The sequence below is a fragment of the Campylobacter sp. BCW_6889 genome, assembly GCF_001762535.1.
Lineage (GTDB): Bacteria > Campylobacterota > Campylobacteria > Campylobacterales > Campylobacteraceae > Campylobacter_D > Campylobacter_D jejuni.
The window spans coordinates 1-45,322 of the sequence record NZ_MJWZ01000079.1; the positions used below are offsets into that span (position 1 = coordinate 1).

37 protein-coding genes, 2 tRNA genes, 3 rRNA genes and 3 pseudogenes are annotated in these 45,322 nt (G+C 32.1%); 17 read left to right on the forward strand and 28 right to left on the reverse strand.

All coding sequences use genetic code 11. From position 1 onward, the window contains the following. The 3 genes from AJ939_RS09920 to AJ939_RS09930 all read right to left on the reverse strand — a co-directional run. Positions 1-450 (reverse strand): Cj0814 family flagellar-dependent secreted protein (locus tag AJ939_RS09920; protein ID WP_410002383.1); only part of this gene is annotated, 450 nt, incomplete at its 3' end. Between the two features lie 98 nt (positions 451-548). Beyond that, entirely contained in the window at positions 549-1,568 is a 1,020-nt protein-coding gene (flgS, locus tag AJ939_RS09925; protein ID WP_044794323.1) for a fla regulon two-component system sensor histidine kinase FlgS, read from the reverse strand. 9 nt (positions 1,569-1,577) lie between these two features. Next, positions 1,578-2,450: a DUF234 domain-containing protein gene (locus AJ939_RS09930; RefSeq protein ID WP_070276069.1), complete on the reverse strand. Its 873-nt coding sequence runs from the start codon at positions 2,448-2,450 to the stop codon at positions 1,578-1,580. Between the two features lie 35 nt (positions 2,451-2,485). Here AJ939_RS09930 and AJ939_RS09935 point away from each other — a divergent pair, with 35 nt between their 5' ends. Beyond that, positions 2,486-3,760 carry an aminotransferase class V-fold PLP-dependent enzyme gene (locus AJ939_RS09935; RefSeq protein WP_079860499.1) on the forward strand — a complete coding sequence of 425 codons (1,275 nt, stop codon included), beginning with the start codon at positions 2,486-2,488 and terminating at the stop codon, positions 3,758-3,760. On the opposite strand, the gene purU is transcribed toward AJ939_RS09935, so the two are convergent. From purU to AJ939_RS10005, 14 genes and pseudogenes are all read right to left on the reverse strand, one after another. Beyond that, on the reverse strand, positions 3,757-4,581 hold the full coding sequence (gene purU, locus AJ939_RS09940; protein WP_002852510.1) for a formyltetrahydrofolate deformylase: 825 nt from the start codon (positions 4,579-4,581) through the stop codon (positions 3,757-3,759). The genes AJ939_RS09935 and purU overlap by 4 nt on opposite strands. Further along, positions 4,578-5,696, reverse strand: a complete 1,119-nt coding sequence (locus AJ939_RS09945) for a CCA tRNA nucleotidyltransferase (protein ID WP_032599965.1) — start codon at positions 5,694-5,696, stop codon at positions 4,578-4,580. Before AJ939_RS09945 ends, purU begins: the two co-directional genes overlap by 4 nt. Beyond that, positions 5,665-6,156 carry a CiaD-like domain-containing protein gene (locus AJ939_RS09950; RefSeq protein ID WP_002861429.1) on the reverse strand — a complete coding sequence of 164 codons (492 nt, stop codon included), beginning with the start codon at positions 6,154-6,156 and terminating at the stop codon, positions 5,665-5,667. Before AJ939_RS09950 ends, AJ939_RS09945 begins: the two co-directional genes overlap by 32 nt. Further along, positions 6,153-6,401: a tetratricopeptide repeat protein gene (locus AJ939_RS09955; protein ID WP_002859818.1), complete on the reverse strand. Its 249-nt coding sequence runs from the start codon at positions 6,399-6,401 to the stop codon at positions 6,153-6,155. The genes AJ939_RS09950 and AJ939_RS09955 overlap by 4 nt, the downstream gene beginning before the upstream one ends. A gap of 78 nt (positions 6,402-6,479) precedes the next feature. Beyond that, entirely contained in the window at positions 6,480-6,653 is a 174-nt protein-coding gene (gene tatA2 / locus AJ939_RS09960; protein ID WP_002852615.1) for a Sec-independent protein translocase subunit TatA2, read from the reverse strand. A 9-nt stretch (positions 6,654-6,662) separates the two neighbouring features. Next, complete coding sequence (locus tag AJ939_RS09965; RefSeq protein WP_002852435.1) at positions 6,663-7,001, reverse strand: chaperone NapD; 339 nt, start codon at positions 6,999-7,001, stop codon at positions 6,663-6,665. Beyond that, on the reverse strand, positions 6,994-7,908 hold the full coding sequence (locus tag AJ939_RS09970) for a WD40 repeat domain-containing protein (protein WP_052859197.1): 915 nt from the start codon (positions 7,906-7,908) through the stop codon (positions 6,994-6,996). Before AJ939_RS09970 ends, AJ939_RS09965 begins: the two co-directional genes overlap by 8 nt. A gap of 4 nt (positions 7,909-7,912) precedes the next feature. Then, positions 7,913-8,437, reverse strand: coding sequence for a nitrate reductase cytochrome c-type subunit (locus AJ939_RS09975; protein WP_010891887.1), 525 nt, complete (start codon positions 8,435-8,437; stop codon positions 7,913-7,915). Then, positions 8,434-9,216 carry a quinol dehydrogenase ferredoxin subunit NapH gene (napH, locus tag AJ939_RS09980; protein WP_074497852.1) on the reverse strand — a complete coding sequence of 261 codons (783 nt, stop codon included), beginning with the start codon at positions 9,214-9,216 and terminating at the stop codon, positions 8,434-8,436. Before napH ends, AJ939_RS09975 begins: the two co-directional genes overlap by 4 nt. After that, positions 9,213-9,953, reverse strand: a complete 741-nt coding sequence (gene napG, locus AJ939_RS09985) for a ferredoxin-type protein NapG (protein ID WP_070276071.1) — start codon at positions 9,951-9,953, stop codon at positions 9,213-9,215. The genes napH and napG overlap by 4 nt, the downstream gene beginning before the upstream one ends. A gap of 17 nt (positions 9,954-9,970) precedes the next feature. Further along, positions 9,971-12,745: a periplasmic nitrate reductase subunit alpha gene (gene napA, locus AJ939_RS09990; RefSeq protein ID WP_044780312.1), complete on the reverse strand. Its 2,775-nt coding sequence runs from the start codon at positions 12,743-12,745 to the stop codon at positions 9,971-9,973. Positions 12,746-12,968: 223 nt separating this feature from the next. Then, positions 12,969-13,496: a thiol peroxidase gene (tpx, locus tag AJ939_RS09995; protein ID WP_070276072.1), complete on the reverse strand. Its 528-nt coding sequence runs from the start codon at positions 13,494-13,496 to the stop codon at positions 12,969-12,971. 97 nt (positions 13,497-13,593) lie between these two features. Next, positions 13,594-14,360 (reverse strand): annotated as a pseudogene (gene peb2 / locus AJ939_RS10000) (AcfC family adhesin PEB2). A gap of 23 nt (positions 14,361-14,383) precedes the next feature. Then, positions 14,384-16,414: an ATP-dependent helicase gene (locus AJ939_RS10005; protein WP_052950163.1), complete on the reverse strand. Its 2,031-nt coding sequence runs from the start codon at positions 16,412-16,414 to the stop codon at positions 14,384-14,386. A 128-nt stretch (positions 16,415-16,542) separates the two neighbouring features. Between AJ939_RS10005 and AJ939_RS10010 the strand changes: the two genes are divergently transcribed. The 15 genes from AJ939_RS10010 to AJ939_RS10080 all read left to right on the forward strand — a co-directional run bounded on the left by AJ939_RS10010 (position 16,543) and on the right by AJ939_RS10080 (position 32,113). Continuing rightward, positions 16,543-17,562, forward strand: a complete 1,020-nt coding sequence (locus tag AJ939_RS10010) for a hypothetical protein (RefSeq protein ID WP_070276073.1) — start codon at positions 16,543-16,545, stop codon at positions 17,560-17,562. Positions 17,563-17,584: 22 nt separating this feature from the next. Then, positions 17,585-20,197, forward strand: a complete 2,613-nt coding sequence (locus AJ939_RS10015; protein WP_070276074.1) for a valine--tRNA ligase — start codon at positions 17,585-17,587, stop codon at positions 20,195-20,197. Positions 20,198-20,201: 4 nt separating this feature from the next. Beyond that, complete coding sequence (locus AJ939_RS10020; RefSeq protein WP_052777768.1) at positions 20,202-21,212, forward strand: methionine ABC transporter ATP-binding protein; 1,011 nt, start codon at positions 20,202-20,204, stop codon at positions 21,210-21,212. Continuing rightward, positions 21,209-22,120, forward strand: a complete 912-nt coding sequence (locus AJ939_RS10025; RefSeq protein ID WP_002861419.1) for a methionine ABC transporter permease — start codon at positions 21,209-21,211, stop codon at positions 22,118-22,120. Before AJ939_RS10020 ends, AJ939_RS10025 begins: the two co-directional genes overlap by 4 nt. A 191-nt stretch (positions 22,121-22,311) precedes the next feature. Continuing rightward, entirely contained in the window at positions 22,312-23,085 is a 774-nt protein-coding gene (locus AJ939_RS10030) for a MetQ/NlpA family ABC transporter substrate-binding protein (protein WP_070276075.1), read from the forward strand. A 48-nt stretch (positions 23,086-23,133) separates the two neighbouring features. Beyond that, positions 23,134-23,904, forward strand: coding sequence for a MetQ/NlpA family ABC transporter substrate-binding protein (locus AJ939_RS10035; RefSeq protein WP_070276076.1), 771 nt, complete (start codon positions 23,134-23,136; stop codon positions 23,902-23,904). A gap of 9 nt (positions 23,905-23,913) precedes the next feature. Further along, positions 23,914-24,690, forward strand: coding sequence for a MetQ/NlpA family ABC transporter substrate-binding protein (locus AJ939_RS10040; RefSeq protein WP_044779440.1), 777 nt, complete (start codon positions 23,914-23,916; stop codon positions 24,688-24,690). An 83-nt stretch (positions 24,691-24,773) separates the two neighbouring features. After that, the gene (gene flgA, locus AJ939_RS10045) at positions 24,774-25,436 is read left to right on the forward strand and encodes a flagellar basal body P-ring formation chaperone FlgA (RefSeq protein ID WP_002861415.1); all 663 of its coding nucleotides are present in this window, start codon (positions 24,774-24,776) and stop codon (positions 25,434-25,436) included. Then, positions 25,433-25,996, forward strand: coding sequence for a UbiX family flavin prenyltransferase (locus AJ939_RS10050; RefSeq protein ID WP_070243371.1), 564 nt, complete (start codon positions 25,433-25,435; stop codon positions 25,994-25,996). Before flgA ends, AJ939_RS10050 begins: the two co-directional genes overlap by 4 nt. A gap of 39 nt (positions 25,997-26,035) precedes the next feature. After that, a complete protein-coding gene (gene coaD, locus AJ939_RS10055) occupies positions 26,036-26,512 on the forward strand; it encodes a pantetheine-phosphate adenylyltransferase (RefSeq protein WP_002880643.1) in 477 nt (158 codons plus the stop codon). Further along, positions 26,503-27,081, forward strand: a complete 579-nt coding sequence (tmk, locus tag AJ939_RS10060; RefSeq protein ID WP_044779439.1) for a dTMP kinase — start codon at positions 26,503-26,505, stop codon at positions 27,079-27,081. Before coaD ends, tmk begins: the two co-directional genes overlap by 10 nt. Continuing rightward, complete coding sequence (gene hisS / locus AJ939_RS10065) at positions 27,078-28,304, forward strand: histidine--tRNA ligase (RefSeq protein WP_070276077.1); 1,227 nt, start codon at positions 27,078-27,080, stop codon at positions 28,302-28,304. Before tmk ends, hisS begins: the two co-directional genes overlap by 4 nt. Continuing rightward, complete coding sequence (gene speA, locus AJ939_RS10070) at positions 28,301-30,136, forward strand: biosynthetic arginine decarboxylase (protein ID WP_032595244.1); 1,836 nt, start codon at positions 28,301-28,303, stop codon at positions 30,134-30,136. The genes hisS and speA overlap by 4 nt, the downstream gene beginning before the upstream one ends. Continuing rightward, positions 30,137-30,775, forward strand: coding sequence for a serine O-acetyltransferase (gene cysE, locus AJ939_RS10075; RefSeq protein WP_070276078.1), 639 nt, complete (start codon positions 30,137-30,139; stop codon positions 30,773-30,775). Positions 30,776-30,946: 171 nt separating this feature from the next. After that, the gene (locus tag AJ939_RS10080) at positions 30,947-32,113 is read left to right on the forward strand and encodes a pyridoxal phosphate-dependent aminotransferase (RefSeq protein ID WP_070276079.1); all 1,167 of its coding nucleotides are present in this window, start codon (positions 30,947-30,949) and stop codon (positions 32,111-32,113) included. A gap of 22 nt (positions 32,114-32,135) precedes the next feature. Here the strand turns inward: AJ939_RS10080 and AJ939_RS10085 are convergent, their stop codons facing one another. Both AJ939_RS10085 and AJ939_RS10090 read right to left on the reverse strand, forming a co-directional pair. Next, entirely contained in the window at positions 32,136-32,477 is a 342-nt protein-coding gene (locus AJ939_RS10085) for a cupin domain-containing protein (protein ID WP_070276080.1), read from the reverse strand. A gap of 68 nt (positions 32,478-32,545) precedes the next feature. Next, positions 32,546-33,568, reverse strand: a pseudogene (locus AJ939_RS10090) (MBL fold metallo-hydrolase). A gap of 93 nt (positions 33,569-33,661) precedes the next feature. On the opposite strand from AJ939_RS10090, the pseudogene AJ939_RS11325 reads away from it, so the two are divergent. Continuing rightward, positions 33,662-33,866, forward strand: a pseudogene (locus AJ939_RS11325) (flagellar basal body protein FliL); the annotation flags it as partial. A gap of 55 nt (positions 33,867-33,921) precedes the next feature. Here AJ939_RS11325 and dnaK read toward each other — a convergent pair. The 9 genes from dnaK to AJ939_RS10135 form a co-directional block, all read right to left on the reverse strand. Next, positions 33,922-35,793, reverse strand: coding sequence for a molecular chaperone DnaK (dnaK, locus tag AJ939_RS10095; protein ID WP_002871433.1), 1,872 nt, complete (start codon positions 35,791-35,793; stop codon positions 33,922-33,924). A gap of 22 nt (positions 35,794-35,815) precedes the next feature. Next, positions 35,816-36,346: a nucleotide exchange factor GrpE gene (gene grpE / locus AJ939_RS10100; protein WP_002790452.1), complete on the reverse strand. Its 531-nt coding sequence runs from the start codon at positions 36,344-36,346 to the stop codon at positions 35,816-35,818. Further along, positions 36,343-37,134 carry an HrcA family transcriptional regulator gene (locus tag AJ939_RS10105; protein ID WP_002861407.1) on the reverse strand — a complete coding sequence of 264 codons (792 nt, stop codon included), beginning with the start codon at positions 37,132-37,134 and terminating at the stop codon, positions 36,343-36,345. The genes grpE and AJ939_RS10105 overlap by 4 nt, the downstream gene beginning before the upstream one ends. A gap of 208 nt (positions 37,135-37,342) precedes the next feature. Beyond that, entirely contained in the window at positions 37,343-38,524 is a 1,182-nt protein-coding gene (locus tag AJ939_RS10110) for a hypothetical protein (RefSeq protein ID WP_044780767.1), read from the reverse strand. A 246-nt stretch (positions 38,525-38,770) separates the two neighbouring features. Continuing rightward, a 5S ribosomal RNA gene (gene rrf, locus AJ939_RS10115) occupies positions 38,771-38,887 on the reverse strand. Positions 38,888-39,144: 257 nt separating this feature from the next. Beyond that, positions 39,145-42,203 (reverse strand): 23S ribosomal RNA (locus AJ939_RS10120). 726 nt (positions 42,204-42,929) lie between these two features. Further along, positions 42,930-43,006: transfer RNA gene (locus AJ939_RS10125), tRNA-Ile, on the reverse strand. Positions 43,007-43,014: 8 nt separating this feature from the next. Further along, a tRNA-Ala gene (locus AJ939_RS10130) sits at positions 43,015-43,090 on the reverse strand. Positions 43,091-43,193: 103 nt separating this feature from the next. Continuing rightward, positions 43,194-44,706: ribosomal RNA gene (locus AJ939_RS10135) — 16S ribosomal RNA — on the reverse strand. The 16S, 23S and 5S rRNA genes sit together here with 2 tRNA genes alongside, the layout of an rRNA operon. Positions 44,707-45,322 lie beyond the last annotated feature (616 nt).

Below are 45,322 nucleotides of genomic sequence, written 5' to 3' on the forward strand. Positions count from 1 at the left end.
TATCTCATCCAAAGTAGATTTATGTATCTTAAAATCTTCAGGAAGTCCTGCAGCTTTGTTAAAATCACTTCCCATATAGCCATCTTTATCTACACTATAACCATAGGCTGTATTAGTAGAAGTATTACTTATATCTGCTTGTTTGTATTTTAGAGTATAAATAGAGTTTTTAAATTCACTTGATATATCATAATTAGGAGAACTTGTCTTACTACTTATACTAAAATTAGTATTATTGCTAGTATTTGTTGTATTAGTAGAATTTAATACTTCACTTCTTGCTAGAGTTTGTGAATTTGCATTTTGAATTTCATTTAACTTACTAGCATTTTGTTTTAAAAAAGCATTAGCAAAACTTATTTTAGAATTTTCTTTACTTTCTTTATTAGCTTTTGCTTGTGAAAGTATAGAATTATAGTTTGAGTTATCATTGATGCTAAAGATACTCATATTAATTCCTTGATTTAGATTTTTCTGCCTTCAATCTAAATATATTAAAATAATATAAGCAAAATCTGTTCCGTTTTGGGGTGAAAAGAAAATATTTATCACACCAAAGGTAAGGTAAAATAAAAATTCTTAGGATCGCTTTGAAAACTTAACTCTCCCTTATGAGCGTTTATGATTTCTTTAGAAAGAGACAAACCAAGCCCATTGCCTTTAAGTTTTGTTGTTTTAAAAGCTTCAAAAACCAATTTCTCATCTTTTATTTCACAACCATTATCATACACTCTGATGCATATTTTTTCATTATCACAACTTGCTAAAATTTTAATCATAGGTTTTTCACATTCGCTTTCTTCTATCGCATCAATAGCATTATAAATCAAATTTTGTAAAACCAAACCAAGAAGAGCTTTATCGGCACAAATCTGCTTATCCAAAAAAGATATTTCAAAGTCTATTTGAGAAGTAAAATTATAAGAGTTAATGGCACTTTCACACTCTTCTTTTAACTCTAAAAGATTAAAATTTAAAGCATTGATGTGCACACCCTTAGTAAAAAGTAAAGTTGAATTTACGATACGCTCTACTCTGGCAATAGCCTTTTGGATTTCAAGAACTATATGCTTATTTTTAAGCTCACTACGAGCAAAAAGGGTTGAAGCAAGTAAAGATATAGATCCAATAGGATTTCTTATCTCATGTGCCAAATGAGCCGCTACACTACCCATGCTTGCAAGCCTTTCATTGCGTTTTTCATCGCTAATATCTGTAGCTGAAACTATAGTTTTTTCATTATGTGCTATGATTTTTACCGCATAAAACCTACCTTCAAATTCAAGCTCATCGCGAATTTTATCAAGACTAATGATATTAAGTAATTTTGGATTTTTCAAGGCTTCTTGATTTTGTAAAATAATATTTTTTTCTTTATCTAAAATCCAAAGCGCACTAGGCAACACCTCTATAATCTCATCAACCATTGCGCGTAAGGAATTATAGTTTTCATTTAAAGTTTTGTATTCATTTTCTATTACATAAGTTTGTTCTATGAGACTTTCTAAGCCTTTTTGTAGAGTTTCTTTTTCATTTGAGTCTAAACTTTTTAAAATACTTTCATTCATTTATCATTCCTATAATAAAATCTTAAAATCATTCAAATCAAATAAAAGCAAATTCTGTTCGCATATTTTATCAAATTCCTTGCTAAAACCATTTTTTGAGATTATAATATAATAATTTGGAGCCAAATTTAAAGACTTTGCTTTTGATTTTAAAAGATTTAAAATATTTTTACAAATTTTTTTATTTTTAAATTTAACTTCTCCGACAAAACACAAATTTTCATCTTGATAATAAAGATCAAGTTCTAAATTCTTATCCCAGTAACTTTGCACTCCATTGATATTGAATTTTTTCTCAAGCAATTCTCTAGAAAGCTGTTCAAAACAAAAACTTTGATAAAGTTCAAATTTTTCTTTAATGCATTCTAAAACTTCTTTATAGCGATTTTGCAAAATAAGCTTTTCATTGGGCTCTAAAAAATAAAAAAAGAAACGAGTAAAATGGTTGTTAAATATAATCTTATCTTGGACAACATAAGATCTTAGTTCTTTTTTGATTTTTTGTCTTTTATCTTTTATTTTTTTAGCTTCCTTACTATACTCAAGTTTTATTATACCTGTTTCTAAAAGATATTTAAGTGTAGATAAAGCTTTAAAATGCTGAATTTTTCTATTGATAGAAAAACGCTTGCGATTGTTTTTAGCTAGTAAAGTAAGAGCGTAAGAACTTGTTTCATCCAAGGCGAAATAACTTTTGATTTTTAGATAATCATCAAGCAAAATTCGCTCTATATTTGTAAATACATCGTCTTCAAAATTTAAAATGTTTAATTTTTCAAAACCTTCAAACACACTATAAAAATCAAAAAGCTTACTTAAAGATAAATTCTTATGCAAATCTACAAAGTTCTTAAATTTTATATTTTTCCTTTTATAAAGCATTTTTATAGTATAATTTTAGCAAATTTTTATAAGGATTGTATTTGCAAATTTCAGATTTAAAAAAAGAATTGATCTTAAAAAAAGGTATTTTGCATTTTGACTTCACAGCAAGTGCTTTAGCTCTAAAATGTGTAGAAAAAGAAATTTCAAAAATTCTCCCAACCTATGCAAACACACATTCTGATAGCTCTTTGAATTCTTTTAAAACTCAACAAATTTACGAACAAGCAAGAAAAGATATAAAAAAAAGTTTATCATTAGATGAAAATTTTGCCCTTATAGCCTGCGGAACAGGATCAAGCAGTGCTATTAAAAAATTTCAAGAATTGATCGGCATTTACATTCCCCCTCTTGTAAAAGAAAGATATTTTACGCAAATTGATAAAAATACCTTACCTTTAGTTATCGTAGGGCCTTATGAGCATCATTCTAATGAACTTTCATTTCGAGAAGGCTTGTGTGAATGTGTTAGAATTCTCTTAGATAAAAATGGAGAAATTGATTTTGATTTTCTAGAAAAAACTTTACAAAAAAACAAAAAAAGAAAAATAATCGCTAGCTTTTCTTTAGCTTCAAATGTTACTGGGATATTAAGTGATTATAAACGCATTTCTGAAATGGTTCGTAAATTTAAAGGGATAGTTGCTTTTGATGCATCTAGTTTCATTCCTTATAAAAACATATCTTGTCAATACTATGATGCGTTGTTTATAAGTTCTCATAAATTAATTGGTGGTATTGGCGGTTCTGGACTTTTGGCCATCAAAAAAGATCTTTGTGGAAACAAGCCTAGCTTTGCAGCAGGTGGAACTGTGGGCTATGTTTCTCGCACTTCACAATGCTACCTTTGTAATGAAGAAGCTTTAGAAGAAGGGGGAACACCTGGAATTTTACAACTCATTCGCGCTAGCTTAGCTTTTAAAATCAAAGATTCTATAGGGGTTAAAAATATAGAAAAAAAAGAAGAAATTTTAAAAGATTATTTTTTTGAAAAACTAAAAACTATACCTAATTTAATTTTATATGCAAAGAATTTAAAAACCCGATTGCCTATTTTTGCTTTCAATATCAAAGAAATTTCTCCTTTTGATATCGCTTACGAACTTAGTAAAAAATACCACATAGAAACACGCGCTGGATGTGCTTGTGCTGGGCCTTATGGTCATGATTTGCTAGGCTTAAAAGATAATCAAAAACTTAAAACAAAACCAGGCTGGTTAAGAATAAGCTTGCATTATACGCATGAAAAAGAGGATATTGATTATTTTTTCGATGCTTTAAATAAAACTATAGTAAAATTATCGCATTAAAATATTATAGTTTTATTATTATGTATAAAAATTCTATCTTCAAAAGCCAAATCAAGCGCTTTTGAAAGAACATCTTTTTCTATATTTCTACCTGCTTGTTGCATATCTTGCCAAGTAAATTCATGGTTTACAGGCGAAACAGCTTGAGTGATAATAGGACCTTCATCAAGATTATTATTTACAAAATGTGCCGTAGCTCCAATTATTTTAACCCCTCTTTCAAAGGCTTGTTTATAAGGATTTGCTCCTATAAATGCAGGTAAAAAAGAATGGTGAATATTTATAATCTTACCTTCAAAATGCCTAACAAAATCAGGAGATAAAATTCGCATATATTTTGCCAAAACCAAATAATCAAATTTATATTGTTCAAGACATTTTAAAATCTGATTTTCTTGCTCTTTACGATCTAAATTTTCAGCACTGATAAAATGATAAGGAATTTCAAATTTCTCAACTAAATCCTTTAAAGAGTTGTGATTTGAAATCACAGCTTTGATATTTGCTTCAAGTTCGTTACTATAATGCTTTATTAGCAAATCTCCCAAACAATGACTTTCTTTAGTAGCAAAAACAACAATATCTTTTTTTCTCTTCTCGCAAAGCTCTATCAAGGCTTCTTGTCCAAGCATAGCCTCAAGCGTTCCTATAAAAGCTTCTTTATCAAACTCACCTTCTAAAAGAGCACGAAAAAAAAACATTCCTTCGCCTACAAATTCATCGTTTTTTACTATATTGATATGATATTTAAAAATAACATCAGAAATTCTATAGATTAAACCTTTTTGATCTTTGGTGCAAATTTTTAATACAGAAATCATTTAGCTAAACCTTTTATATATTCTTTTAATTCATTCTCTCTTGCTTCTTGAATCTTTAAACCAAGAATTTTACCACAAAATCCAGCATTTATGAAATCTTTTGCTAAAATTTTACTTTCAAACTTATTCTCATAAAGTCTTAATCTTTTAGCTTGCTCAATACGCTTTTTACTCCAAAGTCCAAGCCATTCCTTCAAAGGCATTTCAAAAGCAATTTTTGCTAGTTCAAAATCACTTATATCATCAAGATAAAAAGCTTGATTTGCGTATTTTAGGTATTCTTTTTTAAGTTTGGTTCTTTTAAAAAATATATCTTTTTCTAAATTAAAAAAATTCAAATACAAATACAAGAATAAAGCATCGCTTTTTACAAATTCTCTACTTTGTCTGAGTAAATTTTGAAATTCCAAACTCTTAAAAACACTCTCAAAGCCAAAAATCTGTTTTTCTAAGTCAAGTTCTTGCAAATATCTATAGCCAACATCAAGTCTAGGGCTTTTAAAGAATTTATAAAGCTCCGCATTGATCCTATCTTTGCTAAGATCAGTTATATCCATACTTTGCATCAATTTCAAGCTTTCACTAGTTATCTTAAAGTTAAACCTTGAAGCAAATACTACCGCTCTTAATACTCTTAAACTATCCTCTTGAAAGCTTTGTTTGTCAATATGCCTTAAAAAGCCTGTTCCTAGATCTTTTAATCCTCCATAAAAATCTAAAAACTCATCGTTAAAAAGATTAATCATCATAGAATTTATGGTAAAATCGCGTCTTTTGGCGCCAAGTTTTTCATCATTACAAATTTGAACTTCAAAACCTTTATGTCCATAGCTTATTTTATTTTCGGTTCTAGCAAGAGCTAAATCATAATTTTTAAACTTATGCACAAAAAAACTTTTTCCAAGGCCTTGTGCGCCCAATTTTTGCATAATCTTTTCAAAATCTTTAGGTTTTATATCATAAAGCTCTATATCATAATCACAAATTTTTAAGCCTAAAAACAAATCCCTAACGCTACCTCCAACCAAATACGCTCGTTTAGTATAAGGCTTTAAAAACTCAGCGATAAACTGTAAATCGGGATTATTTTTTAAGCTTATCTTCGATATTTGCAAGCAAAAACTCTAAAAAATTTATGGTCAAGTTTAACCTATTTTCAAGATTATCTTTTTTTATGCTATTTAAACCTTCAAAAAGAACTAAAATTCTCTCTCTAAGATGTTTTAAAAAAATATCCTCATTAAGCGTTTGAACCTCTGTCATAACACTGGGATTTAAAATTTCACTTTGTAAAAAAGGCTCTTCTTTTTTAAACTCTTTATTTTCCTGAGTAGAAATTTCAATATTATTTTGTATTTTTTGCTCTTCTTCAAATTTTGCCATAGAAATTTTATCTTCTAAGTCTTGCGGAGTATCAAATTCTTCGCATACAAACTCCATAGGTGGTAATTCATCTTTTATTTCAGTTTTTCTGCTTAATTCTTGTTCTTTTAAAATTTCATTTTGTCTTCTTTGCTCTTCCATGATAGAGCTAACTTCGCTAATGGTTTTTTTAGCCAAATCTTCCAAATTCATATTTTTATCAACCACCTTTTAAATTCATTAATTTCTTCATCGCTTTTCATATTAATAAAAAAATCCAACATTTGAGTGTTTAAGTCTTTATGCTTGGATCTAAAACCACTAAGACGACGAACCGCATCGATAGCGTTTTGATTATCTGGATCTTCTTTTAAGATATTTTTATAAATTTCTAAAGCTTCGTCTTTTAACCCTTGAGCCTCATAGATAGAAGCTTCAGTGACTGTATTTTTCATCACTGTTTCCTAAAATTTTTCTTTAATTCTAGCAAAAAGCTTTTTAATTTATCTTTAAGAAAATAAGATGTTTTTTAATGTCTATTTTGTTTTAAACAATTTTTCTATATATTCTTTTTTTTCCTTCTCTAAACTAGAATTTAATTCTTTTTGTTCTTTTTTAACTTGCACTTTTAAATCTTGATTTTTAAAATACACATAATCAATTCCAAAAATAACACCAATTATAATAAGCAATGGGATTAAAAATACCATCTTTACACTTTAAGAAAATTGATTAAATACACTACCATAGTAGCGAACATTCTCAGCATTTTCATTTTTTTCTATCGTTTCTATTGCGCCGCTATTGATTGCTTTTTGGATATCATCATTTAAATCTTGATAAGAAAAAACCATATTAATACTGATAATATTTGGCAATTTCTCAAGCATTTTATAAGAGTTTAACTCATCTTCTAAATTTTCACTTTCAATCACAACTATAATCTTTTCATTTTCACAAAGTTCTACAGAACAAAAAGGAATTTCAGATATAGCCTTTTTTAAATCATTTATATATTCTTCTTTTGCTAAAATCAAAACACTAGAAAGATTATTCATCAATACTCCTAAACATTATACTATCACCAAAGCCTGAAACGATAAAATCTTTATTGTTTAAAAAAATAATAAACTCACTCATCAAATTTTCATTATTAAAAGTTTTAACAGGCTTAAAATCACTTGTGCTAAAAACTTCACTAACTCCAGCTTCGTTATCACTATAAACAGCCAATTCTCCATTAGGACTTAAAGCGCAAGTATATATCAAAAAATCTTTTTGTAAAAAATTTTGCTCTTCATTTTTTACAACTCCTATACGCCTATCCGTTCCACAACTTAAAATAACATTATTTTTAAAATCTACTTGATAGATATTATCTTTATGCATTTTATCATAGTTTTTTAACATCTTCCAATTTTTCAAATCAAAAAGCTCCACTTCACCACTCTCAAAACCTGCAACCAGCATACTCTTATCTTCATTTAAAACTGCATCATTAAGACTAGAATGAGAAAAATTAAATTTTTTTATATTTTTTAAACTTTTATCAATCAATTCTATTTCAGAACCAATAGAAATCAAAAGATAAGTGTTTTCATTGATAAAAAATGCTTTTATTATGCTATTTTCTTCGAGCTTTTTGATTTGTAAATTTTCCTTATAAAAACTTAAATTTTTAGCACCAAAATCACCCTCGCTAAGTATTAAAAGTGTATGTTTAAAAATATCAATGTTGTAAATTTTAGCAAAATCATCACCATAATAATTTTTAATCTTTGGCAAAGATAAAAGTTCTTTTAAACTTTTATCTTTAATGTTATATTGTAAAATTTCACCTTTATCAGTGCCTATATATAAGTTTTGCTTATCAAGCTTTAAAGCTGTTATATTGGCATTTAATTTCAGCTCATAAGCATAAGACAAAACACAAAAAAGACTCAAAATAAAAAGAAATTTTTTCATTTATTTACTTTACACCCTCATTAATCACATCAATTAAATTTGAACGACTTTTTAATTGTTCATTTTTAAATTCAGGTTTAAAGCTATTTCCCACCAAAGGTTTTGCATCGCTTTGTGGAACATGACACTGAGTGCAATTAAAACGACTATCGCTAATCATATCTCCTGTGGTTTTATTGTGTCTAAAATCATAATAATGACTAGCAGGAAGTGGAGTTGCACCAGCATCTGCTGCTATAGCCTTATCATGGCAGCTTAAGCACATATTGTTATCTTTAGTTATAGGTAACAAATCTTCAATAGCATGCGGAATTAATGGTGGTGCATTTTCATAAGAACGCTCAAAACGAGTAGATTCCCCAGGTTGTAAAGTTGTGAAATTTGCTTCCACTAAATTTACTTTATTTTCATTTTCTAAACTTGCTTTTCTAAGTCCAATTTGTTCCGAACTTACCCCACTATTCATTGCGCAAGCGGCAAAAAATACCACTGCAGCACTTCCTAATAAAACCAATTTCTTCTTCATCATTTATTCCTTAAATCAAAAATATTAAAATTCAAAGCATCATCATTACAAACTTCTATACACCTTGCACACCTTATACACTCTCCTGATTTCACACTAGTACTTTCTTTTCCAACCATCCACAAAACCTGTTTTTCAGGACAAATACGGATACATTCATAACATTTAGTGCATTTATCACTATCATGCTTTATTTTAAGCAAAGCAAAACGAGAAATAAAAGCATAAAAAGCTCCTAATGGACAAAAATGTGAACAAATTGCCCTAGGACTTAAAAAAGTATCGATACAAAAAAGTATAAAGGCTACAAAAATCCAAGAACTTGTAGTAAAAATAATCCCTCTATGTATTATTCCTATATAAGAAAAACTTTCAAACACAGGTAATGAAAATACAAAAGAAAGGACTAAAACCAAGACCAACACAAAATAGCGTAAATTTTTAGGCAAAATTAAAAATTTATTATTAAGGGTTAATTTATTTCGCACAAAAGTAGCAAAATCTGTGATTAAATTAACAGGACAAACCCAAGAGCAAAAAACCCTTCCTAAAAGCAAACCATAGATAAAAAATATAATCAAAGCTCCCATTAAAGCCATTAAATCTATACTCCAGCTTGCTAAAATGATTTGCAAAACCGCAAAAGGATCGCTTAAAGGTATGGTATTAAAAAGTCTAGAAGAACTTAAATTTCCCTGCAAGATAAAATCTGTAGCTTTAAAACTAAAAAGCGCTAAAATTCCAAGCTGAACGATGCGTCTAGCAATTAAATACTTCATCACAGTTCTCCATCATTTAAATAATTGGTTGCTTTTTTAACATTAAAATGTTTTGAAGTATCTGCATTTTTTATACGACCTTCATCTTTTTCATCCCAGCCTTTTACATAATGAGATCCTGCTTTTCCCAATACATACTCCCTTGGTAAAACACGAATGGCCGGTTTTTCAGTAATACAAGCAAGTTCACAAAGCCCACAACCTACACACACTTCATGATCCACACTAGGTAGTAAAAAAGCATGTTTGGCGGTGCGTTCATTGCGTTTAAGCTCAAGTTTTAAAGCCTTATCTATCAAAGGACAAGCTCTATAACAAGCATCACATTGAATTCCCCAGTGTGCCACACAAGAAGCACTATCAACAATAGCAATACCCATTTTCAAGGATTCTATACCCTGCTCTAAATGCTTTTTATCTAAAGCATCAGTTGGACATTCTCTAATGCAAGGAATATCCTTACAAAGATAACAAGGAATTTCTCTTGCTCTAAAAAAAGGCGTGCCATTTTTTGGACTATCTAACAAGCTAGCGAGCTTTAAAGTATTATAAGGACAGGCTTTTACGCAAAGCCCGCAACGAATACATTTGCTTAAAAATCTAGCTTCATCTTCAGCCCCAGGAGGACGCAAGGCATAATTATCATCGGCTTTTAAAGTCAAATTAACCAAAAATCCACCTCCTGTACATAAACATGCAGCCTTAAAGGCGCTAACGAAAAATTCTCTTCTACCTTTCATTTAATCAAAACCCTAAATTAAGCCTTATAAATTTTTACAGCACATTTTTTAAAGTCAGTTTGTTTTGAAAGCGGACAAGTCGCATCCAAAGTAACTTTATTGATATATACATTCTCATCAAACCACGGCACATACACAAGTCCTACAGGCGGTTTGTTTCTTCCACGCATATCTACTCTTGCTTTTACTTTACCACGACGAGATTCCACCCAAACCAAATCACCTTGATTTAAGCCTAATTTCTCTCCATCTTTCTCACTCATATAGCAAAGCGCTTCAGGGACAGCACGGTAAAGCTCAGGCACACGCATAGTCATAGTTCCACTATGCCAATGCTCTAAAACCCTTCCTGTTGCAAGCCAGAATGGATACTCTTTACTTGGTCTTTCAGGTGCTTTCATAAATGGCCTAAAGAAAATTTTAGCCTTATTTTTAATACTGTGCTCTTTTTCATCTTTAGGAGCTATTAAATCTCCATTTGTAAGCATTTTGTTAAAATCACCATAAAAAGCAAAATCTGAATTTGGAGCCGCTTTTTTAGCATAATAATCAAATTTAGTATTAAACCTCCACTGTGTTTCCTTGCCATTAACCACAGGCCATCTTAAACCCCTTACTTTATGATAGGTATCAAAATCCGCTAAATCATGGCCGTGTCCTAAGCCAAATTTACGATATTCTTCCCAAAGGTATTTTTGAACGAAAAAGCCATAGCCTGCAAATTCTTTTCCGTCACTGCCTTGAATTTTTCTCTCATCGCCTTTAACATCAGTATTATCAAAGCCTTTTGCGATAGCATCGTTTGGATTAAAGCTTTTTGCTTCTTTATTGGCAAATAGCACATCAAAAAGTGTATCATCTTCGCTATAACCCATAGCTTTTGCCTCTTCTAAAACGCTTGGCAAGGTAAGTTTATCATCTACTTTTTGTTCTTTCCAAACCTCTTTAAGCTTAAAGCGTTTTGCGAATTCTAAAATTTGCCAAGTATCACTCATGGCAGCACCTACAGGTAAAACTTGTTGTTTCCAATGTTGAGTTCTTCTTTCAGCATTACCATAAGCACCCCATTTTTCATAAATCATAGCACTTGGTAAAATAAGATCAGCTACTTTTGCTGAAATTCCAGGATAACAATCACTTACAACAATAAAATTATCCATTTCTCTTGCTGCTGCGATCCAGTGATTTGCATTTGCAGTGTTTTGCCATGGATTATTCACTTGCACCCATGCAAATTTAATTTTTCCATCTTCTAAATCTCTCATGATATTAAGATAAGGAGAACCTGGTTTTGGGTTGATGGTCTTTGCAGGAACTTTCCAAATTTTTTCAGAAATTTCTCTGTGTTTTGGATTTGCCACAACCATATCCGCAGGTAAACGATGCGAGAAAGTCCCTACTTCCCTAGCCGTTCCGCAAGCACTTGGCTGCCCTGTTAAAGAAAAGGCTCCACTACCTGGTTTAGCTTGCTTTCCTAGTAAAAAATGCACCATATAAGCTTGTTCATTTACCCAAGAACCTCTTGTATGTTGATTAAAGCCCATAGTCCAAAAACTTACGACTTTGCGATTTTTCTCTATGTAAAGATTAGCTAATTCTTGAAGTTTTTTCTTAAAATCTTCCAAAGACTCATTATCATCACCTTTGGCTACCTTTGCAGTGTATTCCAAAGTATAAGGGGCTAAACCTTTTTTAAATTCTTCAAAAGAAATTTCCCAGTTTTTATCAGCCACACCTTGATGTTTCATTTCGAATTTATCACCCGCTTTAACGCCAAGATAAGATAAAGAAGTAGCCTCTTCATCGTCTAAAGTGATTACATTTTCTTTTTCAACTGTATCTTTTTCACTTTCTTTAAATTTTGGATGATTTGGATTATTTCTCATACCATAACCAATATCAGCATAACCAGTTGCAAATACACAGTGATCTTTGATAAATTTCATATCCATAGCCTCTGGATGATTATAAACAATCTCTCTTGCTATGTAGTTCCAAATAGCCAAATCTGTATTTGGTTTAAAAATAATTTCAATATCAGCAATATTTGAAGTACGGTTAGAAAAAGTGCTTAGATTAACAACTTTGACCTTATCAAGATTACTTAGTTTTCTATCACTTACTCTTGACCAAAGGATTGGGTGCATTTCAGCCATATTAGCTCCCCAAGTGATGATAGTATCTGTAAGTTCTATATCATCATAACAGCCTGATGGCTCATCTACACCAAAAGTTTGCATAAAACCAACCACTGCAGAGGCCATACAATGTCTTGCATTTGGATCGATATTGTTTGTTCTAAAACCCGCTTTTGCAAGTTTTAAAGCAGCATAACCTTCTTGGATAGTGTATTGCCCACTACCAAAAATCCCTATACCTGTAACGCCGAGTTCATTGTAGGCTTTTTTAAATTGTTTTTCCATTTCATCAAAAGCTCTTTGCCAAGAAACCTGTTGAAATTTGCCTTTTTTATCAAATTCGCCTTTTTCATTCATGCGAAGCAAAGGCATAACAAGGCGATCTTCACCATACATGATTTTAGCATTAAAATAACCTTTGATGCAATTAAGTCCGCGATTTACGGGTGCTGCAGGATCGCCTTTTGTTGCTACGATTTTGCCATCTTTTCTGGCTATCATAATTCCACAGCCAGTTCCACAAAATCTACAAACAGCCTTATCCCATTTCCAATCTTCTTCTTGCGCGCCAAGCATAGAGCTTGGAACACTAAGTCCTGCAACACTAGCAGCACTTGCAATAGCGGTATTTTTAATAAAATCCCTTCTATTCATCCTTATTCCTCCAAAATAAAAAAATCATCTTATTATAAAAAATGGAGCATAAAAATCTCTTGAAATTTTAATAAAAATAATAATTTTAAAGCTCTATTTTATAGGAGTTTTATTGTCCTTTTTATATTATTCTTACACAAAATAAATATTAAAAATAATCAACTTAAAATAATAAAAAAATGAAGATGTAAAAATTAAGCCCTAAGAATGGGCTTAATCAAAATTAATGGCAACCACAACCACCGCAGCAGCTAGAACCACCAAAAAATGCATCAAGTTTTGCAATATCTGGCATTTCTGTGATTTCATTTACAAGTTCTTTATATGCCACTTTACCCTCTTTAATCACAAATACGGCACGAGCTAAAAGCCCTTCTAAAGCACCTTCATTTATCAAAACACCATATTTTTCACCAAATTCTTTTGCCACAAAATCACTTGCAACACTTAAATTTTCAATACCTTCTGTACTGCAAAATCTTCCCATAGCAAAAGGCAAGTCCATACTTACTATAATCACTTCAGCACCATTGTAGCTGGCTACTTTTTTATTAAATTCTCTAGCTTCTGTAGCACAAACTGGTGTATCTAAGCTTGGAACACTTAAAATGATTTGAGTTTTACCCGCTGCACCGATTTCAATCACGCTTAAATCTTTAGCTTTAAGATTTACCTTAGGAGCATCTGCTCCAACTTCTACTGAATTTCCTTTAAGTTTTACAGAATTTCCTTTAAAATTTACTGTACTCATTTAATTTCCTTTTTTGATATTTTAAACATTATTGCAATTAATGTTTTAGGAGCGATTATATCCTATAAACATTAATTATTTTTAATTTCACTGAAAATTATTTTACTTCTTTCCAAGTATATTTTTTCCACACTTTTTGAGCTTCCTTACTCTTAATAAAATCTACAAATTCTAAAGCTTTTTTATTTTCTAAACCTTTTTTTGTAGGAGCTATTTCAGCTGCACGATAAATCACTGCATTTTTATCTTTGATAAATAAAGCTTTATCATCGCCTAAAGCCTTTGCCCAATGAGACCAAATGATTAAAGCATCAATATTTGGATTGTTATTCCACTCATCTACAGCAGCTTTGGAATTTTTAGCATAAATTTTTATATTTTTACGTAATTTTACCAAATTTTCTCTTTTTACACTTTTTAAAGCCATATCTTCATAAAGTCCAACTTGTCCTGCACCATCAACCACCATAACATTTACGCCATCTTTTAAAATGTCTTCAAAATTTTTAATATTTTTTGGATTATTTGGACGCACGATAATGCCTGATGGACGCATATTTAAAACGCTTAAATTTTCTAAACTTAAACTTGGAATTTTTTAGCAAAATCATCCATCATTGAAGTATTGCCTGAAAAAATCAAATCTGCATTTTCTTTTGCTTTATCTATCCAAGCTGGAGTTGGACCTGCGGTTACAATCACCTTTTCTTTTGTTTTTTCTTCAAATTTTAAAGCAAGCTCTTTTAGTACAGGAGCAGGACCACCTGGACCATAAACTAAAATTTCAGCATTTAAAAAACTTGCTGCTACTAAACTTAAAAAATTAATATTTTTTTCATAAAATAAACCTTTCTTTAATAATATAACTTACTTGAAAGAAAATTCTATCAATCTATAGTTAACTCTCCCTTGCAAAGCCCTGCTTCTATAAGAAAACGAGAAGGAGTAAAAGAAGTTTTTTTGTTTTTATCATATTTAGCATAACTTAAATAAAGTATATTTTTTGCCCTAGTTACCGCAACATAAAAAAGTCTTCTTTCTTCTTCTAAGCTTCCACCCATTCCCATAAGCTTTTGATTAGGAAAGCGACCTTGCGCAAGATCAATCACAAAAACAAGATCAAATTCCAAGCCCTTACTTGCATGCACGCTAAGCAAATTAACTCCTTTGCCACTACTCATTTCGCTTGCACCTAAAGTTAGAAAATTATAATACTTGTAAATATCGCTATAATTTTTTGTAAGCTCTTTTAAAACATTGAATTTTGTTTCTATTTTTTCTAAATTTTCACTCTTTCTTAATAAATCCACCTGCCCTGCTTTATTTGTCGCTCTTTTGGTTGCAAGTTCTTCGCAAATTTCTCTATAAAAAGAATTTTCACAAATTAAATTGACTAAAGTCAAAGAATGTTTTATTTCCATAGCTTTTTTTAAAAAAAGATAGATTTTTTCCAAATTTCTAGCGCACAAATCATTGATTTTTGAAAGTCTTAAAATAGGATGTGCATCAAATTCACTCTCAAATTTAAAACGAGTTTCGCTGGCTAATTCTTCCAAATCTGCAAAAAGCCCAAGTTGATAATTTCTTTTTTGATGATTTTGCAAATTTACATTTTTATCAGGATCTAAAAAACCTTTTATTAAATTTCCATGCCCTAATTTTAAAAGTGCGTCAAAAATTTCTTTTGCTAAAACTCCACCCACACCTTTGGTATATTGAACCAAATGAATAAAAGCCATGATATCTTTAGGATTTACCACAAGCGCAAGCATGGAGCTAAAAGCTTTAACTTCCAAACTTTCAAAAAAACTTCCACTTCCCTTTCTCACACTTGCAATGCCCTGCTCCCTTAAAGCTACTTCAACCCCATCAGCACTTGAGTTGTTGCGAAAAATCACGGCAATTTCTTCCAAACTTACTCCGCTTGTAAGTATCATTTTGGCTATATTTTGATACTGATCAAATAATTCTTCAAAAGTAAGCAAAGATGGGGCTTTAAACTCATCATTTCTTGTAACAATAAGTTCTTTTGGATATAATCTTTCGTTATTTAAAATCACTTTATTAGCCAAAGCTAAAATACTTCTTGATGAACGGTAGTTTTTATTTAAAGAAAAAATTTTTGCATCTTTAAAACGATCTTTAAACCCACCTATGATATTAATATCCGCTCCATTAAAAGCATAAATACTTTGATCATAATCCCCTACGCAAAACAAACTTTTACTATGAAAAGCCTCTATTAAGGAACTTTGCAAAGTATTTGTGTCTTGATATTCATCCACTAAAATTTCATCAAATTCATATTTTTCTTCTTTTAAAAGCTCTTTTAGATTGATAAGTAAGTCATTAAAATCTACATAATTAAAACGCTTTTTTTCATTATCATATTCTTTTAAAATATCTTCATAAATTTCAGCATAAATACTTTGTTCTTCATAGTTTTGACAAAACCAAGTATAAAAATCTTGATTGTGTGCTTTGTTTTGAAACAAAGAATAAAGATCATATAAATAACTTGATTGATAAGGTTTTATATCACTTAAATGCCTAAAGGTTCTTTTTTCATAGACACTTTTAAGTAGAGTTTTTAACTCGCTTGCTTGCTTTAAAATTATATTTTTATCCGCATTTCTAAGTAAGGTATAAGCCGTACTATGAAAAGTTCCTGCAAGTATTTTACTGGTAATATTTTTATCAAAAAATTTCCCTAAACGCCCTATCATTTCTTTACTGGCTTTATTTGTGAAAGTCAAAAGCATAATTTTTTGAGGTGTCACTCCCTTGCTTAAAAGATAAGAAATTCTTGCAACAATAGTAGAAGTTTTTCCCGTCCCTGCACTTGCAATAACAAGATTGTGTCCAAAATCAGCAGTAGCAGCAAGATATTGTTCATTATTTAATTTTGAAAGTGGCATTATTTTCCTTATAAAAGTTAAAATTATAAAAAAAAATTACTTAAAAATATAAAAATTTAAAATTACTTTATATTAGATTATAGTACAATGCTAAAATTATTTAACTTTCTGTTTTTAAGGGATAGCAAATGAATTTGAAAATTTTTTCTATTATTGTTGGCATATTAATTGCTATTATTGTGATATTAGGTGGAACCTATTATTATCTTTTTGAATATTCAAAACCAAAGAATTACACCTTAAACACCAACACTTACACCGAGCAAAAATCGTATACTAATAACTACGATAATTCCTATTCGCCCTCGATCCAAACCAACAATAGTTCATCAGATATAAATATTAATAACAATACCATCCAAAAGCAAGAAACAAACCCATTAGATGAAAATCAAAGCTTAAATAACAATACATTTAATACGCCAATAAGCGAAAACAATCAAAGCTTAAATAATGACACCAATACAAATAATAATATTAATACAAATGAAAATAAGCAAATTTTAGATACGGATAAAGAAAAATTAAAACAAGAAAATAAACAAGCCGAAATAGAAGCTCTTAAAAAAGAAATCAGCAAACAACAAAAGATCTTAGAAAGAGAGAGAGCCGTAAAAAAAGAACTTCAATCAAACAAGTCAAACAAAAATAAATATCTAAATACCGCTAGAGAGTATCTAAGCATAGGAAAAAACAGTCGTTTAGAACCTGAACTTAGTACAGAAAATATGAAAGTTTATATTTTAGATGGAAAATTTTTAAGCCAATATAGAATCAATCTGTTAAAAGATATGCTAAGCGTTATACAAGATAATGCAAAAGATTATTATCTAAGTATTTTTGTTAAAATGCTACCAAAAGGGGAAATGAAATTAACTATCTATAACAAAGAAATTATCTTTTCAGATATGAAAAAAGCTTATAAATATATTAGCTTAGATAGATTAAGCCCATATTTAAACAATCCAAAAGAATTAAATGAACATGTAGCACGTGAAGAAATTTTAGAAAGACTTAAACTTCAAATTAAAAAAGATGGCAAAGGAAGTGATTTTTCTAAACATATCAAAAGTTTGAAAACTGGACTTAATACAGCACAATATTTCTTCCCGTTTTGTGAAATTATAGAAATTAGCTCTATTAAATAAGCTAAAACAATAAAGGCAAATAATGTATGATAAAAATTTAGAAAAAGAGTATTATCAAATTTGCGAAGAACGCGGATATTTTGAGATCGATGGCAATAAAACCATACAAGAAAAAGATAAAAATTTCTGCATTATGATGCCTCCTCCTAATGTCACTGGAGTTTTACACATAGGACATGCTTTAACTTTTACTCTACAAGACATTATGACGCGTTACAAAAGAATGGATGGCTATAAGGTTCTTTATCAACCAGGGCTTGATCACGCAGGTATTGCTACTCAAAATGTTGTAGAAAAACAACTTCTTGCTCAAGGCATTAAAAAAGAAGAACTAGGTAGAGAAAAATTTATAGAAAAAGTCTGGGAGTGGAAAGAGCAAAGCGGTGGAAAAATTTTAGACCAAATGAGAACACTAGGCATCACTCCTGCATGGAGTCGCTTGCGTTTTACTATGGATGAAGGTTTGGTTAATGCCGTAAAAAAAGCCTTTGTAGAACTTTATGATAAAAGACTTATTGTACGTGGAAACTACATGATAAATTGGTGTACTCACGATGGCGCTTTAAGTGATATAGAAGTTGAATACAAAGAAAACAAAGGAAAACTTTATCATATTAAATACTTTTTAAAAGATAGCGATGAATTTTTAGTAGTAGCCACAACGCGTCCTGAAACTTTTTTTGGCGATACTGCAGTTATGGTACATCCTGACGATGAACGCTATACTAAATTTGTGGGCAAAGAAGTGATTTTGCCTATAAGTAAAAAAGCCATTAAAATTATAGCTGATGAGCATGTAGAAAAAGAATTTGGAACAGGAGTTGTAAAAGTTACTCCCGCTCATGACATGAACGATTATGAAGTAGGACTTAGACATAATTTAGAATTTATAAGCGTTTTTAATGAAAAAGGAATTTTAAACGAACATTGTTTAGAGTTTCAAGGTTTAGAACGCTTAGAAGCAAGAGAAAAAATCGTAGCCAAACTTGAAAGTCTTGGCTTTATAGAAAAAATAGAAGAACATAATAATCAGGTAGGATATTGTTATCGTTGCAACAATGTAGTTGAACCTTATATCTCCAAGCAATGGTTTGTAAAAAAAGAAATCGCCCAAGAAAGTATAGAAAAAGTTGCACTTGGCGAAAGCAAATTTTATCCAAATCACTGGATAAATAGCTTTAATGCTTGGATGAAAGATTTAAGAGATTGGTGTATTTCAAGACAACTTTGGTGGGGGCATCAAATTCCTGTGTATTATTGCGAATGCTCTCATGAATGGGCAAGCCAACATACGCCTAAAACTTGTCCAAAATGTCAAAGTCAAAATTTCAAACAAGATGAAGATGTACTTGATACTTGGTTTTCTTCAGGACTTTGGGCTATGAGTACTCTAGGCTGGGGGAATGAAAATTGGGGTAAAGATAAAATTTGGTCTGAAAAGGATTTAAAAGATTTTTATCCCAATTCTTTACTCATTACAGGTTTTGATATTTTATTTTTCTGGGTGGCTAGAATGATGTTTCAAAGCACTAATGCCTTACATCAACTTCCTTTTAAAGATATTTATTTACACGCTCTTGTGAAAGATGAGCAAGGTAGAAAAATGAGTAAAAGTCTTGGAAATGTCATCGATCCAAATGAAAGTATTAAAGAATATAGTGCCGATATTTTACGCTTTACTTTAGCACTTCTTGCTATACAAGGACGCGATATTAAACTTAGCAATGATAAACTTTTACAAGTTAGAAATTTTACAAATAAAATTTATAATGCTACAAATTATCTGCTTTTAAATGAAAGTAAATTTGAAGATTTGGAAAATATCACACTTCATTCAGAATTAGCAAAATATATTTATGCCAAATTTCAAACTTGTGTTAAGGATGTAAGAGAAAATTTAGACAATTATCGCTTTAATGATGCAGCCAATACTCTATATAAATTCTTTTGGGATGATTTTTGCGATTGGGGTATAGAGCTTAGCAAAGCAGAAAAATCGAGTGTTAAAGAACTTGGTAGTATTTTCAAAGAAGCTTTAAAGCTCTTAAATCCTTTTATGCCTTTTATCAGTGAATATTTATATCATAAACTAAGCGATACAGAACTTAAAACAAGCCCTTCTATTATGATAAGCAAATATCCAAAATTTAAAGAACAAGATAAAAATATAGAAAAAATCTTTTCTTTACTCATAGAAAGCATAGTTGGTATCCGCCGTGCTAAAAGTTTAATCGATCTTGGAAATTCTAAAATAGAAAAAGCTTATATCAAATTTAACGATAAAAAAATCAAAGATGAAATCAAAGCTTATATGAATTTTATCATGATGCTCGCAAAGTGCGAGCAAATAGAATTTAGTGAAGAAAAATTACCAAAGGCAATATGTGATGTCAGCGAGAATTTAGAAATTTTTATTACGCTTGAAAATGTTGATTTAAGCGGTATTTTAACAAGACTTGAAAATCAAAAAAATAAGCTTGAAAAAGAAAGTGCTAAGCTTAATTCTATGCTCTGTAATGAAAAATTCATCGCTAACGCACCTAAAGAGGTAGTTGAGCAAAATAAAGAAGCTCTAGAAAATTTAAAAATTCAACTTGAAAAAATATCAGTTGAACTTCAAAATCTAAGAGGTTAAAAATTTGATAAAAATAAAAAATTTAAAAAAATATTATGGCAAGGAACTCGTGATAAACGATGTTTCTTTGGAGATTAAAAAGGGTGAAATTTACGCCATAGTAGGTCATAGTGGAGCTGGAAAATCCACTCTTTTAAGATGTATCAATGGACTTGAGAATTATCAAGAAGGAAGCTTAAAAGTCTTTGATCAAGAAATTAAAGATTTAAGTCAAAAAAAATCAAAAGAGCTGAGAGTGCTTAGAAAAAATATAGGGATGATTTTTCAAAATTTTGCCCTAATGGAGCGCAAAAATGTATTTGAAAATGTTGCTATGCCTTTAAGAACACACTATACTCAGTGTAAATTTCATGCCAAGCTTTTTAATAAAGAATACATGAGCGAAAAAGAAATTGCCCAAAAAGTCAATTCTTTGCTTGAAATCGTAGGACTTGATCATAAAAACAAATCCTATCCAAGAGAACTGAGCGGGGGGCAAAAACAACGCGTTGCTATTGCTAGAGCCTTAGCTTTAAATCCAAAAATTTTACTTAGTGACGAAGCTACTTCGGCTCTTGATCCAAACACTACAAAAAATATTTTAGAGCTTATATCTAAAATCAATGCTGAATTTGGGATTACTGTTGTTTTAGTAACTCACGAAATGGATGTGGTAAAAGACATAGCTCAAAAAGCTTTATTACTTGAACATGGGCAAATCATAGGAAGTGGAGCAATTGATGAGCTTTTTTTAAGGCCTAATGCTAAAATGAAAGAATTTTTAGGAGAAAGTGATTTCTTACCTGAGCACGGACTTAATATCAAACTTTACTTTCCAAAAGAAGTTGCCCAAAATAGCGTCATCACTCATATGGCAAGAACTCTAAATATAGACTTTAACATAGTTTGGGGTAAAATAGAAAAACTTAATGGAAAGGCCTTGGGAAATTTAGTTATAAATATAAATGAAAAGGATAAAGACAAGGTTCTTGATTACATAGAAAAAAGTGGAGTATTATGGGAGGTGGCATCATGAATGAAGAAAACATCTCTATCATCAGTGCTTTTTTTAGTAGAATTTCTCAATTTTTTAATGAATTTTCTTGGCAGGATATTAAAGAAGTTAGTTTAAGTTCTATTACAAGTTTCAGTGAAAATTATGAAAACATTTTAAAACCTGCGCTTAATGAAACAATTTATATGAGTTTAATGGCTGTACTATTCGGATTTTTATTGGCTATCATTCCTGGAATTTTACTTGCTATTTGGGATAAAAACGGAATTAAAGAAAATAAAATCGCTTATAGTATTTTAGATTTTATTACAAATATACTGCGTGCCTTTCCATTTTTAATTCTTATAGTTGTTCTTTTACCGCTTTCTAAAATCATAGTAGGCACAAGCATAGGCACAAATGCTGCCATAGTTCCTTTAGCTATCGGAATAGCTCCTTATTTGGCAAAGATGCTTGAAAGCGCTTTTAAAGAAATAGACAAAGGAATCATAGAAGCAGCAAAAAGTTATGGTGCTAGCAATATTCAAATTATATTCAAGGTTATCTTTAGTGAAGCTCTTCCTGCTATAATTAGCGGAATTACCCTAACTTTAATCTTTACCATTGGTTTTTCTGCTCTTGCTGGAACTGTCGGTGGTGGAGGTTTGGGAGATGTCGCTATTCGCTATGGTTATGAAAGATTTAACAAAGAAGTTATGATTCAAACTGTAGTTATTTTACTTATATTAGTTCAGTTAGTTCAAATTCTAGGTAATTTATTTTATACTTGGGCTAAAAATAGTAAAACTACATATATCATTGCCACTCTATTGATTTTACTTGGAGTTAGCATAGTTATCAATATAAACAATGATGAAAATTTCTTTTGGCAAGTAATTGTTTTTATCTTATTTTTAGGAAGTTTGCTTTATAAAGGTTTCAAAAAATAAGGAGATTATATCTCCTTTTAAGATAAATATAAGTTTTTTTAAGTAAAATTTAAACAAAAAATTAAAGGAATTAAAATGATGTATCAGATGCGTTAATCTGACTATCAACAAGTTTTTATATGCTTCTTCCTGATAGTCAGAGTGAATTTATTAAGATTAAAGCAAGCACAAAATGACTAAAAAGGAAAAAAATGAAAATCAAATCTTTATTTATAGCAAGTATTTTAACATTAAGTCTTAATGCAAATGCATTAGAAACCATCACAGTTGCAGCAACCCCTGTCCCTCATGCTGAAATCCTAGAACAAGCAAAACCTGATCTAGAAAAACAAGGCTATAAACTTGAAATCAAAGAATTTACGGATTATGTTTTGCCTAATCTAGCTGTTGATAATGGAGAAGCCGATGCAAATTTTTTCCAACATACTCCTTATTTGGAAGAATTTAATAAAAACAAAGGTACCAAACTTATCAAAGTAGCTGCCATACACATAGAACCTATGGCTGTTTACTCCAAGAAATATAAAAGTCTAGATGATATTAAAGAAGGGGTTAAAATCGCCATTCCAAATGATCCAACCAATGAAAGTAGAGCTTTAGATATTATTGCAAAAAAAGGTTTGGTAAAATTTAAAGACAAGGCTTTAAAAACACCTCTTGATATTATAGACAATCCTAAAAAAATTAAATTTGTAGAATTAAAGCCCGCACAACTTCCAAGAGCTTTAGATGATGTTGATTTTGCTGTAATTAATTCCAACTACGCTCTCTCTGCAAATCTAAATCCTGCAAAAGATAGCGTATTTATCGAAGATAAAGAAAGTCCATATGCAAACATTCTTGTTGTAAGAGTGGAACATCAAAACGATCCAAAAATCAAAGCCTTAATTCAAGCTCTACAAAGTGATAAAATCAAACAATTTATCATAGAAAAATACAACGGATCTGTTTTACCTGCTTTTTAATTTTGTCCCTTACCTAGGGACTTTTTTCTTAAATACAAAGGAGTTTTTATGAATTTATTTAAAATTATTATACTCGCTTGCATTCTAAATTTATCTAGCCTATTTGCACAAAACATTACTATAGGAGCCACTCAAAATCCTTTTGGTAGCTTACTAGAACTAATGAAAGATGATTTTAAAAACAAAGGGTATGAGCTTAAAATAGTAGAATTTTCAGACTATATTTTGCCCAATCGTGCATTAGAGGAAAAAGAACTTGATGCAAATTTATATCAACACAAACCTTTTTTAGAAGAATACAACCTAAAAAAAGGTTCAAATTTAATTGCAACAACGCCTGTACTTATAGCTCCAGTAGGAGTTTATAGTAAAAAAATCAAAAATTTAGAAAATCTTAAAGAAGGTGCTAGAGTTGCTATACCTAATGATGCGACCAATGAAAGCAGAGCTTTAGAGCTTTTAGAGAAAGCAAAATTAATAGAGCTTAACAAAAATACTCTAAAAACCCCATTGGACATAAACAAAAATCCAAAAAAACTTAAATTTATAGAACTTAAAGCCGCACAACTTCCAAGGGCTTTAGATGATGTTGATATTGCTATAATTAATTCTAATTTCGCACTTGGAGCCGACCTGAATCCAAGTAAAGATACTATTTTTAGGGAAGATAAAAATAGTCCTTATGTAAATTATGTTGTGGTACGCTCAGAAGATAAAAATAGCAAAAAAACCAAAGTAATTGATGAAATTTTAAGAAGCGATAAATTTAAAGCCATTATTAATGAGCATTATAAAGATATATTAATCCCAGCTTTTTAGGAGTATAGCATGAATATTAAAAAAATATTTTTAAGTGCTTTATTTACAATTAGCCTTAGTTTTGGGGCAGATAAAACCATAATCATAGGTGCAACACCAACACCTTATGCTGAAATTTTAAATTTCTCTAAACCCTTATTTCAAGAAAAAGGTTGGAAGTTAATAGTTAAGGAATTTAATGACTATAATATACCCAATATCGCTTTAAATGAGAAAGATTTAGATGCAAATTTATATCAGCATAAACCTTTTTTAGATGATTTTAATACCCATAAAGGAACAAAATTAAGTTCTTTAGGTGCTATTGTTTTAGTTCCTATGGCTATATATTCTAACTCTATAAAAGATATAAAAGATATTCCTAATGGCGCTAAAATCGCTATACCTAATGATGCTACCAATGAAAGCAGAGCCCTTGATTTACTAGCTAAAGCAAATTTAATAGAATTTAAAAGTCAAAGCACCCTTAAAACCCCTATTGACATAAGTAAAAATCCAAAAAATCTTAAATTTATAGAGCTTAAAGCCGCACAACTTCCAAGAGCCCTAAATGATACTGATTTGGCTGTTATTACCACAAACTATGCTCTTGGAGCAGGTTTAAACCCTTTAAAAGATGGTATTTTTATGGAAGATAAAGATAGTTTATATGCTATTGTTTTAGCTACAAGAAAAGGTGAAGAAACAAGTCAAAAAAGTCTTGTTATTAAAGAAATTTTAACAAGCAATAAAATTAAAAATTTTATCATAGAAAAATACAAAGGCTCTGTTATCCCTACTTTTTAACTCTATACAAAGCCTTCTAAAGGCTTTGTTAAACTTATAAAAGCTAAAATACTATTTATTGCATTATAATTCTTAGGATAAAAATGAAAATTATTTTTTTAACTTTTTTTATTGTGATAAATTATATCCAAGCAGCTAGTTTAGAAGAAATCAAAACAGCACTAACTAAAGAATTTAGAAATAATTTTCCTAAAATTATAATTTCTCAAATTGATTTAAAAATAACATCATTGCCTAAAGATTTTGATCAATATGAATTTCTAAGAATCGCTAATGGACGTTTTAATCAAGCACAAGGCTTTTTAAGGGCTGAATTTAAAACTCCGCAAAATATACAAAAAAATGTATTTTTTAGATATTTCATTCAAGCAAATTTAGAAGTTTTAAAAAGCGAACGCGCTATAAAAAGAGGAGATAAACTTGGAGCTTTTGACTATAAAAGTGTATTGATTGATTTTGATAAAGTTCCTTTAAATGCCTTAACCTTAGATGATGTAGATAATCTTGTAGCTAAAAGCAATATTAACAAAAACGCCATTTTAAGAGCAAATATGTTTAAAACCACAGCTTTAATACGCCGAAATGATCCTATAATCGGAGTTTTAAGTGAAGCAAATGTTGATGTTTTAATCGAACTTGTGGCTTTGCAAAGTGCAAATATGGGCGAAAGGATTCGTGCAAAAAACAAAGAAGGTAAAGTTATGCAAGGCATCGTAGTGGGTAAAAATAGGATGATTATACAATGAAGGTTTTATTAGGAATTTCTGGTTCAAGCAGTGTCAATTTAGGCTTAAAATTATTAAAAAATTTAGAAAATCAATGCGAACTTTATTGTATTTTAACTCAAGGTGCAAAACTTAGTTTCAAAGCTGAAAATGAAGCAAATTTAGAAGAAATTTGTCAAGAAAATTTTAAATACACTCATTTTTTAGATGATAAAAATTTAAGTCTAAGTGTAGCAAGTGGATCTTTTGGAATAGAAAAAACTATCATTGCTCCTTGTTCGATTTCAAGTTTAGCAAAAATTCACGCTGGTTTTGCAGACACTCTTTTAATGCGTGCTGCAGCAGTGGCCTTAAAAGAAAGAAAAAAACTCATCTTAGGCATACGTGAAATGCCTTTTTCTACTTTAAATTTAGAACATATGTTAAAACTTAGCCAAATGGGAGTTATTATCGCACCTCCTATTATCGCAAGTTATTCTAAAGCAAACAATCTAGAACAAATGGAAAATTTTATCGTAGGTAAATGGCTAGATCTTTTAGAAATAAAACACAATTTATATGAAAAATGGCAAAATTTTTAGTTTAAATTTGTTATATTTTTAAAAAAAATTGGAGCAAAAATGACTTGTTTATATCCTGGGACTTTTGATCCTATTACCAACGGGCATTTAGATGTTATAAAACGGGCTTTAAAAATTTTTGATGAAGTCATCGTTGCCATAGCAAAAAGTGAACATAAAAAACCTTGCTATGATTTAGAAAAACGCAAAGAACTAGCCCTGCTTGCAACACAAAATTTAAAAAATGTTAAAATCATTGCTTTTAATAATTTACTTGTAGATTTAGCCAAAGAATTAAAAGTTAATACTATAATCCGTGGACTTAGAGCAGTGAGTGATTTTGAATACGAATTGCAAATTGGCTATGCAAATCACGCACTTTGGGAAGATATGGAAACCATTTATCTTATGCCGAGTCTAAAACATGCTTTTATTTCAAGTTCTATTGTTCGCTCTATAGTAGCACATGGGGGCGATGTAAGTTCTCTTGTTCCAAAAGAAATTCTACCTTTTTTAAAGGATCAATCTTGTATGTAGTTTTTGAAGGTATTGACTGCGTAGGAAAAAGTACGCAAATTTCACTTTTAAAAGAAATTTACAAAGACGCCATTTTTACACTCGAACCTGGCGGAACAGAACTTGGAAAACATTTAAGAAAAATTTTACTTAATAAAACTCATCCTATTAGCAAAAGAGCTGAACTCTTGCTTTTTTTAGCTGATCGTGCTCAACATTTTGAAGAAATCTTAAAAACCAATCAAAACAAACTCATTATTAGCGATAGAAGTTTTATTTCAGGCATGGCTTATGCCAAAGATTTTGAAAACGATTTGCTTTTTGCTTTAAATAGTTTTGCTTTGGAAAATTTTTTTCCACAAAAAATTATCTTTTTAAAAGGAGATGCAAACCTTATTCAAGAACGCCTCAATCAAAAAGAACTAGATAGCATAGAAAAACGTGGCATTGAGTATTTTCTAAGCGTGCAAGATAAACTCGAAAAAGTGCTTCATTTTTTAAAAGAAAAAATTTCTATAGAAATTTTAACACTTGACGCAAAAGAAAATAAAGAAAAATTACACCAACAAATAAAGGAATTTTTACAATGATTAACGCTTTAAAAGGAATGAAAGATTTATTAGATAAAGATGCATATTATTATGAAAAAGTGATTAAAACCTGTGAAGAAGTAGCTAAAAACTATGGCTTTACTTTTATCAATACACCGCATTTAGAACTTTGCACCCTTTTTAAAAGAAGCGTAGGAGAAAGTTCTGATATAGTAGGCAAAGAAATGTATGAATTTATCGATAAAGGCGAAAATCATGTTTGTATGCGTCCTGAAGGAACTGCTGGGGTGGTGCGTGCCTATATAGAAAAAAAACTCGATAAAAACACTAGTGTGAAAAGATGGTTTTATCATGGTTCCATGTTCCGCTATGAAAGACCCCAAAAGGGACGCTTAAGAGAATTTCATCAATTTGGCGTTGAAAGTTTTGGAAACGCAAGCGTTTATGAAGATGCAAGTATTATTTTAATGTTGGTAGAAATTTTTTCACGCTTAGATATTAAATTTAAACTACTGATTAACTCTTTAGGTTGTTTAGAATGTATGCCAAAATATCGTGAAAATTTAATACATTTTTTAGATAGCAAAAAAGGTTTTTGCGAGGATTGTTTGCGTAGGAAAAACTTAAATCCCATTCGTGTTTTAGACTGTAAAAATGAACATTGCCAAAGCTTACTTAAAGATGCTCCGCTTTTAAATCAAAATTTATGCTCATCTTGTCAAAAAGACTTTGAAATTTTACAAAGCGTTTTAAGAGAAAATGGAGTGGATTTTGAAGTGGATTCTAAACTTGTTAGAGGGCTTGATTACTACTCTAAAACGGCTTTTGAATTCATTAGCGATGAAATTGGTGCAAAAGCTGCTATTGCTGGGGGTGGAAGATATGATAGACTCATTGAATACCTTGATGGAAAAAGTGGTTTTGGCGTAGGTTTTGCCATGGGCATAGAAAGAATTATAGCTATTTTAGAACAAAAAGAAGAAAAAGTTCAAAGAGAAGGAATTTATCTTTGTGCTATGGATGAAATTTATATCCAAAAACTTTTACATATCGCTACAAATTTAAGAAAAGAATATAAAGTGTTTTTAAGCTATGAGGCAAGAAAACTAGCTAAACATCTCGAAAACGCGGATAAAAATAATGCTGAAATTTTTCTTTGTATGGGAGAAAATGAAGCACAAAATGAAAGTTTGTTTTATAAAAATTTAGCAAAAAAAGAAGAAAAAATGATTAAAATTTCAGACTTAAAGAAGGTTTTATAATGGATTATGGTATTGATATTTGGGGAAATGAAAATTTTATTATCAAAAATGGTAAAGTTTGTATCAATCATGAGAAAAAACCTGCTATTATTGATATAGTTAAAGAATTAAGAGATGATGGATACAAGGGGCCTTTACTTTTAAGATTTCCTCATCTTATTCAAAAACAAATTGAAAATATTTACGGAAATTTCAATAAAGCAAGAAAAGAATTTGGCTATAAAGGAGGATTTAACGCTGTTTATCCTTTAAAGGTCAATCAATACCCTGGTTTTGTAAAAAATCTTGTAAAGCTTGGAAAAGACTATAACTACGGACTTGAAGCAGGTTCTAAGGCAGAGCTTTTACTCGCTATGGCTTATAATAACGAAGGCGCACCTATTACAGTAAATGGCTTTAAAGATAGAGAACTTATCAATATAGGCTTTATCGCAGCTGAAATGGGACATAATATCACTTTAACCATAGAAGGACTTAATGAACTTGAAGCTATCATAGACATAGCCAAAGAACGCTTTAAACCCAAACCAAATATAGGCTTACGTGTGCGTTTGCATTCTGCTGGAGTTGGAATTTGGGCAAAAAGCGGTGGGATTAATTCTAAATTTGGACTTACATCCACTGAACTCATAGAAGCAGTAAATTTACTCAAAGAAAACAAACTTTTAGAACAATTTACCATGATTCACTTTCATCTAGGCTCACAAATTACCGAAATTCATCCTTTAAAAAAAGCCTTAAACGAAGCAGGAAATATCTATACAGAACTTAGAAAAATGGGAGCTAAAAATCTAAAAGCTATCAATCTTGGTGGCGGTTTAGCTGTGGAATACTCACAATTTAAAAATGAAAAAAGTAGAAATTATACCTTAAGGGAATACGCTAACGATGTAGTTTTTATCCTAAAAAATATAGCTGAACAAAAAAAAGATTTAGAGCCTGATATTTTCATAGAAAGCGGACGTTTTGTAGCAGCCAATCATGCTGTTTTAATCGCTCCTGTATTAGAACTTTTTTCTCAAGAATACGCAGAAAACAAACTCATACTTAAAAAACAAAATCCAAAACTTATCGATGAGCTTTATGATCTTTATAAAAGCATAAAACCTTCCAATGCTTTAGAATACTTGCACGATAGCATAGATCATTTAGAGAGCATTCTAACTCTTTTTGATTTGGGCTATGTGGATTTACAAGATCGTTCCAATGCTGAAATTTTAACTCATTTGATTACGAAAAAAGCCATCTTACTTTTAGGCGATAAACAAAATCCTGCGGATTTACTTGCCATACAAGATGAAGTGCAAGAAAGGTATTTGGTAAATTTTTCACTCTTTCAAAGCATACCCGATTTTTGGGGCTTAGAACAGAATTTCCCCATCATGCCCCTTGATCGCTTAGATGAAGAACCGACTCGAAGTGCAAGTATTTGGGATATAACCTGCGATAGCGATGGAGAAATTTCATATTCTAAAGATAAACCTTTATTTTTACACGATGTAGATGTAGAAAAAGAAAATTATTTTCTAGGGTTTTTTCTTGTAGGTGCCTATCAAGAAGTACTTGGAATGAAACACAATCTTTTTACTCATCCTACTGAAGCTATTATAAGTATCAATGAAAAAGGCTATGAAGTTGAGGGGATTATAGAAGCACAATCCATACTTGATGCCTTAGAAGATTTAGACTATGATATACACGCTATCATGGATATACTTAATGAACGCATAAGTAATTCTAAGCTTGTCAATGACAAGCAAAAAAAGCATATTTTAGGTGAACTTTATCTTTTCTTAAATGATAATGGTTATTTAAAAAGCATAGGAGTTTAGATGAATTTTTGGGGTATTATAAAAGAAGATTTTTCTCAACCAAAGGTGCAAGATCCAGCTTTTAATTCTTCTATAGAACTTTTTTTTAATTACCCTGGAGTATGGGCTGTAGTAAATTACCGCTTTGCACATTTTTTTTACATAAGAAATTTTAAACGCATTGCTAGAATGATTAGCGGAATTTCCCAATTTTTAACTGGAGTAGATTTACACCCTGGTGCAGAACTTGGAAGGCGTGTTTTTATAGATCATGCCAATGGAGTGGTTATAGGCCAAACAGCAATCATAGAAGATGATGTTTTGATTTATCAAGGCGTTACTTTAGGCGGAACAAGTCTTGAAAAAGGCACTAAACGTCATCCAACCATAAAAAAAGGAGTGATCATAGGTTCAGGCGCAAAAATACTTGGCAATATTACCATAGGAGAAAATGCCAAAATAGGCTCAAATGCTGTAGTGGTTAAAGATGTAGGTGCAAATTTAACTGCCGTTGGAATTCCTGCTTATATTATCGAAGAGCGTAAAAATAAAAACATTAGAGCCATAGATGCAAATTGCGATGATAAATTAGAAAAGCTAGAAAATAAAATTTCAGAACTTGAAAATCTTATATTAAAACGACCTGAATCACAAAAATAATAATTTTTATAATACATAAAATTATATGTATTATTATGCGTATTAATTTTTCCTAAAAATTAATACAAATTTTCACATTTATTGAATTTTTATAACTCATTTTTAAATTAAATTTATTACAAAAATGCAATTTTCTGCTAAAATTAAACAAAAATTATTAAGGATTGAAAAATGCTTACAAAAAGATCTCAAGTTTTAGAAGAATCTATCACTTTAGCTATCACCGCACTTGCCAATGAACTTAAAGCTAAAGGCGAGGATATCATTAGTTTTTCAGCAGGCGAACCTGATTTTGACACACCGCAAACCATCAAAAATGCCGCTATAAGTGCTATTGAAAAAGGATGTGGAAAATACACTGCTGTTGCGGGAATTCCTGAAGTATTAAAAGCTATTCAAATCAAATTTAAAAAAGATAATAATCTTGATTACGAAACAAATGAAATCATCACCAATGTAGGTGCAAAACACTCTCTTTTTGAATGTATAGAATGTTTAGTAGAAAAAGATGATGAAGTGATTATCCCTAGTCCTTACTGGGTAAGCTATCCTGAAATGGTAAAATTTGCAGGTGGAAAACCTGTATTTATAGAAGGCTTAGAAGAAAATGGCTTTAAAATTACCGCTGAACAACTAAAAAAAGCTATCACAGCTAAAACCAAGGTTTTAATGTTAAATTCTCCTTCAAATCCTGTAGGATCGATTTATTCTAAAGAAGAATTAACTCAAATTGCTAAAGTTTTAGAAGGAACTCAAATTACCGTTTTAAGTGATGAAATGTATGAAAAACTTCGCTATGATGGTTTTGATTTTGTAGCTTTTGCAAGTGTAAGCAAAGACGCTTTAAAACGCACTGTGACTATTAACGGACTTAGCAAATGCGGAGCTATGCCAGGATGGCGTTTTGGCTATATGGCAAGCAAAAATAAAGCCCTAATTTCAGCCGTTAAAAGACTTCAAGGACAAAGCACTTCAAATATTTGCTCCATTACTCAACATGCAGCCATTCCTGCTTTAAATGGGAAATGTGATAAAGATATAGAAAAAATGCGTCAAGCCTTTGAAAAACGCCGTAACTTAGCTTTAGATATGCTTAAACAAATCCCAAATATCAGCGTTTATAAACCAGAAGGTGCTTTTTATCTTTTTGTAAATATACAAAAAATAGAAAAAGATTCTATGAAATTTTGCCAAAAATTACTTGAACAAGAAAAAGTTGCCGTTGTTCCAGGCATAGGTTTTGGCACGGATGGATACTTTAGACTTTCTTATGCCACAAGTGATGAACTCATCGAAAAAGGTTTAGAAAGAATAGCAAATTTCATTGCTTCTTATTAAGCCCTAAAGCCTTAAAATTACTTTAAGGCTTTTTAAGCACAGCATTTACTCTTTGAATACTATCTGATTTATTTAAACTCAATCTTATTATAGAATTTTCTAATCCACCTAAAGAATGCGCTACATTTGCCTCTAGGCTTATCATATCTAAAGCATTTAATTCAAATTTTTCCTTTTCCACTTCAAACCAAATTTTACCGCTTAAAACTTGAACATGTATAGCAAAAGGAGCTTTATGCTCTTTCATCACGCTATCTTTAGCTAATAAAATTTGAATTTCTTTACCTTTTTCATTGTCAATTAAAACATTGATTTTCACTTCTTTTGGGATAAATTCTGCCCTATTCCATTGAATGATTTTCATAAAATCTCCTTTTTAGTTTTATAAAACCATAGCAAAAACCAAAATATAAATTATAAACTTGTGTTAATTTATCCTTCTTTCCACCAAAAATCCTGTTCGAATTTAGCCCTTATTTCATAAGCCTCGCCCATTTTTGGTGTGATAAGGGGTAAATCTAAATTTTCATAAAGAAATTTTACCACTTCATTCCACGCGTGAGTTCCTGCTAAAAATCTCCCCCAATGTATAGGCATGACAGTTTTTGCATTAAGATCTTTTGCTTCTTTTAAAATTTGCTCAGGAAAAGAGTGCGAATATGGCCAAGCGATATTAAACTGTCCGCTTTCAAGACAAGCTAAATCAAAACCTCCAAAAATATTCACCTATTTTTTTAAAATGTGTAAAATACCCTCCATCTGCACTAAAAAACACTCTCTTATCTATACTTAAAAATTCCATCACAAAAGAAGCCAAAAAGGGTTTTGTTTTTACCATCACCCCTGCTTGAACTGTGCTGTGCAGGTGTTGCAATGATTTTTAAATCATCAAATTCTATTCCACTCCACCAACAAGCTCTATTATTTTTTTCTCACTCACCCCATAGCTTTTTAGATAATTTCCCACTTTTAAAGGAGTAATAAAAATTTTAGCCTTATCTTTTAAAGCTTTTACACTCTTAGCATCTAAATGATCAAAATGCGAATGCGTGATAATCACAGCAAAAATTTCATTAAAATCATTTACATTATAAACAGGAGCATTTTTAAAAGCCTTGTTGATAAAAAAATAGGCGAAGCATGAGTGTTAAAAATAGGATCAATCAAAATTTTATATTCTTTAAAACTTATAAAAAGCGAAGAATGGCCAAGCCAAGCAATATGCGGGGTGCTAAAATCACTCAAATCAGGCTTAAAAAAAGGCAATTTAAAAGAAGGAATGGCGTTTTTTGGGTAAAGATAATAATACCTCAAAATTTCTTTAAAAGACACTTTAGGAGTTATAAGACTTTGCTCGTTTTCATTAAGAAAAATTTCATACTTTCTACCCTGCACTTTTTTAGCTTTTGATCGTTGCGCATTAGAAATATCAAAGGTTTTAAATGATAAATTCAAATTTTTCCTTTTATGTTTATCAAGATTATATCTAAAAAGTTTTTAGGCTAATTTTATTTTATTGCTAAGTTTTTAGTTTGCTTACACTAAAATGACTTGGATGAAATTAAATTTTCTTTAGAAGATTTTACAAAAATTTCACCTACATTATTCAAACCATTTTAGCAAAAGAAATACAAGAAAATGAATTGTCTGATTTTAAACTAGAACTTCAAAAAGAATTGGTTAAAAAATCAATGAAAAATTAGGTAGCAAGCTAATAAAAGAATTATATTTTAAAGATTTTGTCATTTCCTAAAAATTTTTAAAAAATTTTCAAGCCTTTTAAAAAGGCTTGAATGAAGATTTTAGGATTACTCAACTTCAGCGTCGATTACATCGTCATCTTTTTTCTTTTTATCGTTCGCTGCATTTGGCTCATCTTTTTTATACATATTTTCAGCTAACTTATGAGAAACTTCACTTAAAGCTTTCATTTTGCTTTCAATCTCTTCTTTGCTTGCATTTTGATTTTTCAAGGTCTCGCGCAAATCATCAAGAGCCTTTTGGATATTTTCTTTATCAGCAGTGGCAACTTTTTCACCCAACTCACTTAAAGATTTTTCTACTTGATGAGCCAAGCTATCAGCTGCATTTCTAGCATCTACAGCTTCTTTGCGTTTTTTATCTTCTTCTTTGTGAAGTTCAGCATCTTTTACCATGTTGTTAATTTCTTCTTCGCTAAGTCCGCTTGAACCTGTGATTTTGATCTCTTGAGCCTTACCTGTTGCTTTATCTTTTGCACTAACAGTTAAAATACCATTTGCATCGATATCAAAAGTAACTTCGATTTGTGGCATACCGCGTGGTGCTGGTGGAATTCCTTCAAGATTAAAATTTCCTAAAGATTTATTATCACGACTAAATTCTCTTTCCCCTTGTAAAACATTGATAGTTACAGCACTTTGATTATCTTCAGCGGTTGAGAAAACTTGCTCTTTTTTAGTTGGAATAGTTGTACCTTTTTCGATAATCTTAGTCATTACCCCGCCTAGAGTTTCTATACCCAAAGAGAGCGGAGTAACATCAAGTAAAAGCACATCTTTTACATCACCTTTTATAACCGCACCTTGAATCGCCGCACCAATAGCCACAACTTCATCAGGATTTACAGACTTGTTAAGATCTTTATTAAAAGCTTTTTTCACTTCTTCTTGCACTAAAGGAACACGAGTAGAGCCCCCTACCATAACAATTTCTTTAATCTCATCTTTTTTAAGACCTGCGTCGCTTACTACTTCATTGATTTTAGTGATGGTTTCAGCTACTAAAGAATCAATCATACCTTCAAATTTAGCTCTAGTAAGTTTTTTAACCAAATGTTTTGGCCCACTTGCATCTGCTGTGATAAATGGTAAATTAATTTCAGTTTCATTAGCTGAACTTAATTCTTTTTTAGCGTTTTCTGCTGCTTCTTTCAAGCGTTGTAAAGCCATAACATCATTTTTAAGATCTATGCCTGTTTCATCTTTAAATTCATTAGCTAGAAAATCTATAAGTTTATTATCAAAATCATCACCCCCTAAGAAAGCATTACCACCTGTTGCTAAAACTTCTACTACATTATCGCCGGTTTCAAGCACGGTAACGTCAAAAGTTCCCCCACCTAGATCATAAACCACAATTTTTTCACTATCTTTTTTATCAAGTCCATAAGCTAGAGCTGCTGAAGTAGGCTCATTGATAATTCTTAATACATTAAGTCCTGCTATCGTTCCTGCTTCTTTTGTCGCTTTTCTTTGCGCATCGTTAAAATATGCAGGCACGGTAATAACTGCATCTACAACACTCTCGCCCAAGAAAGCTTCAGCATCTTCTTTTAGTTTCATTAAAACTTTTGCTGAAATTTCTTGCGGAGTATAAATTTTACCTGCGATCTCAATCGCACAAGCGCCATTTCTTTCAGTGATATGATAAGGAAGTCTGTTTTTAGCTTCTTTAGCCGCATCTTCATTGATCATCAAACCCATAATTCTTTTAATAGAATAAATAGTTTTTTCAGGGTTAGTCACCGCTTGGCGTTTTGCACTATCTCCTACTAAAACCTCGCCTTTATCTGTAAAAGCTACCACAGAAGGAGTTGTATTTTTACCTTCTTTATTTGGGATTACTTTACTCTCGCCGCGTTCATACACAGCAACACAAGAATTGGTTGTTCCTAAATCTATACCTATAACTTTACTCATTTTTTATCCTTTTTATTAAAATTTATTTTGCTACACTAACTTTAGTTGGGCGGATTACGCGATCGGCTATTTTATAGCCTTTTTGAAGCACGGTAACCACTTCACCACTTTGATGATTTTCACTATCTACATGAAACATTGCCTCATGTAAATTTGGATCGAACTCTTTTTCTTCTTTAATAAGAGCCACTCCATGCTTTTCAAGTTTTTTAAGAAACAAATCTAAAGTGTTTTGCACTCCTTCTTTGATTTTTAAGCTAATTTCATCATGACATTCGACATTGATAGCTGCTTCTAAAGCATCTAAAACATCAAGCAAATCCTTTGCAAAGCTTTCATTTGCATAAGCCATAGCACTTAGCTTTTCTTTTTCCATTCTTTTTTTAATATTTTCAAATTCAGCGTTTGCACGCATATATTTGTCTTTTAATTCATCATAGTCTTTTTGCAATTTGTTTTGCTCAACATCTTCGATATTTTGCAAATTCTCATCTTGCAAATGTTCAGAATTTTCTGCGTTTTCGTTTTCAAATTCTTGCTTTTGCTCGCTCACGCCGCCTCCTTTATGTATTGTAATATTTTTTTATAATCCGTATAAACACTACCTGCTAAGATAATATTTACATCTTCGCCCAAAAACTGCGCATCCACCTTAAGCCCCATAAAACCTTCTTTAAATAAAGGTTCAAATTCAAGACTTTCTTTAAAATAACGATGAACTCCGCAATCTAAGAGCTTAACAAATTCATCATTTTGATAAATTTGATAAGCTCTTTCTTCATTACTTCTATAGCAAATCAAATTTTGTCTTAAGCTAGCTATTTTTTCTACAAGATCCATAAAATGAACTCTCAAAGCTATTTTTTCTATACTAAAAAGATCTAATCCTATAAGACTTTGTAAAAATTTCCATGCTTCTTTTTCATATTTTAAAACGAGCTCTTCTTCTTTAAAATCAAGCACTATAAATTTAGCATTTAGATCAAGCACTTCTTTAAGTACTAAGCTTCTACCACCATAAACAAGACAATAAATTTCAAATTCTTTGCTCAACTCTTTTAAAAAATTCTCACTTTTGATATTGATATCTTGATCTTGTTCTTTTTTCCAAAAACTTTGCCAGTAATTTTGCATTGTCAAAATAGTAGGAATTCTACCACTACTTATATGAAGCTGAGTGATCAAACCCTCGTCGCTAAGCCTTTTAAGATAAACGCGTATAGTTGAAGCAGGGATGCAAAGATTTAAATTCAATTCATTTGAACCAATAGGAACATTATCTAAAAGATAAGTTTGGATGATAGAATCTAAAATCAAATCCTTTTTATCTCGGCTTTTCATAGCTCTTTCCTTAAATTTTTAGCACTCTATTTTTTGATTGCTAGAAGTATTATACAACATTGAGTGTTATTTTGTCAAGTATAAATATAAAAAAATATACTTAATTTTATTTAGTCTATATGACTAAACTTTTATTAGTTGATTTTTTATAAGAATACAACATATCAAAATAAAAATAACAATACGCTTTACAAGATAATTATAAAAACTAAGCCCAAATTTTAATTAAATCAGCTATTTTTCCATAACTTGTAGAATTTGTATCAAAATAAGTTTGCTTCATTTCGTTGACAATTTCACCAAGATTGTCATAATTAAGTTTAGTTGCATCTTCAGGTTTTAAACCTAGCATTCTTGCACTTCTTTGTTTAAATAAATCCACAAAACCTTCATAGAAAATTTTAAATTTATCCAGATTAAGAACAAGTTTTTTATTACCAGTTTCTTTATCTTCAACTTCATCAAAAATTTTATCAGATAATTGCATTTTAAGTAGAGATTTTTCATCTTCACTTAAATCATCATATTTTACACCTTTACCTAATTTATCTAAGATATCTTTAATTTCTATTGTATTAGTTTGATTAAATTTAGTTAAAGTTAACATACCTACGCTTTCAGTCCATCCAGAATTTGGAGCTTTGGTTTTTACTGCTTGCATGCCAGTTTCGCTAAAACTAAGCTCTCCATTAAAATCTCCATCTTTTCTTATCATTTTATCAAGCTCTAAACCTATAGTTCTACCAGCATAATCTATATCTTTAGTATCATCTGGACGCATTTCTCTAAAATCTTTTTCAAAACCAAATAGAGTATCCACGCTACCATTTAATTGTGTATAAGATTGCACAAAAAGTCCTAAATTTGTTTCCTGTGCTACAAAACCACTTTTCGTATCTTCAAGTTCATAATCTTCTAAATATCCATCATTATTTCTATCACTAGCCACATAAGCTCTAGTATATGCTATATCAGCATACCATCCAGCCACGAAATTTTCAGCTTTTCCACTTAATATATATGATCCATCAAGTCTTTTAGTCATATCTTCTTTGTCAAATTCAATCCCCATTTTATTGATGGCTGTTGAACTTAAAGCACTACGAACGAGTTTATTTGTAATAGGATCTCTAAAATATATAGTAGTCATACCTCTTTCAGCTTTTTTTACTTTATCACTTACCTTTTGATTGAAAACTTTTTCATCTTCTAATCTTTGAAGCATAGTTTGAGCTACATCTGTTTTTTGCTCTTGAAATGAAGAGGAATTTTCGTCTTTTTCATTAAGAATATTTGGTTTTAAATTCAACTTAAAAGATTTGTATACACTAGCTTGCTGAGAAGATTTAGATATGGGTTGAAAATGATTAAGAAATTTTATAAAATCCATTTTGATGCCTTCAAATTTTCGACATCTTTTCAAAAATATTGTTAATATATTTTACGTAATTTTAACTTAGAAAATTTTAAATTTTATCCTCTATTATTTTCCAAACCCCTAAAAACACCCTATTCTCTCTAAAAACCCTAACCAGCAACAAACTCTTTTTTAAACACTATTCTAAGTGTCATCTAAAACAACAATAAAAATAAACATAGGATTTATATATAAAGTAAGTAATGAAGACATTTAACAAGTCCGCAATGAGCTACTTTCCCCCTGCCAGTAAGGCGTAGTATCATCACCCACGATGTGCTTAGCTTCTTGGTTCGGGATGGAGCAAGGCGTTTCCACATCTGTATAATCACGGACATTGTTATTTAAATATTCTTTGAAAGATTGAATTTAAAAAATAAAGCTTAATCTTTTATTTCTTTACTTTTTTCTTTATTCTCTTTTCTTCTTTGCTTATCTCTTATCTTTGATAAGTTTTTATATAGAATACTTAAAAAACAATGTTAAGAGCAAGTTCTAATACAAACTCTACTTGAAAGATTTCTATGAAACTCTAAATATTATCTATATTCAAAGTCTTCTTAAAAACCTTAACAAGGAAGTGATGCTTTATTAAAGATAAGCCAAACGCTCTATTAGTACTGGTCAGCTAAAGGACTTTCATCCATTACACACCCAGCCTATCAAACTAGTAGTCTTCTAGAGAGCTTAGAGAAGATTCATCTTAGAGTTGGCTTCACGCTTAGATGCTTTCAGCGTTTATCCTTTCCAAACTTAGCTACGCTGCGATGCTCTTGGCAGAACAACAGCTACACCAGTGGTTTGTTCAACCCGGTCCTCTCGTACTAGGGTCAAATCTCTTCAATCTTCTTACGCCCACGGCAGATAGGGACCGAACTGTCTCACGACGTTCTGAACCCAGCTCGCGTACCGCTTTAAATGGCGAACAGCCATACCCTTGGGACCTGCTCCAGCCCCAGGATGCGATGAGCCGACATCGAGGTGCCAAACCTCCCCGTCGATGTGAGCTCTTGGGGGAGATCAGCCTGTTATCCCCGGGGTACCTTTTATCCTTTGAGCGATGGCCCTTCCACACAGAACCACCGGATCACTAAGACCGACTTTCGTCTCTGCTTGACTTGTATGTCTTGCAGTTAAGCTGGCTTATACCTTTATACTCTACGAACGATTTCCAACCGTTCTGAGCCAACCTTTGTAAGCCTCCGTTATTATTTGGGAGGCGACCGCCCCAGTCAAACTACCCACCAGACATTGTCCCACTTGAGGATAACTCAAGCTGGTTAGCTACCCAAATAAGAAAGAGTGGTATCTCAACAACGGCTCATATACAACTGGCGTCATATACTCAAAGCCTCCCACCTATCCTGCACATTCTTATCCAAGTAGCAGTGTCAAGCTGTAGTAAAGGTCCACGGGGTCTTTCCGTCTTGCCGCGGGTAGGAGGAATTTTCACCTCCACTACAATTTCACTGGATCCCTCTTTGAGACAGCTCCCATCTCGTTACGCCATTCATGCAGGTCGGTATTTAACCGACAAGGAATTTCGCTACCTTAGGACCGTTATAGTTACGGCCGCCGTTTACTCGGGCTTCGATCAAGAGCTTCGCTAATGCTAACCCCATCAATTAACCTTCGAGCACCGGGCAGGCGTCACACCCTATACATCCTCTTACGAGTTAGCAGAGTGCTGTGTTTTTGGTAAACAGTCGGGAGGGACTCTTTGTTGTAAGTTTCTTCGCTTTCGGAGTAAATCCTAGTACGAAGCTAACCACACCTTATACCGAAGATACGGTGCTATTTTGCAGAGTTCCTTAAAGAGAGTTCTTCCACGCGCCTTAGAATACTCATCCCACCCACCTGTGTCGGTTTACGGTACGGGCAACATTAGCTAAACTTAGAAACTTTTCTTGGCTCGACGGCATCAGGGGTTCTTCTATCCATCCGAAGACTTCAAAAAGCCTTTCAGTTCTCGGAGTGTTCTTATACGGATTTGCCTATATAAGCTCCTACGACCTTAGACTAGCACTTCCATCCGCTAGCCCCCTTAGCCCTAAGCGTCCTTCCATCGCACACTAATGTTGGTATTGGAATATTAACCAATTTGCCATCGTCTACCCCTTTCGGACTCGACTTAGGACCCGACTAACCCTACGATGACGAGCATCGCGTAGGAAACCTTGGGTTTACGGCGTTAATGATTCTCACATTAATTATCGCTACTCATGCCTGCATGCTCACTTCTATTCGCTCCAGCACTCCTTACCGGTATACCTTCGACGCAAATAGAACGCTCTCCTACCACTTGCACACAACTTAAACTACTTAAACTTTAAACCAAGAATATTTTTACTGATTTTACTAAGTTTTGTTTCTATCTTTACTCTATAAAAATCAGTAAAAATATAACTTAAAACATATAACTTAGTTTTTTATATTCTAAACTTAAATAATCTAAGTTGTGTGCAAGTCTACAGCTTCGGTACTTACTTTAGCCCCGTTATATTTTCCGCGCAAAATCACTAGACCAGTGAGCTATTACGCTTTCTTTAAAGGATGGCTGCTTCTAAGCCAACCTCCTGGTTGTTTAAGTAACTTCACATCGTTTTCCACTTAAGTAAGATTTAGGGACCTTAGCTGGTAGTCTGGGTTGTTTCCCTCTTGACGACGGATTTTATCACTCGCCGCCTGACTGCTGTGATTACATATAAGGTATTCGGAGTTTGATAGGGTTTGGTACATTGGTGTATGCCCTAGCCCATTCAGTGCTCTACCCCCTTATATTACGACACAACGCTATACCTAAATATATTTCGGAGAGAACCAGCTATCACGAAGTTTGATTGGCCTTTCACCCCTATCCACAAGTCATCCCGGGGCTTTTCAACGCCTATGGGTTCAGTCCTCCACTAGTTCTTACACTAGCTTCAACTTGCTCATGGATAGATCACTTCGTTTCGGGTCTGCAGCATCTGACTAAGCGCCCTATTCAGACTCGCTTTCGCTACGGCTTCGCGTTTGCTTAACCTTGCCAGACACCACAACTCGCAGGCTCATTATGCAAAAGGCAGTCCATCACACTGTATTGCTACATAGTGCTCTGAATGATTGTAAGCAAATGGTTTCAGGTTCTATTTCACTCTGATCACCTCAGTTCTTTTCACCTTTCCCTCACGGTACTTGTGCACTATCGATCTGGTATTAGTATTTAGGGTTGGATCGTGGTCGACCCGGATTCAGACAGGATTCCTCGTGTCCCGCCCTACTCAGGATACTGCTAGCTAAGCTTTGTTTTTCGCATACGGGACTATCACCCTCTATGGCTATACTTTCCAGAATGTTCTGCTAAACTCAGCTCTTGCACATTGCAGTCCTACAACCCCCAGTGCAAGCACTGGGTTTGCCCTCTTGCGCTTTCGCTCGCCGCTACTGACGCAATCTCTATTGATTTCTTTTCCTGAGGGTACTAAGATGTTTCAATTCCCCTCGTTCGCTCCTATATAGGTAATGTATATCTCTATACATTGGGTTGCCCCATTCGGAAATCTACGGATCAAAGCTTCTTGACAGCTCCCCGTAGCTTATCGCAGTCTAGTACGTCCTTCATCGCCTTTACCAGTCAAGGCATCCACCATTCGCTCTTAGTAGCTTACCTTTTGATGTTCTTTTAGCAGATGAGCAAAGCTCATCTTAAAGAACCAAAGCTAAAGGCCTACCCCGCCAACCTAAAAGATATTAGGCTTAAAACGAAATAAACTAAACATTCATTAAAAAATTAATGTAGATAAAGCTTCAATTCTTAATCACTAAAAAAACAATTTGCATAAAAGTTAGATATAACCTAACTTCTACCTTTTTTATTGATTCTAAAACGCATCACTTCCTTGTTAAAGTTTTTATGATAAGACTTCTTTATCTTAAGACGGAAAGCATTCAAACCTTAATATAGAAACTAAATGATTTAGTCTTAACTAAGCTGTGAGTTTGAAACTTGTCTTTAATTTATAAATCTTAAATCTAATATTCTCTTTATTTTAAAGATAAAGATAATTAAAAGATATAAGTTAAACCAAAGAAAAGATAAATAGGTTTTATCCTTTAACAAGTCCTGTAAAATTGTTTTTATTAAAACTTGCTTGTGACTCTTAACAATGATAATTAAAAAGAACATTTAGGTTTAAAACCTAAAGGAAGTATATATATTAATATAATCATTATAAATATAAATACATAATGTATATGCTACTTATATCTATTAAAGTATATTCTTTTATAGTTAAAGATAAAAAAATAAATCTAAGTATAGAGTTTATATTTTATATTTAATCTACTTTATATACTTGCTTTAGATTTTAAAGCTTTTTTATTCAAATCTTTTTTATGGTGGGCCTAACAAGACTTGAACTTGTGACCTCACCCTTATCAGGGGTGCACTCTAACCAGCTGAGCTATAGGCCCTTAATAAATGGTGGAGAATAGCGGGATCGAACCGCTGACCTCCTGCGTGCAAAGCAGGCGCTCTCCCAGCTGAGCTAATTCCCCATAAACAATTAGCTTTATCATCAATCTTTGAAATCTAAACAAGAATCAATTGAGTTTATATATTTGAAGTAATAGTGGTGAGACTTATTACTTTGTACTCTAGAAAGGAGGTGATCCAACCGCAGGTTCTCCTACGGTTACCTTGTTACGACTTCACCCCAGTCGCTGATTCCACTGTGGACGGTAACTAGTTTAGTATTCCGGCTTCGAGTGAAATCAACTCCCATGGTGTGACGGGCGGTGAGTACAAGACCCGGGAACGTATTCACCGTAGCATGGCTGATCTACGATTACTAGCGATTCCGGCTTCATGCTCTCGAGTTGCAGAGAACAATCCGAACTGGGACATATTTTATAGATTTGCTCCACCTCGCGGTATTGCGTCTCATTGTATATGCCATTGTAGCACGTGTGTCGCCCTGGGCATAAGGGCCATGATGACTTGACGTCGTCCACACCTTCCTCCTCCTTACGAAGGCAGTCTATTTAGAGTGCTCGGCCGAACCGTTAGCAACTAAATACGTGGGTTGCGCTCGTTGCGGGACTTAACCCAACATCTCACGACACGAGCTGACGACAGCCGTGCAGCACCTGTCTCTAAGTTCTAGCAAGCTAGCACCCTCATATCTCTATAAGGTTCTTAGGATATCAAGCCCAGGTAAGGTTCTTCGCGTATCTTCGAATTAAACCACATGCTCCACCGCTTGTGCGGGTCCCCGTCTATTCCTTTGAGTTTTAATCTTGCGACCGTACTCCCCAGGCGGTACACTTAATGCGTTAGCTGCATTACTGAGATGACTAGCATCCCAACAACTAGTGTACATCGTTTAGGGCGTGGACTACCAGGGTATCTAATCCTGTTTGCTCCCCACGCTTTCGCGCCTTAGCGTCAGTTGAGTTCCAGCAGATCGCCTTCGCAATGGGTATTCTTGGTGATATCTACGGATTTTACCCCTACACCACCAATTCCATCTGCCTCTCCCTCACTCTAGACTATCAGTTTCCCAAGCAGTTTAATGGTTAAGCCATTAGATTTCACAAGAGACTTGATAATCCGCCTACGCGCCCTTTACGCCCAGTGATTCCGAGTAACGCTTGCACCCTCCGTATTACCGCGGCTGCTGGCACGGAGTTAGCCGGTGCTTATTCCTTAGGTACCGTCAGAATTCTTCCCTAAGAAAAGGAGTTTACGCTCCGAAAAGTGTCATCCTCCACGCGGCGTTGCTGCGTCAGGGTTTCCCCCATTGCGCAATATTCCCTACTGCTGCCTCCCGTAGGAGTCTGGACCGTGTCTCAGTTCCAGTGTGACTGATCATCCTCTCAGACCAGTTAAGCGTCATAGCCTTGGTAAGCCATTACCTTACCAACTAGCTGATACTATATAGTCTCATCCTACACCGAAAAACTTTCCCTACTCAACTTGTGTTAAGCAGGAGTATAGAGTATTAGCAGTCGTTTCCAACTGTTGTCCTCTTGTGTAGGGCAGATTAACTATACCTTACTCACCCGTGCGCCACTAATCCACTTCTAGCAAGCTAGAAGCTTCATCGTTCGACTTGCATGTATTAGGCACGCCGCCAGCGTTCACTCTGAGCCAGGATCAAACTCTCCATAATAAACCTTCTTTAGCATCAAGGCAAAGCCTTGACTAAGAAGCAAGCTAAAGGCCTACCCCGCCAACCTAATATAGATAAACTACTTAGATTACATTAAAGAGATAAACCTTATTACTTTTATAGATAGTTTAATCTTTTTCTTCAAAGAAAAAGTTATAAAAGATTAAAAGAAAAGCTTTTAATCTTTTTAAATTAGATTGAATAGATTTTACATAATTGCTTATGCCTAAATCTTTCTGGCTCAATCGATCACTTATTTAGATTTCAAAGATTGACTAATAAGATTTGAATAACAATACTAAGTTAAAAGAACAAAACAAAAAATCATTTTTAAAAGAAAAGTTTTTAAATTAAAAACAAGATTTATAAAAAAGCTTTTTAGTTTTAAATTAAAAAATTAAGAAAGTTAAAAACTCAAATAATTTAAAAACTTAAAAAATCTAAAATAAAGTTAATTTATAAAATCTACTCAGTTAGTGAAACTTTATAATTTAAAAGATTTTAAGTCCTTTTTTCAAAAAAAGGAAATGAAAGTATAACCAATTAAACTTAAAAGGGGATTAAATAAAGGATTAAATAGTATAAATATTTGTGTAAGTATTTATATAAGTATTTG

Coding starts and splice junctions, on each gene's coding strand:
- flgS (WP_044794323.1), bottom strand. CDS start 1,568: ATGAATGAAAGTATTTTAAAAAGTTTAGACTCAAATGAAAAAGAAACT.
- AJ939_RS09930 (WP_070276069.1), bottom strand. CDS start 2,450: ATGCTTTATAAAAGGAAAAATATAAAATTTAAGAACTTTGTAGATTTG.
- purU (WP_002852510.1), bottom strand. CDS start 4,581: ATGATTTCTGTATTAAAAATTTGCACCAAAGATCAAAAAGGTTTAATC.
- AJ939_RS09950 (WP_002861429.1), bottom strand. CDS start 6,156: ATGAATTTGGAAGATTTGGCTAAAAAAACCATTAGCGAAGTTAGCTCT.
- tatA2 (WP_002852615.1), bottom strand. CDS start 6,653: ATGGTATTTTTAATCCCATTGCTTATTATAATTGGTGTTATTTTTGGA.
- AJ939_RS09965 (WP_002852435.1), bottom strand. CDS start 7,001: ATGAATAATCTTTCTAGTGTTTTGATTTTAGCAAAAGAAGAATATATA.
- AJ939_RS09970 (WP_052859197.1), bottom strand. CDS start 7,908: ATGAAAAAATTTCTTTTTATTTTGAGTCTTTTTTGTGTTTTGTCTTAT.
- AJ939_RS09975 (WP_010891887.1), bottom strand. CDS start 8,437: ATGATGAAGAAGAAATTGGTTTTATTAGGAAGTGCTGCAGTGGTATTT.
- napG (WP_070276071.1), bottom strand. CDS start 9,953: ATGAAAGGTAGAAGAGAATTTTTCGTTAGCGCCTTTAAGGCTGCATGT.
- napA (WP_044780312.1), bottom strand. CDS start 12,745: ATGAATAGAAGGGATTTTATTAAAAATACCGCTATTGCAAGTGCTGCT.
- tpx (WP_070276072.1), bottom strand. CDS start 13,496: ATGAGTACAGTAAATTTTAAAGGAAATTCTGTAAAACTTAAAGGAAAT.
- AJ939_RS10005 (WP_052950163.1), bottom strand. CDS start 16,414: ATGCCACTTTCAAAATTAAATAATGAACAATATCTTGCTGCTACTGCT.
- AJ939_RS10010 (WP_070276073.1), top strand. CDS start 16,543: ATGAATTTGAAAATTTTTTCTATTATTGTTGGCATATTAATTGCTATT.
- AJ939_RS10015 (WP_070276074.1), top strand. CDS start 17,585: ATGTATGATAAAAATTTAGAAAAAGAGTATTATCAAATTTGCGAAGAA.
- AJ939_RS10025 (WP_002861419.1), top strand. CDS start 21,209: ATGAATGAAGAAAACATCTCTATCATCAGTGCTTTTTTTAGTAGAATT.
- AJ939_RS10030 (WP_070276075.1), top strand. CDS start 22,312: ATGAAAATCAAATCTTTATTTATAGCAAGTATTTTAACATTAAGTCTT.
- AJ939_RS10035 (WP_070276076.1), top strand. CDS start 23,134: ATGAATTTATTTAAAATTATTATACTCGCTTGCATTCTAAATTTATCT.
- AJ939_RS10040 (WP_044779440.1), top strand. CDS start 23,914: ATGAATATTAAAAAAATATTTTTAAGTGCTTTATTTACAATTAGCCTT.
- flgA (WP_002861415.1), top strand. CDS start 24,774: ATGAAAATTATTTTTTTAACTTTTTTTATTGTGATAAATTATATCCAA.
- AJ939_RS10050 (WP_070243371.1), top strand. CDS start 25,433: ATGAAGGTTTTATTAGGAATTTCTGGTTCAAGCAGTGTCAATTTAGGC.
- coaD (WP_002880643.1), top strand. CDS start 26,036: ATGACTTGTTTATATCCTGGGACTTTTGATCCTATTACCAACGGGCAT.
- hisS (WP_070276077.1), top strand. CDS start 27,078: ATGATTAACGCTTTAAAAGGAATGAAAGATTTATTAGATAAAGATGCA.
- cysE (WP_070276078.1), top strand. CDS start 30,137: ATGAATTTTTGGGGTATTATAAAAGAAGATTTTTCTCAACCAAAGGTG.
- AJ939_RS10080 (WP_070276079.1), top strand. CDS start 30,947: ATGCTTACAAAAAGATCTCAAGTTTTAGAAGAATCTATCACTTTAGCT.
- AJ939_RS10085 (WP_070276080.1), bottom strand. CDS start 32,477: ATGAAAATCATTCAATGGAATAGGGCAGAATTTATCCCAAAAGAAGTG.
- dnaK (WP_002871433.1), bottom strand. CDS start 35,793: ATGAGTAAAGTTATAGGTATAGATTTAGGAACAACCAATTCTTGTGTT.
- AJ939_RS10105 (WP_002861407.1), bottom strand. CDS start 37,134: ATGAAAAGCCGAGATAAAAAGGATTTGATTTTAGATTCTATCATCCAA.
- AJ939_RS10110 (WP_044780767.1), bottom strand. CDS start 38,524: ATGGATTTTATAAAATTTCTTAATCATTTTCAACCCATATCTAAATCT.